The organism is Natrinema sp. 1APR25-10V2, assembly GCF_031626495.1.
Taxonomy (GTDB): domain Archaea; phylum Halobacteriota; class Halobacteria; order Halobacteriales; family Natrialbaceae; genus Natrinema.
Map to the genome: position 1 here is coordinate 399,793 of NZ_JAMQOJ010000006.1, position 57,671 is coordinate 457,463.

Consider the following 57,671-nt stretch of genomic DNA (forward strand, 5'->3'; position numbering starts at 1 on the left):
ACGCCCTCGTACCTGTCGGCGAGTTCGCGAGCGCCGCGCAGGCACTCCTCGGTGCAAGAGACGGCGAACCGTGGGGTGACGGCATACCTGATGCGATCGTCGAACGAACCGTGGTACTCCTCGATGAGGCGTTCCGACTCGGCCAGTGCCGTTGACGTGTCTTCCAGAAGGCCTTTCGGCGACCGGCGGTCCATCATCACTTTCCCGAGGACGCCGCGAATGCCGATTTCGCCCGCGGCCTCGAATGCTTCGTCCGCATGGTCGACAGAGAGATGATCTACGCACGTCGTCGTTCCGCTCTCGATCATCTCGAGGTAGCCGAGTTGAGCGGCCACTCTCATCTCCTCGGCTGAAAGCGACGCTTCCATCGGTAGAATATAGTCGAACAACCAGTCGAGGAGTTCCGTATCGTCGGCGATTCCACGACCGAGACTCTGTACGGAGTGAATGTGTCCCCCGACGAGGCCGGGCAAAAGGACGTCGTACTCCTGTCGTTCGTGATCCGGATACTGATCGACGAGATCGTCTCGGTCTCCGACAGCCTCGATTACCGAATCATCCACGACAACGGCACCGTCCTGTATGACGGTGCTCGAGTCAGCGATTACCGTGCCAGCGAGTAACATCCGGTAAGAGGGACAATTTATATCTTCAAAAGTCTTTCCTCCTCTTCCCCCAACGCGTTACGGATTTCGGTGATACTGTCGAACCACGTCGCTCTCAAGCGTGTCGACTGCGTACCCGCTGCGTATCGATTACGTGGCTTTGTCACCACGAGTCCGAGAGATGAGAGGGTATCGCCGGCCGACATCAGAATTAACACGCTTAGTCTGTTAAATCTTGGCGCGAGGGTCTATCAGCAGAGGGTCCGCTGCTTATCGGACTCCAACGGGACCGTCGTCCGTCAGCGCACTTTCCACGAGCGATCGTCCGTGTCGATATCCGAGCAGAATCGCTATCTACGCGACTGTAACTGCTCCGAAGTCGGTAACAGTTCGTCAGTGTCCGTGTCCAGAACTGCCACTCGCCGTGGACTACACGAGCGCGATGGTACGGAATCGAGCCGTAAAAACGAACGCCGCCTGATCAGTTTTCCGTCCGCTGTCTGGTGATATATCCCGCTATCCGGTTTCGAATCCGTGACGAGCCGACGTTCGTCATCTTCGCCACGACCTTGTTGTTCTCACTGAAATCGTTCGTAAACGAGTCTGGGTGTTGGCTCAATAACCGATCCCCGATGCTGATGATGTCTTCTGGCTCGGCCGTCATCAGTTTACATATTCACTCATTTTATGCTTAAGCCCTTTGGTTGAACACCCGCTTGCCGGTGGTCTCGATCGAATCGATTGCGCCTCAGCGGGTTCTAGAACGCCTACGGATCAGTATCTGTCTTCGTAGCTCACCTCTCGAATGAGACCGTTACGCGGAAACCGAGCCACTGGCCCGGTGATCAGTGAGTTGTACATCGTAGTACTCGATGAACTTGATCAGGTCGTACTGTGCGAGCTCTGTAGCGATCTCCGGGTCGACCCCGGCTACGATCTCGTTTTCGATCACCCGAAGTAGACAGTCTTTCGCTCGTTCCGATAACTCGTCAAAGTGACAGATATGGGTCCGTTCGGTGGGTGTTTCTCTGCTGTTTACGGTGACTCTCCGTGTCATGGTAATCGATCCCACTGTGCTTTCTGGCTGCGGGATAATCAATATTCCGTCGACACACGGCTACACCGAGTATCGACGATCGAAACCTGCAAAGAGGCAAATCTCACAATAGTCGCCACAGGCGCGTTTGCTGTGATAGCGTGACTTCGCTTCGCGAAGGTTCGTCGTTGTACGTCACCGTCACACACTTTGCCAAAGAATTATTATCAACGACATCGTGTCATCAGTATGCCCTCAAACGCCAGTGATATCATATCTATCGGTAATACGTTGATCGAACAGCATCCAAACACTTTCACCGATGATTTCGAGGAGAACAAGATCCGCGTCGAACAGTTGACCAGCGTAGAGGCCAAACGAGTTAGAAACCGAATAGCTGGTTATATAACCAGAAAACAAAAAGAACGCGAGTTACAGTAGCCAGATAAACGGATTCTGTCTGCCTAATGCGGAGTATATTTTTCGACTTCTTTCGCGATCATCACTTTGAATTCCACTTATCGGAAATTCTCCGTTCCCATTGGCCACGATTACTCTATCGGGGTTCCCTCAATCACACGGCATCAGTCGATGGTAGTAGTGGCGGACGGCTTTCGCAATCCCTCTTTCCGAGCGACGGTACTGGTCGAATCTGGAGGCGATCACTCCCACTCGAAGTCCGTCTATAGCGTTGATCCGGTAGAGATTCACTGTCGCGCCCGCCGAACAGTAGTTGAGACCGGGCCTCAATGCATATACCATCCTGCGAGCACACCGTCTAGACGGGAATCAATGAGTTCTTGGACCGGACCTACTCGACTTCCGGAATCAGATGTATCGACTCTTGCGGAATCAGTACTTGGACTTCTGAGCCGACCTCGAGCGCCAGTCGTTCGAACGTCGGCGGACGAACGTTCGCTGTGAGAGTGTGCGATCCCGCTTCGATCTCGATATCGACCCGATACTCGCTTCCCTCGTTCAACCACCGAGCAACCGTCCCCGTGACTCTATTCGCCGTTCGGTCACCGTCAGCAACATAGGAGGGTTCGACCTCTACCCGAGAGGGATGGATACAGACCGTCACGGCCGACGCAGAGAGGTTCGACGCGGTCGTCTGGAACTGAGTGTCGCCGAACCGAACTCTCGATCCATCAGCGGTCCGGTCGGTCACTGTTCCCTCGAACAGGTTCTCGTTCCCGGTAAAGCGGGCGACGAATCGACTAGCCGGCCGCGTGAGCACCGTCGACGGCGTGCCCACCTGCTCGAGGTCACCGTCTCGAACGATGGCGATTCGGTCACCGAGTGCCGTCGCCGTCCGCTGGTCGTGCGTGACGTAGAGAATCGGAATCTCGAGCGATTCGAACAGGCTGTGCAGTTCGTCCCGGAGCCGTTTTCGGATCGGCGCGTCGAGGCTCGATAACGGCTCGTCGAGGAGTAACACGTCCGGTTCGGTCGCCAGCGTTCGCGCGAGGGCGACTCGTTGTCGTTCCCCGCCGGAGAGCGTCGGGGGCTTTCTATCGAGAACCCCGTCGAGTTCGAGAAGCGTCGAAAGTTCGTCGACGCGATCGCTGGCTGTAGCCGCGTAAGCGATGTTTTCTCGGGCGGTCATATGTGGGAAGAGCGCTCCCTCTTGGAAGACCATCCCCACCTGTCGATCTTCGAGCGGCAAGCCGACCAGTTCTCTCCCATCGAGTCTAATTAAACCGGAATCCGGAGTGGCGATACCGGCGATCAGCGAGAGCAGTGTCGTCTTCCCGCTGCCTGACGGCCCCAGGACGGCGAGCACTTCATCGTCGACCGTCAGGTCCACCGGGCCGAAGTCGAATTGGCCGTACGATTTGCTCAGTCGGGAGAGTTCAAGTGTCATTCCCATGGGTTCGATGCGATCGTGTTGAGGACTGTGAGCGCCACGACAGCGATCACGACCAGGAGTATCGCGACTGGATAGGCGTTATCCAGACCGAGTTCGATAAACGCCACCCAGATCTGGACCGGCATCGTTCGGGGATAGTACGCCATCATCATCGTCGCGCCGAACTCACCGATCGCTCGTGCAAAGGCGAGGGTCACTCCGGCGAGAATTCCCGGGCCGGCCAAGGGTAGCGTTACGTGTCGAGCGGTCGTCAATCGGCTCTTCCCCATCGATCGAGAAGCGTATTCGAGGGTCTGGTCAACGCTCTCGAATGCCGCTTTGGCCGTAACGACCACGAACGGCGATGCGACGAAGGTCTGGGCAAGCACCACGCCAGCGAGCGACCGTGTCAGTGGGAACCCAGCAGCAATCGCGGCTTCACCGAGCAGTGATCCCGGGCCGAAAACAGTGAGTAGCACGATCCCGCCGACTGTCGGGGGCAGCACCAACGGGAGCACCACGACTGCGAGGACGACCTTCGTCACAGCCCCGTCGGTGCGTGCGAGCCAGTACGCGAGCGGCAAGCCGAACAGTGTAGCGACGACTGTGCTGATCGACGCCGACAGAAGCGACGTGGTCGCCGAATCCACGACGGTCGGATTGTTTATCCGAGCGAGTATATCCCCAGCCGGTACCGAGAGAAACAGTGACACCAACGGGACGACGTAGTACAGGAGTAACACCCCTCCCAGGACGAGCGCAACGCTGAGCCAGTCGAATCCGAACGTGACCGGTCCTGAACGATTCGAATTTGAACGTGTCGCCATTCAAATCAGGACAGTGACGTCCGAGACGGTTGACGATAGTGCTTCGTGAGGTCCGCCGAGCCGGGATTGATTCTCCTTGGACTGGTCGGTTGCCTGTCTGACGCGTTGGGGCACGTCGCCCGTATGGGCAGGGAACTGCTCGCGAAGGAGGAATCCGTGGTCTTCGAGATAACTCCCGGTCGTATGAGCGTCGAACACGGAGACTGCAGCGTCGCTCATGTGCCGAATGGTCGAACCGTAACTGATGGGACCGCCCTGTATTTCTTGACCACTCGGCAGTGTGTACGACGTCGTCGAGTACCAATCCTCGGCGTACTGTGGATCACTCAGATTGATCTGATCCGGCAACTCGATGTATTCGTAATCGCGTTCGACGGCCATATTGCGGTAGGAGATCGCTGCGTCGATGGAGCCAGTTTCGAACTGACTGATCAACGACGTTTCGGGGTAAATCTGATCTCGTTCGAGGATTTGCTCTCTGAGGTTCGACGCGTCGTCGTAGTACCGTGAGGCGAGTTCGAGCATGAAGAGGGCACGATATCCAAGTGGGTCTTGGTCTGGGTCGGTTCGACCGATTTTCACGCTCCCGTCGACCATCGGTTCGTACCAACGCCTGGTTCCTGCCTCGGCCAAGCGCTCCCCGCCAGCTGTGTCCGGATTGTACGCGATGACGACGGAGTTGCTGGTGAACATAGAGTGCCACGGAGGCGAAAGCGGTTCCTCAAAGAGCGCCACGTCGGCGACTGAGACGATATCAGGGTCACGTTGCCCTTCGTCGATCATTCGAGCAACCGTCGCAGAGCCGTGCGCTTCGATTTCAATTGGAACGTCTACAGCGGGCTTGAGCCCGTTAGCTATTGCATTCTGGAGGCTGCCAGCTGCGAGGATGGCGACCGTCGTCGATTGACTACCATCTTGACCGCTCTTACCCGTACAGCCCGCACTGCCAGCGATGGCCGCCGCCCCAGCAGTCAGGAGGAACCGTCGTCGCGTAGTAGGGCATCTATCGGTCATCCATACGAGATAGAGAACCGTTTGAGGGAAAAGCTTATCTCAAATACATCTGTTTGACTCTGTATGATCTCTGCAGAATCGACGATATTGACCGAACGACAGGTAGAGGTACTTAAACTCCGAGAGCAAGGGCAGACCCAACAGGAAGTTGCGGACCAACTGGGAACGACCGACTCGAATATCAGTGCCATCGAACGAGCGGCAGAACAGAATATCGAGAAGGCCCGACGGACATTAGAGCTCGTCCGGACGGTTCGGGCACCGATTCAGTTTTCCGTCTCTCCGGGGATGAGTTTCGATGATCTGGTCGCCAGCGTCTATTCACACGGAGATGACGCTGGCATCAAAATCGCGTACTGTCGTCCGGAGCTCTATACACACCTCTATGGGGTTCTCGAAGAGTGTACGAACCAGAATGAACTGAAGACGACTATTGATGTCGGAATTACCAACGAGGGCGAGGTGAGAGTCTTCACCGAGGACTTCTGAGTGTGGCTCTTGCTCGTGAGTCTCACCGGACTGTCTTTCGGCGATTCGCCCAGCGACCATACGCCGAGTGGCCCGTGTATGATTCGACGCCGCTATACGTCCGAACCTCGCTCGCTGGACTGGAGTCGGACGTACGCGTCGTGTCGGAGATATAGTTTAGCCACAACGAGCACGTGTTTATAGACCAGTTCATCTGCTCGTTTCCACTGGCCTATCTCATCTTCGACGCGCTCCCTATTTGATATAGCTGCATACGATTTATTCATTCCTGAACCTCCTCAATACGCCCTCAGGCTCCCGTAATCTCCGGATAATCACCTCCGCGGAAACACACTTGATTAGCTCAATAATCAAGTGTGGTTTTATGAGAGTCCGTCCCCTCTACGAATCACGAACGATGCAACCCAGCAGGAAACCGCCTCTCGAGGGTGATCGAGCGTGAATTCCGCCTCAACGTCGGCCGGCGACCCACTCGAGGAGTTCCTTCGATCGAAATCGAAGGGCGGCGAAGACAGCGGGAACTATCGACGCAACCTCGAGCGCTGCGTCGAGGACTTTCTCGAGTGGCTCGAGGAAGACTCCCGCTCTGACGGGACGTTCGACGAACTAAACGAACGGACGTTCCGCCGGTACGCTCGAGAGCTCACGAACCGAGACCTCGCACCGGGGACGGTGCTGACGTACTACGCGCACGTCAGCGCCTACGTCGGCTGGTGCGTTCGTGAAGGCCTCCTCGAGGCGAACTACGCCCAGCGAAACGTCGCGAAGGAACCGCTTCCCGACAACGACGGCCGCCGATCGGGTGATCAGCAGGCCTGGACTGACGAACACAGAGTACAGATTACGCGCTACGTCGACGAACGAGCCCACGATGCTGCCGACGAAAAGGGGTTCGACGCTGTCCGGGAGTTTCGTGATCGAGCGCTCGTCTACGTTCTTTGCTACTCCGGCGTCCGCGGTGGTGAGATCTTCGCGGATCCGAAGGACGACCGCCGGAACGGCCTTCGATGGGGAGACATCTCGCTCGAGGACCGGAAGATGACCGTCCTCGCGAAAAAGCAAGACTGGTCCGACCGTTCCCTGACGAAACAGGCGATAAATCCTATGGCGCGATACAGAAAAATCCTCGATCCGGCGGGGGACGACTGGCCGGTCTTTCCGACGTTTCACCTTCCGACACTGTACGAGACGCTTCGAACCGGGTTACGGGAAGAACATGGCTGGTCAGACACAGAGGTCGAGGAGTACGTCGACGATCTCACCGGCCAGGTGGACGTGTTGGACGCACTCCGGGAATACGAACTGACACCGCCCTCGATCAATACCGATGGCGCTCGGCGGATCATGCGACGACTCTGTGAGGATGCCGGAATCGATCTCGAGGACAAACACGGCTATCTCGCACCGCACGGCGGCCGGCGCGGCGCGGGGGAGGTAATGGTTCGCCAACGCGGGTTTACAGCCGCTGCCCGTTTGCTGGACAACAGTGAGGAGGTCGTCCGCCAGTCCTACTCACATATCGAAGCGAAGGAGATGGCCAAAGACGCCGGTGATGCGTTCGCGGAGCACGATACGTAATTCACTTTCAGGGGGCTCCCTGGCGCTCTGGGACAGGGTTAAGCTGGTGCAGCCCGGATGTCTTTATACGCTGACTGCGGCAGCGTCTCTCGACTCATGCTCACTCCAACAGTCATCAGCGAGTACGATAGACAGGCGCCGGAGGACACAGCAACGGCGACGTTCGGCCTCGGCTGTTTCTGGGGTCCCGATGCGATGTTCGGCGCCTTGGACGGCGTCGTACGAACGCGAGTCGGCTACGCCGGTGGAACGAAACCCGACCCGTCGTACGAGGTCCTCGGTGATCACACGGAAGTCGTCCAGTTCGAGTACGACCCCAAGCAACTCTCGTTCGGCGAGTTGCTCGAGCGGGCGTTCGACGAACACGACCCGTCTCAGCAACCGAAGAAACGCCAGTACCAGAACGTAATCTTCACCGAGACTGCTGCGCAGCACGAACAGCTGCACGCGTTCCTCGACGGATGCGAACTCAGTCGAGAGCACATCGAGACGCGTTTCGAACGACTTGAACAGTTCCACCTGGCAGAGGACTACCACCAGAAATTCAATCTTCGCGGTAAACGGTGGATCACCGACACGTTCGCCGAGGCGGGCTACGATACCACTGCAATCAGAGAATCGCCGGCAGCAGCGAAATTGAACGCCCACGTTGCAGGTCACGATGTCAGTGCTCCTTTCGTCGAGTCAACGCACGAGCCACGGTCGGAGTGATGACTTGTCTGAAGAGCACCGTGCTAATGGCTTAGACATCTCCCTCGGCTCCAAGCCGTGCGAATTCAGTTCCCGGAGCCCCTCTCGAAGCAGACATCGGCAGTCGTAATCTGTTTCTAGACTTAACCAACAGGACGGGACTGCCGACAACGTTGGTTAAATCTTGTCGCGATTAGGTCCCGCTCGTATCCATAATCACTGTGGGTCCTTTTGGACGAGTGACCAAGTTACAGTCACACCCTTCGAAGCCGCCGAACGCCCCGGCGAGGTCTACGACTCATCGTTTCGTTCTCGTACTAAATCCTATAATGTAGATCATTCGAGATAACATACTGGTAGATACGCTTCAGAAACGGCTATGGATCGTCATTCACGGCGTGGAGGAGGTCAAAGCCCCGACTGCGCCGAAGTGCTTGAGTTGTGGGTTTGCCGGATCGTAGGCCGTTAGCGGCTGTCGTCGTTCATAGGCATCGCCGATCGCACCGGTATGCCGGACCGGTGTCTTCGGCGGGTCAACCTCGCCCGCGTTGATTGCCGCTCATTCGTCGGCGCGGATTCGAGCGAACGGTGGGATAGGCTTATCCAGCACCGTCTCGAGGGTGGACCCATTCGGGGTAGTCCGTTAAGAACTAAACGTCGTCGGTGACGGACTTGATTGGCGGGAGACGTAGTACTCCCCGTATAGCTGTCCGTATCTTTAGTCGGCAGCGACATGTTCAAGAGAGATCACCGACTTCACCAAACAAATTGATCTGGAGACTGTGGAGCCCCGCCGAAGTCTCAGCCGATATCGTCCGGTCCGAGCTCCTCTAGCAGTCGTTGTGTTTCGAACGAATCAGTATCGGGGAGGGGAACATCCCCGGAGCACAATTGACAGTGGTACATTTCGTCGGAGAGTTCCGATCGAGATCGTTCAAGCACGGTATACGCCTGTTGAACTCCCTGGCAATCTTGGTTCGTATGGTAACAGTCGCTCTGAGGGACGATGTAGACCGATTTCGTTCGACTCCTACACATATCGATCACCGCCGTCGATCTTCATTTTCAATGTGTGTAACGAAGTATGACGTACCAAATAAATTTATTCGATATAAAATATGATTAGGTTCTGTGATCACAACCCGGTTCCAGCCCCTATGACCACTTCCTGAAATGAATGACATCCATACAATGGGTTCGGGAGCCATTATACAATTTGAAGTCCAACAGAAAATATGCTATATATGCCACTATGGCTCCAGAGGGGGATAATAGTGTTGTAGATATACAATACCCCTGCGGTCAGCTCTCGATTTTCACCCACGATTTATAAACGCAGTTAGTATTCATTGTGAGGCCGCGAAGGATATTTTGACCCCGTTTCTGTTGTCATATTCGACTATGTGAACCCTACTCAAAATGCAAGCTGAACGATCGTAAAATGGCTTAGGATACGTCTTACCCGCTCTTGCCTCTGACATCGATTAGCAAGGTGTTCGGCAACTGAAATTGATGCTTCTCATGCAATACTGTGGTATTGAAACTGATCTACTGACCCTAGAGTATTGTAGCCAAATATCAATTCCAGTTACTGCTGCTCTTGGCATATGTTTTATTAATCCGTTCGTACCGACCTCATCGTCCGCAAGACGTGAAACGTTCAGATGGACCGCCTGAGCCTTCTGTTCGCGTGGATCGTAGCAAGCAGAAGCTAGAAAGATGCCGATGCGCCCACTGCCGGATCGCTTGAAGAGGGCGTTCGATGCGATGTGCGTACCACCAAGCATTGTGAGTCAGTGACCTTCACGTTCCAAATATTCGTAGCGCCGATCCGCATCATCTTCGGTAGCTTCGTTACACCGCAGCCACCTGTACAAACCCTGAGAGACCGCGTTCAGTGTAATCAAACAATTTTAAACATACCGACGGAGACTTCGGAGAGGTTCTTCGAAAAGAGGTCCGAAGGAACGTGATTTCTGCATCCTGATGCCAGTCGTAGTCGGAGTCGGGTCCTCCAGTAACGGCGACTAGTAGTAACTCGTATTCGCGACTTGCGAACCTGAGGCAGTTTCACATCGTCCGGCGGGATACTTCCAGTATTCATCTCGTTCTTCCCCATCTCGTATCTGAAAATCTTATGGCCCTATATGCCCTGCATGTGATTTGTGCATTCCGAACACTCCATTTCGGAATCAGCCCTTCGAATAACAATAGTACTATTGTTATTCTCACTGCCGGGGGGACCAATACAATGAATTGGAGCCAGCTTTGGTGCGCCATATAAATGGCTATTTGTTCGGTAGTTGTTCTACTGGACTCGAACTGCCAGAATATGGCCTCCTCCCAGAGATATGTTCATTATAACCAAACTAGTTGGCATTATATCGGGCGCATATTCTGGAAATTATTTGTGCTCGCCCCATTTGTTATGGTGAATGTGTGGATACGGACCTTACTACTGGAAAAAATCTATTTCTGCGGCAGCAGTGGAGTTCGTGTTCTACTTTTAGAGACGGGATGACGGATACAATCAAACGTCTCCGTGTTTGTCTATCCCAAACATATAAGTGATGTACGGTTCAGTAACTGATATGACCAAGAAACCGACTGAGGACGGCCGTCTTATACAGTCCGTTGAGAAGGCGTGTCAAATCGTCAGGGCGTTACGGGAACTCGACGGCGCGGGGGTAACCGAGATCGCGGATCAGGTGAATATGTCCAAAGGATCGGCGCACACGTACCTGAAGACGCTGCAGCGAAATAACATCGTGACCGAGATTGACGGACGCTATCAGCTCGGCCTCTTCTTACTCGAGCTTGGCGAGTACGTCAAACATCAAAACAAAGCATGGCAGTTCGCCCAAGAGCCGCTCGAGGAGATGGCTGCAGAGACGGGCGAGTTGGCCCGTCTGATCGTTCGAGAACAGGGCTATGGGGTCTATCTCGCGAAAGCGACGGGAGAACACGCAATCGAGACGACGATTCGCCCGGGCCAGCGCGAATATCTCCACTACACGTCGCAAGGAAAGGCGATTCTCGCCCACATGTCCGAAGCCGAGGTGCGAAAGGTCATCGATACGCACGGCCTGCCGAAGCGGACGGAAAAGACGATTACGGAGTCGGCCGAGTTATTCGAGGAATTAGAGGAGATCCGCGAGCGGGGAATCGCCTTCAGCCAGAGCGAACGAACTCGCGGCCTGCGGTGCGTTGCCGCGCCGATCCACGCGCCGAACGATACGGTCGTAGCCGCAATCGGCGTCTGTGGCCCCACGAGTCGCATGCGCGGGGATCGATTCCGCGAGGAGTTGCCGACGCTGGTCCGCGACAAAGCGAACGTCATCGAGGTCAACATGCAAATGGATGCAGATTAGAAAGCGGAGTCGCCTGATCTCCAGACCGAACGTCCAGTTGTGACAGGGTGTGCTTACGTTCTCTGCTTGGAAGTTCGTGATTCCGCAAGCAGAGGTATTGCAGACTGGTTGTAAGCTATCAACCCCCAAAATATATTGTGTATGAGAGAAAACAGGCGACTGCATTATGGAAGAAGCTGGCCTACTAGTGCCGTTATTCCGGCGCCAGATGGAGCATTGCCAAGTGACGGCCGATGAAACCATCGCCCTCGTGACTGACGCGAAGAGTCCACGGGAGTTCATCGGTGCCTGTTTCGCCGCGGCCGAGGACCTGGACGCGGACGTGTTCGAGGTGCAAGTGCCCGAGTACGGGCGTAACTCCGTTGGCCCGGAGATTTCCGAAGGTCAGGGCGGGACGCTCCGCCTGCCTGACGGTCCGGTCGAAGCCTGCAAACACGCGGATATGGTGTTCGACTTCACCCTCGAGGGGTTCATCCACGTCCCCGAGCGTGGCGAGATCCGCGACGCCGATACGCGAATCCTTCGTGTCGGCGCGCGCGAACCTCACTATCTCCGCCGGCTGATGCCCTGGGAGCCCGAGGAAGCCCAGCGCGTCAAAGACCGCGTCCAGCGTCACCGTGACCTGCTGGCCGACGCCGACGAGATGCGTATCACCTCCGAGTACGGCACCGACGTGACCATGGAAGTCGAACCCTACACGGCCTTTGACTCGTACGGGTTCGCCGACGAACCCGGCAAGTGGGACGTCTGGGGCCAGAACATGGTCTCGAACTATCCGTCGAACGTCGAAGGGACCATCGTTATCGCGCCGAGCGACTACAATGTCGTCCCCTTCGCCGACTACGTCAGCTCCGCGATCGAATGCGTCGTCGAGGACAACTACATCGTCGAAATCAACGGCGAGGGCGGCGACGCCGAGTTGATGCGCGGCCACCTCGAGAGTTACGACGACCCGGACGTCTGGGCGACGAGCCACTTCGGCTGGGGACTCAACCCGAACGGCACGTTCTACAACATGGCGCTCCACGACCGCGCGCCTGACCAGACCGGTGTCAGCGCCAGCGAGGGTCGTGTCTGGGAAGGCAACATGCTGTGGAGTACCGGGCCGAACACCCATGAAGACCGTTACGCGCCGTGTCACTACGACATCGCCCAGAAAAACTGTAGCGTCTACCTCGATGGTGAACCAGTCGTCGAACAGGGCGAAGTCGTCGTTGACTGAGTGACTGCGCACAAGCGATACGCGGACCGCCAGAGATAGCGACTCGACGTGCCATAGCCTTCATCGGTCGGTCCGTCCGTCATTTTTGTTCTGGTTGTGCTTCTCTGAGCGAGTAGTGAGAGTCCTTCTAGAGGCGACAAAGGCGGCCGCGAACGGGAAGCCCGAACGACCAAAGCGACACTCGAGGTGATCGTCACATCGCCGCCGCTAAAGGCATAGCCGTCCGGGTTGCGCCAAACGGTCCTGAACCGGAAGGAAGACAGAACCTTACTCGATATCCCACAGTACTGTAAGCCCACGGCGCGGCTCGGGAGTCGATCACGCTCTCCTGATCGCTTCACTCCTTCTGGGGTGAAGCACTCAGCCGCGACTGAATATGGTCCGCTAATCGGCTCATTGCTTCGTCGGCCGTATCGACTTCGTCTGTGAGGCTCAAAAAGCCGTGCGCGAGCGACGGATAGTGGTCGTGAGTTGTCGGGACACCGTTTGCTTCGAGTTGGTCTACATACTCGACGCCATCATCCCGAAGCACGTCTAAGCCGGCGGTCAACACGACTGCGGGAGCAACGCCAGAGAGGTCTGACGCTCGACGAACTGCTGCGAGTGGATTCCGTTTGTGGACGGGATCATCGAGGTACTGATCCCAGAACCACTCCATATCGCGACGGGTAAGTAGGGGCTGATCGCTGTGCTGAACGTATGACTCCGTCTCGCGGACAGTGCCCGTGATCGGATAGAGCAGGAACTGTCCTGATAGGCTCGGTCCCGTTTCCCGAGCCCGGAGAGCCGCTGCAGCTGCAAGGTTCCCTCCAGCACTCGTCCCTGCCACGCCAATACTGCTCGAATCGGCACCTAACTTGTCTGCGTACTCTGCTGCCCACTGCAGAGCTGTGGAAACATCGTTGAGGGCCGCAGGGAACGGGTGTTCCGGCGCAAGGCGATAATCGACCGAGATAACCAGGCAGCCAGTTCGACTGGCGAGTTCACGGCAGATGTTGTCCGCAGAATCGAGTGTGCCGAGCGTCCACCCGCCGCCGTGGCAAAAGACGAGAACGGGTGGATGCTCCGCCTCCGGCCGATATACCCGTATCGGAATTGCGGCTTCGTCACCCTCGATCTCGAAATCACGGACCAAATCCAGGTCGATCCCCGCACCACGAGAGAAGACCTCGTCTTCAATCCGCCGGGCGCACGGAATCGACATCGAATGCCAGTCCGGAATACCGTTGTCTTCCAGTTCTTCGATAACCGTTGCCATCTGGGGATTCATTCGCTGACTCATCTACGGATATGTATGATCCCCTATTGCAAATAATTTCACATTCTGATCGCCTCGGCTGGCGGCCGGTCCGTGCCACCTCCGCTTCTCTGTACAAGCCGAATCACTGTGCGTGCCGAAAAACACATAATAATCAATGTGAATGTCTCTGTATGGCACGAATTGAAAAGTACATGGCTGTTGGCCTTTCGCCGACAGTGTGGGGTGCCGAGGAGCGAAGTGACATTCAGAAAAACCTGGACCACATTCACGAGACGCTCTCGGCGGCGACGTGGCTGAGTAGCGTTGACCTCCCGGTCAAACTCGCGGTGATCCCCGAAGGAGCACTGCAAGGGTTCACCGATGAAGTGCACGATATGGAGCATACGGAATACCGGGAGGAGATCGCGATCGACATCCCCGGCGAAGAGACCGATGTGCTCGGTGAGTACGCGAAAGAGTTCGACATCTATATTGTCGCATCAGCGAAGGAAAAGGCGCCGGAGTACGAGGATAAGTTCGTGAATACCGCGTTCGTTATCGATCCGGACGGTGAGGTGATCCTCAAACACCGAAAGAACACCCCTCTCCTCCCGGTTGAACGGTCAGTCGCGCCACACGACGTCTGGGACGACTGGGTTGACGAACACGGTGCGGATCTCGATTCGTTCTTCCCGGTTGTCGATACAGACATCGGACGGATCGGGATCTCTCTCGCTATCGAGGGCGCATATCCTGAATACGTACGCGGCCTTGCGATGAACGGCGCCGAGGTCGTTTGTCGAATTGCCTGTCCCGAACCGCTCGTCGCGAACGAAGCGTGGGAGATTCAGAACAAGGCACGTGCGTTAGACAACAGTACCTACGTCGTTGCTCCGAACCTCGGAACGTACTATCTGACGCCCGATTCGGAGACCCCGGTTGATACGTTCGGCGGTGGATCGATGATCGTCAACCACAAGGGGAAGACGATATCCGATCACGACTACGGTGGTGGGTCGTCCTACTGCGCGGGGGTCATCGATATCGAGGGCCTTCGAGAGTTCCGGTACCGATCGCCACTGATGAACTGGATGAAAGACCTCCGTACCGAACTGTGTCAGGTCATCTATGACAGGGAGCTCTACCCCAAGAACCTCTGGCTCGACAGGACGCCGGTACAACACGACGAGTATGCAGAAGAGGTAACGCAAGAGCGTATCGAAGACATGGTCGAGAAGGATATTTGGGTTCCACCGTACTGGGAGCGAGAAGACGAGTAACGGTAGTAGCCAGCGATACCGATTTACGGCCACGGACTCGGCCCCGCCGAGGCCGACGCGATTTTGGACAATCAGTTTAGAGGCCTGTGACGTCTTCGATGGCGTCGGTCAGCGTCTGAATCGACTCGAGGTTGTGCTCGCCCATATGGCCGATGCGGAAGGTCTGCTCGCCGAGTTGCGAGCCGTAGCCGTTCGAGAAGACGAAGTCGTATTGCTCGTCGACGGCCGCGATGGTCTCGGCGACGTCGATGCCCTGCGTGTTCTCGATGCAGGCCACCGTCTGTGACTCGTAACCTTCCTCGGGGAACATCGCGAAATGCTCGCGGGCCCATTCGCGGGTGTACTCGGCCATCTCGCGGTGGCGCTGGTCGCGAGCGTCGTGGCCTTCCTCGAGCATGTGCTTCATCTGTTGCCGATACGCGAGCATGACCGGGATAGCGGGCGTCGAGTGGGTCTGCCCCTTCCGGTCGTAGTAGTCCAGCGACCGCTGGAAGCCGCCGTACCACGACGCCGAGTCCTTCCCGAGTTCACGTTCGTAGGCCTCGTCGCTGACGACGCAGACCGCCAGCCCGGGGGGCATCGCGAAGGCTTTCTGAACGGAGGTGAAGATCACGTCAATGTCGTGCTCGTCGATATCGACGTAGTCGCCGCCCAGCGCCGAGACCGCGTCGACGACGAAATACGTGTCCGGGTACTCGGCGACGACGTCGCCGATCTCCTCGATCGGGTTGCGGACCCCCGTCGAGGACTCGTTCATCACGCAGGTGACGGCGTCGTAGTCGGTGTCGCTCTCCTCGAGTCGCTCACGCACGTCCTCGGGTTTGACCGCCCGCCCCCACTCGTACTCGAGGGTGTCGACGTTCTTGCCGAGGCGGTCGGCGACGTTGGCCTGGCGCTCGCTGAAACTGCCGCAAGTCGTCACGAGGACGTCCTCGTCAACGAGGTTCAGGAGCGAACTCTCCATGAACTCGGTACCCGATCCTGTGAGGATGATGACCTCGTTGTCGGTCTCGAGGAACTCCTTGGTATCCTCGACGATGGTCGTGTAGAGGTCGGTCATTCGGTCCATCCGGTGTCCGAACATCGGTTCGCACATCGCCTCGATCACGTCCTCGCGTACCTCGGTCGGGCCCGGGATATACAGCGTCTTCTCTGGGTAATCGCCTGTATATTCGCGTCTTTCGCTCATACAACTTACCTGTACAGTCTCTTGTGTGGTGAGACCGTTTGGTATTTTTGGTGCCGGAATGTGAGCGTGTGACACATAGTCATTGTGAGAAAGTTGGATGGCCGAGCGGACAATGCCGTTCGCAGCTATCGGTCGCGCTGGGAGGACGGTCTAAGGCGTGAGCGAATCGCGCCCAAATCACTTGTTCGCCAGAACACCCTCCGTGACAAGTACCTCGCGGGCTTCATCCATCGTGGTCACGACGACTTCGCAGTGGGGTTCGACGGCCGGTTTCGGATCGAAGCCGATCGAGAGACCAGCTACTTCTAACATGGGGAGGTCGTTCGCACCGTCGCCGATCGCGACGCTGTCTGAGAGAGTAGTCCCGATATCGTTGACGAGGTCTTCGAGGGCGTCGTCTTTGGTGCCCTCGATGAGTGGACCGTCGACGTCACCGGTCAGTGCCGTTTCACTGCCATTCAGTGGTAGTTCGTTCGAGACGATGTGATCGACAGTCGTATTCTCGCGCTCAAGGGCGGCTGCGACACCGCGTTCGAAGCCGCCCGTGAGGATGGCGGTCGTCACGCCAGCATCGTTCAATTCATCGATCAAATCAGCGGCACCCTCGCGAAGTGCAACCTTTTCGAAGGCGGCCGTGACCTCGTCTTCTGGAAGTCCCTCAAGTAGTGCCGCTCGCTTCCGTAGGCTCTCGGCGTAGTCGATTTCATTATTCATCGACCGTTCGGTGATCTCGGCCATGTCATCTGCCACGCCACAGCGATCGCCCAGCAGTACGGTCATCTCGGAGTCGGAAAGCGTTCCGTCAAAGTCAAAGGCTACGACTGTCATCGTTTGCTAGTTGTGGGTCCCCGAATAAACAAGTTTAGGTTCTGTGTGACACTCGTCACCAGAATATAGTCGAACTGTGACTGGGATGAGATGAAATCGTGTCCCACCAGCACGCCTCTTGCCCTGTCAGAGAGTCGCTTTTCAAGATGATACACTAGACCATACTCTTGTACATTTATTACTGTAAGTGGTCGAAGAGGCGGTTATTTCCCCGGAAAACACTAATAGTCCCGAGATTGGTAACTGTGATCAGATGTCACTCGAGAAGTTCCCAGAAGAGATTGACCGCCAACGTGGGTTCCTCCCATCGCGTGATCCGTTGACTGAGTTCGATACCGATCGTCATCGGCCAGTTGTCAGTAGATACCTCAACCAGTTGGACCGTCTCGGAAACGAACTCCCCAATCTTGTCGAATCGGGCGGGGTAAGACCGGCGCTTCGCTCGATCGCCACTCCGCCCGACGGATTATTGAGCGAACTCACTGAACGGGAGCGAACGCGCCTGTGTATGTTGAGTGGATTCTTTGCGAGTACATATGTGAACCATGACCTGCCGGACGGGGACTCGGTGTCGACTCTCCCGGCCGGTATTGCAGTTCCCCTCTATGAAACCTCGATGGAGATCGGCAGAAAACCAATCCTCTCGTACGATCTCCTCTGCCTCCACAACTTCCAAAGGAAGGACCCAGACGAAGACATATCGCTCGATAACTTGGACCTGATCCAGAGCTTTACACATTATGATGACGAGCGGTGGTTCGTCATCATCCATGTTGCAATTGAAGCAGCCGCTGGCCCTGCAGTAAATGCGTGTCCGGTCGCACAACAGGCAGTTATCGACGATGAACCGGAATTATTACAGGAGACGCTGGACACGATGGCGAGCTCGATCAGCGATATGACCGACATCATGGAGCAGATGACCGAAGGCAACGATACGTCGGTATTTGCCAATGAGTATCGGCCCTACTACGACGGCTTCGATGAAATTTACTTCGAAGGTGTAGATGAGTTAGAGGGGACGCCGCAAACGCTACGTGGTGGATCTGGTGCACAGAGCTCCATACTTCCCTCGATCGATGCGACGCTCGGAATAGAGCATGACGCGACGGAGATGACTGAGAAACTCGGAGATATGCGGAGTTATATGCCGCCGTTGCATAGGTCCGCTATCGAGACGTTCGACAGTGGTCCCGACATCGTCGAGTATGTGACTGAACAAGATCAGGACGACCTCTGGGAGACCTATAACAGGTGTGTGAGCAACCTCGAGGAATTCAGAGATGTTCACTTTGGGCAGGTGATCCAGTATATCCGTGAGGAGACCGGAGACACCGAAGGAACTGGAGGGACGGACTATATGTCCTATCTCCGGAAGATGGAAGAAGAGACAAGGGAGACTCGTGTGAGTGAGAACCTATAGAACAGATACTCCGGTTCGATCTCGCTTCCGTACGGCATCGGACGTTGACGGCCATCAGTGACTCTCTGTCAGCGCTATCCGTTCTCGGAAAGACGCAAGCGACAAGTACGCGGTTGAGCGGCCGAGGCCGTGCGCTACTCACTCGCCATTTGGCTCATCGTAGAGGCTCGCTCGGATGAAGTCGAGCGCGTCCCACGCCTGGTCGATTCGCGGTTCCGCCAGTAACGTGATGAAAGAGTGTATCATCTTGTCGTAATTTTTATGTGAAACCTCGACGCCGGCTTCTTCGAGACGATCGGCATATTCTACGCCCTCGTCATGAAGCGGATCAAAGGTACAAGTAATGACGGTCGCCGGTGGAAGGTCTGCTACCGATCGCGCTTGGAGCGGCGATGCATACGGAGTCATTCCGTGAAGTTCGTTGTCGAGGTAGAGATCCCAGGACCACTCGAGGTCAGGTTCGGTAAGGAAAAAGTCGGTATTCGGTTCGCTTTCCGTGTCAAAATTGAATTTGAAAGTCGTCGTCGGATAGATCAGGACCTGGTGATGAATCGATGGGCCGCCTTTGTCACGAGCCAAGTGGGCGACTGATGCGGCCAGGTTCCCACCAGCGCTATCGCCGGCGACGATCAGCCTATCGGGATCCGCACCGAGCCGTTCAGCGGACTTGGCGGCCCACTCCGTTGCGACGTAGCAGTCTTCGACGGCTGCCGGGAACGGATGCTCTGGCGCACGTCGGTAGTCCACGGAAACGACGACGGCATCGAGCACATCACAGAGGGCGCGACAGGTCGGATCGTACGACTCGATATCGCCCAAGATAAACCCGCCGCCGTGCATCCAGACGACGAGCGGCCGCGCGCCGGTCCCCGTCGGTTCGTAGATTCGGACCGGAATATCGCCGTCCAATCCGGAAATAGTTGTATCACGCACGTCACCGACGTCAGCGATCGTTTCTTCGATTTCTAGGTACTGTTTGTATCCCTGTCGCGCTTGCTCGACCGTGAGCGAATTGATGGGAGGTACCTCAGCGGTCACGGCTTGCATGGTGGCATCTGGCTTAGCCATACCATGACATGGCATCCCACGGAATCAAAATAATAATTATAAGATTCTTATAATTCCGGATCGATTTTATCGGTGCGGGTTCAGTCGTGGGTGCAGCGATACACAGCAGGTCCCACAGGAACTACCGGCGACTGTCATGACTACTGCGGAACTGAGAGGCGACCGCGACACAGGCATCTGTTCCGTACACAATGCGTCCGTTACGACGAAAGCAGACGCTGTGAGGCGTCCCGTCTCTGCGTCGTGCTCGTTCCTTCGGAGCGGAAGCCGACGGCCATCCACGCCGAGCAGCCTTTTGCGATCACAAGGTATATGTCTCTTCTCTACGATAAGTGGAACATGAATCCAGAAGATGGTAATGGCCTATCATTAGCTAGCCGAACCGAACGAGTAAGCCGATCTCCGATCCGAGAAATGTTTGATCTCGCTCATGAGTACCGCGATCGAGATCTCGTCCATATGGAGATCGGGGAACCGGACTTCGATACACCGGACCACATCATAGACGCCGCATTGGAAGCGACCCAAAACGGGGCGACCCACTACACGTCAAGCACTGGGATTTCTGAACTCCGAAACGCCATCGCTGATGATCTCGATTACGAGTACGATCCGGACTCCGAGATCATTGTTACGGCTGGGGCCGTCGAGGCGCTGGCGCTCGCGTGTATAACTGTCGTAGATCCCAGTGACGAAGTCATCGTCCCGACTCCCGCCTGGCCGAACTACCAGATACAAGGGATCATGACCGATGCTGACGTGGTCAACGTCCCTCTCTGTGAAGAGGAAGGGTTCGCGCTGGACACCGAACTCTTGATCGACCAGATGTCCGATGAGACCGCCGCGATTCTTCTCACTTCCCCGTCGAACCCGACCGGGCAGATACTCGACCCGTCCGCGACAGCAGAGATCGTTGAAGCCGCTGCCGAACACGATGCGTACGTTATCGCAGACGAGGTATACAAGGACATTGTTTACGATCAACAGTTTCAGTCGATCGCTAGTAATACAGCGCACCCGGAACATGTAATCACTGTCGGGTCTTGTTCTAAGACATACTCGATGACTGGATGGCGTGTCGGCTGGTTCGCGGCCGATGAAAGAGTCGCCGATGCAGCGCTCGAATTTCACGAGAGCATCGTGACCTGTGCTCCTGCTCCATCTCAGCAAGCGGCTGTCGAAGCACTCACAGGAGATCAGGAGCCAATTCAGTCAATGCTCTCGGCCTTCGATGACCGACGGGAATACGTCGTCAACCGCGTCGAGGATCTGCCAGGTATCTCTTGTCCGGAGCCTGACGGGGCGTTCTATGCGTTCCTCGATTGCTCGGAACTCGGTGTCGAGAGCACGACGATCGCCAGAGAATTACTCGAGGAGCACGGTGTGGTGGTTGTTCCAGGTGTCGGCTTCGGGGACACGCTCGACGAGTATATTCGTATTAGTTTCGCGAACAGCCTTGACCGTCTTGAACTCGGATTCGATAGAATCGAGGAGTACGTGGAACTGAACGGCTCTGTCTGAGACGGGGTCGTTAGGGACTGTCCCTCGCTCCGTCAGTACGTGCGATATCACTGGTGTCAAAACCGGATAGTTTTCCCCTCGTTGGTCGAATCGGGCGACATCTCTCCGAGGACGTTACTGACTCCTCCAACACACGCCTCGGCAACAGGAGGTGCCCTTCCAGAGTCAACGGCACCAGCCGTGAGTGGCGGTCCGCTAGGCGGAAGAACTCTTTCAGGGCCGATGCTCGCAGGGACAACGAGAAGGCGAGAGGGATTAACAGGCTGCTCGTACGGATACCAGACTCAATCTTGACCGTTTAGGGTGATATCGCTAATCTCGTTGATTCGCTCGTCCCCTTCTAGTTCCTTTTTGACTTCGTCGGGGATAGGGCCGTCGACGTTGTAGACGGTCAGGGCCTTCCCGCCGATGGTTTCGCGGGCGTTAAACATGCCAGCGATGTTGATGTCGTACTCACCCATGACAGAGCCGATGAAACCGATAACACCGGGCTCGTCGGTGTTTCGCGTGACGATCATTTGACCGTGTGGAATGGCGTCGACTCGGTAGCCGTCTACGCGAACAATACGTGGATCATCGTCCGCGAACAACGTCCCGTCGACCGAAATTTCGTTATCATCGTTACTGACGGTCACGGAGACCAGGCTCTGGAAGTCCTCGGCCTGGCGGGTCTTGGACTCGGTAACGTCGACGCCGCGGTCCTCGGCGATTTGGGGCGCGTTGACGGCGTTGACCTGCCACTGGACTGGCTCGAAAATGCCCTTGAGCGCGCTCGCGGTGACGAACTCGACGTCCTCGCCGGCGATGTCGCCCTCGTAGACGACCTCGACGTCCTCGACGCGGCCGTCGAGTAGTTGGGCGGCGACCTTGCCCGCGGTCTCGGCGATCTCGATGTACGGCTCGACGCGGGGGAAGGCACTCTCGTCGATCGACGGGGCGTTGAGGGCGTTGGTGACCGGCTGGCTTGCTAAGGCGGCATTGATCTGTTCGGCCGTCGAGGTGGCGACGTTCTCCTGAGCGGCCTCCGTCGAGGCCCCGAGGTGGGGCGTGACGATAGTATCGTCGTGTTCGAGCAGCGGCGAGTCAGCGGGCAGCGGTTCCTCGGCGAAGACGTCGATCGCCGCGCCGGCCAGCGTCCCGTCTTCGACTTTCGCCGCGAGAGCGTCCTCGTCGACGACGCCGCCGCGAGCGCAGTTGATTAGGTAGCCGTCGCCGAGTAAGTCGAGTTCATCCTCGCTGATGAGCCCCTCCGTCTCCGGCGTGAGCGGCGTGTGGACGGTTAGGAAGTCCGCCTGCTCCAGGCTCGCCTTGAGGTCGACGAGTTCGGCCCCGATGCGGTCGGCGCGCTCCTCGCTGATGTAGGGATCGTAAGCGACGACGTCCATGCCAAGCGAGTCGAGCTTCTTGGCGACCTCCTGGCCGACACGACCCAGCCCGACGACGCCCAGTGTCTTGTTGTTGAGTTCCGCACCGAGATAGTCACTTTTGGCCCATTCGCCGTTTTTCAGCCGAATGTGTGCCTGGGGAATCGACCGGGCAGCTGCGAACGTCATCGCGACGGTGTGCTCGGCGGCGGCACGGACGTTCCCTTCGGGAGCGTTGGCAACGATGACGCCGTGATCGGTCGCGGCGTCGATGTCGATGTTATCGACGCCGATACCGGCACGACCAACGATGACCAGATCTTCGGCGGCCTCTAGAACCTCGTCGGTGACTTCCGTTCCTGAGCGAACGATCATTCCATGTACATCTGATACCGCTTCGAGGAGGGCGTCACCCTCGAGTTCGTAGCCCGTCTCGACATCATGGCCAGCTTCTCTGAGCACGTCTAAACCCGCGTCTGCGATCGGATCCGTAACTAGGACCTGCATGCATGGGAAACTCTCACCTGAAGAATCAAAACCTTTCCGCTATCCGGAACGAGAATGAAGTGCCTGCGCATTCATCCGAGGTTGGGGCGAGCGCAAGTTCACCACGTTCACGAGACACTCACTGCACACGGTGACGGCTTTGCCATCCGGAACCGGCATTGGAGGTGCCCTACTATCACCTCGGTTCGTGATCGTATCGTCACAATATATTTCTTCTTGATGCGGGAGATCGTGTGCAGTACGGATCTCGACCGGTAGATATCAACCGCAGTTGTGTGATGCTACGTGAGGTTTGCTCTACGACCGAGGACGGAATCGGTTCGAGATGCCATGAGAATCACCGGTTAGCGCCTCGCCATCTACGGCGGCTGTAGTCGCGGCATCAATTGGGGAGAAAGGAACACTTATTGTATTCTCTAGACATCGTATGATTGCGATGGCAGAAAACCCGGAAGAGAGGGAATTCACCCTCTACGACCTTCGTGTAGAGTGTATCGAAATCAACGGCGAAGCGGAAGCAAACTACGACGTTGGCGATTATTTTGAAGTTCACGGAGAAGACCTCGTGTTTCCGGACGGCCAGCCGTTTTCAATGTATGCTCTCTCGTCTCTTCTCCCTCTCCTCCCTGCCAAACAACGAGAAACCGATCCGAATGATTGGATGTCCGACACGGTGCGTGTCTCTGGACCAGACCCAGATATCGCAGGCGTGTTCGAAATCACTCGGACCGACTCGCGGAAAGTCACTTATACTGATGTCTCCTCTGAGTCAGTCGACAGCGAGTGACAATCACCAGTGAAAGATCGTCTAAGCAAGAGAAAACACCAGGTGGCTTTTGATGAGGACCTTCCGCCCGGACTATAAGACGTCCCTTGTCTGAAGCGGTTCCACCAGGGTAGGAACTCCACGCTCGGCGTCGTTGCAAACGGTCGCGAATACGTAACGGTGATCCACCGTGTCGCACGAGAGGACGAGCTGTTGCTATCAGCGGCCTTTACTGAAGCCCTCTACACTGTCAGAGGGTGCAAAACCGGGTACCGCATGCCGGTCTACCCCATCGAGAAGGTGTGAAAATATCGCTCATTTCGCTCAGGAACGGGTACTGCAAACGTGGCACCGAAGGCCGTGGACTGGAAATGCGCCCTGCTTACAACCGTTTTTCGAACCAGCCGCCGATCCCCTGTGGAAGATAGATCAACAGCAGGATCAACAATACGCCGAAGATGATGAGCCTGATATCGGCGAACGATCGTAGAAGTTCCGGAAGGAGTACCACGATAGAGCCCCCAAATATGCTACCGAACGGGACGGTCAACCCGCCAGCGACTGCGGCGAGAATTATATCAATCGTCCTGTGCAGATCAAACATCGGTGGCGAGAGATACCCGGTGAACGGTGCAAAGAGACCCCCGGCGAGACCACAAACGAGCCCAGCCGTTGTGAATGATAACAACTGGTATCGCTGCGTATCAATCCCGATCGACTCGGCCAGTACGTTATCCTCTTTCATAGTTAGCAACGCCCAGCCGACCTCAGATTGAAGTATTCGCCGGAAGGTCAGGATCGTGCCAGCGTAGACGACTAATAGCAGATAGTAAAAAAGAACGCTACTCGGGATCATATCAGTCGCCACAGAGGGGAACAACGCCGGGACCGAGAGCCCCGTACTACCACCTGTAAACCCGGGATATAATCTGAGTGCATTAACAAACAATTCATTGAATGCTAACGTAATAATGCCTAGATATATCCCGCTTGCACGTGTGGCAGGGCGTCCCAGCAGATACGCTACACCACCGGTGAATATCGTCGCAACAAGAATCGACATGATGGGGGGAAGCCCGACTCCGGTTAATTTGACGTACGAATAAGCGCCGATACCGAAGAACGCGCCTTGCGAGAGGATCAGTTGACCAGCATAACCGATCGGGAGGATCGCGGAGAACGCGAGTATTCCATAAACGAATACGAGTGTGAGGTTAAACAGGAGACCTGACGGGACCAAAAACGGCGGGAACAGCGCGAGCACAAGAATCGCGACACTGATCGGCCGTCGGTAGTCCGTAATCCGGTCGAACAGTCGGTTGTCAGCCACCTCGAGCCGGTTCATGTGCTACCACCCCGTAGTCCCTCAGGACGGAAAATCAGGACAACGAATAGGACTGCAAAGATCGCGAAGAACCGCCACCGGCTTCCGACTACCGTCGCAGTAAGGGTATCGACCAGTCCGATCAGAAGGCTTGCGAAGATCGTTCCGACGAAGCTACCGACACCACCGAGAACGACGATTGTAAACGCAAACGTCGTCAGGGTAACACCCGTCGTCGGCGAGAGGGTGAACAACATCCCATACAGGATTCCCGAAATGCCGGAAAGGACTGCACCGATGCCGAACGTGAGCATATAGATCCACTGGTAATTCACACCCACCATCTCCGCACCGCGCCTATCACTCGAGACTGCACGTATTGCCAGCCCAGTGTACGTGTGACGAGTGAACAAATAGAGACCGAGTAGCATTACCACTGCGATCACTCCAGCGACCGGTCGGAGCAGATCCATCGATGTTCCCGCAATAACGACACTTCCGAGGTCCGGTGAAGGAATCTGCCGAAAGCCACCGAATTGTCGCCGTAAGACGTTTTCAGCGATGATCGAAATCCCAAACGTCGCGAAGAAAGTCATCAGGAGGAATTCGTCACGCCCATAGAACTTTCCGATTACCAATTTTTCGACCGTGATACCCGCGATAAACGCAAATACGATTCCGGCGATGATGCTCGGGACTAATCCGATACCGATTCCGATCAATCCGACGACCACGAACCCAGATACGCTAGCGAACTCTCCCTGCGCAAAGTTCGGGACGTCAAGGGTACCGAAGATCAACGACAGACCGACGGCAACTAGCGCAAGAATGCTTCCGAAGATCAATCCATTACTGACGATAAATACAACTTGATCGACCGAGGTTGCCATTTCAAGCACCCCCCAGGTATTTTTCAATCACTTCGTCATTCGAAGCCATGTCTGACGCTTTCCCACGGTGAACGATCGTTCCGTCCTCGATGAGACATCCCGAATCAGCCAGTTCTAACGCTTCCTTCGCTCGTTGCTCGACGAGAACGACTGAAATTCCTTTCTCGTTGATCTCTCGGATCTTGGCGAACAGTTCCGGGATGAGCTTCGGAGCGAGTCCGAGTGACGGCTCGTCGAGCAGGAGGATGCGAATGTCGGTCATCAGCGCACGACCGATAGCGAGCATCTGAGCCTCGCCTCCGCTGAGAGTTCCCGCCTGCTGATCCTGCCGTTCCTTCAGCCGAGGAAATAGCTCGAAGACACGATCGATCCGTTCGCTCCGGTTTTCCCCTCGATTGGGGTACGAACCCAGAATGAGGTTCTCCTTCACGGACATATCTTGGAACAAGTTTCGCTCCTCGGATGCGAGTGACAATCCTCTACCGACGCGGTCGTGGACTGAAGTGTCGGTAACGGTCTCATCCTCGATTTGAATGCTGCCATCTGACGGCGTAATCAATCCCATGAGGACGCGCATAAGCGTCGTCTTGCCGGCACCGTTTGGGCCGACAATAGACAGGATTTCACCTTCTTCTAGCTCGAAGGAAAGGTCCCGAAGGACCTGGGACTCGCCGTACCCAGCCTCGATATTCTCCGCCTTCAGGATCTTATTTTCCGATGTAGGCTTCTTGGAGTCCATCGTCCTCTAACACCTCCGTTGGACTTCCGGTCAGCAAGTGTCTCCCGTTGTTCATTGCGATAATTGTGTCCGAGATTGATCGCATCCGCTTCAGGTCGTGTTCAATGAGCAGTACCGCGATATCGAACTCACTATTGAGCTGTTTGATCGTCTCGCACATGTCAATCTTTTCTGTGGGGGTGAGTCCCGCCATGATCTCATCAAGCAGTAACAACGTCGGAGCAGACATCAACGCGCGAGCCACGTCGACCTGCTTCTGCTCAATGAGTTGCAAATTTTCGGTACGAACGTTCTGTTTCTTCCCGAGGTCGAAGAACTCCAGCGTGCGTTGGTACAGTTCTTCTTCATCGAGAGTGGAGTCGCTGCCACCAAACCGATGTGCCACACGGAGGTTCTTTTCCACCGTCAGCGACCGAATCGGTTTCGGTGTCTGAAACGTCCTTGCGATTCCTTTTCTACAGATTTTGTGAGCGCGCTCTCGGGTCACGTCCTCGCCTTGAAACCGAACGGTACCCGAGTCGGGGTCAAGGGCGCCGGTAATAACGTTGAACAGGGTCGTCTTGCCGGCCCCATTCGGACCGATGAGGCCCGTAATGTCGTCCGCCGCCACAGACCCCTCGAACCCATCGAGCGCGATGATTCCCCCGAATGTTTTCGTTATATCTTCCAGTTCCAGTATCTCGCTCATTTATACCAACTAGGGCTTGATAACATCGCTCGTATACTGGGGAACGTTTCTGATCTCCCCATCGCTTTGCTCCCACTTGCTTACAATCATCTGGAAAGCTTCGTTGTTACCATCCCCGTCGAAGCTGACATCCCATCCAGATGCAGATTCGTACTCTATATCGGCGAGTCCGTCACGAACACTTTGAGCGTCGACGGAATCCTGTTCGTCAATAACCTGTGTTAGCATCCGAACCGCATCATAGTTGGGAAGGCTGAGCGCGTCCATCCGAACATCGTATTCGTCTTGCATTTGTTCAGACGCCTGCTGTGCGCGTTCGTTTTTGAGGTCGACTCCCCAATTATACATATCGACGATGTCCTCGCCGAGCGCTTCCCGAAATGCTTCCGTTCCGTACGAATCGTGCCCGATTACGATATCCACTTCTTCGAACATGTCCTGTTCACGCATCTGTTGGACGAGTGTTGGCCCATTGCCACCCGGGAACGGGCAAAAGATCGCATCGATCTCGCCGGTATTAATCGACTGGAGTTCCGGTACAAAGTCATTGGTACTCATCGGGACCACGGCGTCTGATACCAGTTCAATATCGTAGTTATTGGCTTGCTGCTCAAGGAAATCAACTGCCGATCGCCCCATTGAATAATCAGCGGCAATGACACTAATACCGGACACGCCCTGTTGGTTGAGGAACTCAACCATCCCCGTCATTTTTTGCTTCAGATTCCCCGTCATCCGGAACGTATACTCGTCCCCTGATTCGACGACCTCCGCAGCGACAGAAATGGCCGTCATGAACGGGACTTCTTCGCTCTCGGCGTGATTGCTGAGCGCTGTTGAGACGTCGCTCGAGAACGTTCCGGTGAGAGCTGGAACGCCGTTATCGAGGAGGTCACGCGTGACCGTGATCGCAGCTTCTGGGTCACCCTCTCCGTCTTGTTTCTCGAGCGTGACTTCTCCGGATGCCTCATCAGCGAAGTCTTCGACTGCAATCTCCGCGGCTTGGAGTGCCCTTTCTCCGTTAGTCGCAAGTGGGCCCGACTGCGGGGATGGCATCCCGATTGCACGTTCGTACTTGCTCTCGTTAAAGGCCCCACCGATACAGCCAGCCAGGGCACTGACGCTAGCGAAAGCGGTCGCTTCGACAAACCGACGTCTGGTATGACGCCTCATACCACTCCAGTATTAGTCCACCATGATAAATATTACTGTCTAGTGAGAGTCAGGCTTAAAAATGAGTGTAGGTATCCGATTGCCGACGGACTCTACTACGCGTACTTTGGATCTAAAAGACGTCGCCTCCCTCGCTCTAATCAACGATCTCTGAGCCATCTAGTCAATTTGATCACCAATACCGCATTCAGGATCTGCTACTGGTTCTACACTTGTGGTGTGTGGATGACCTATGCAAAAATTGCCGAAAGACATCTTTCAACTCTCGATCGAGATAGCTACTTAGTTGGTAAGTCCAGGACAATCGAGTTCCGCAAGACTCTACCCGTATGCCTCTCCGAAGCCGATCCTCTACAGTGGCCAGTAGATATATATTGGGCGATAAAAGATAGGAAAAGCATGGCAGAAGCATCCGATTTAGAGGAACTCCGTCAGGGAACAGAACTCATCAAACGCGGTTTCGCCCAAATGCAGAAAGGAGGGGTCATTATGGATGTCGTCAATGGTGAACAGGCCCGAATTGCCGAAGATGCCGGGGCCGTCGCCGTCATGGCGCTTGAGGCAGTCCCAGCGGATATCCGTAAACGGGGAGGGGTTTCTCGTATGGCGGACCCAGATACTATCCGTGAGATTATCGACGAGGTCTCGATTCCGGTCATGGGGAAATCACGAATCGGCCATACCAAAGAAGCCGAAATCCTCGAAGCCGTTGACGTCGATATGATCGATGAAAGCGAAGTGCTCACCCCTGCCGACAACCGCTACCATATCGACAAACGTGAATTCACGGCACCTTTCGTTTGTGGAGCTCGCGACCTCGGCGAGGCGCTCCGCCGAATTAACGAAGGCGCCGCGATGATTCGCACGAAAGGCGAAGCGGGGACGGGAGACGTAAATCAGGCTGTCCATCATCAACGGAATATCAAGGGGGCGATCCGATCGCTGGAAGGGATGACGTTTGAAGAACGGGAATCGTGGGCTCGAGAAAACGATGCTCCCGCCGAATTAGTACATGAAACGGCAGAAATGGGGCGTCTACCCGTTGTGAACTTTGCTGCTGGGGGCATCGCGACACCAGCGGATGCCGCATTGATGATGCACCATGGTTGTGATGGCATCTTTGTCGGGAGTGGGATCTTCGGAGCCGAAAATCCCGAGGCAATGGCCAACTCTATCGTTGACGCAGTCAATCATTGGGATGACCCCGAAACCCTGGCTGCACTTGCCAGTGGGATCGGGGAGGGAATGAAAGGTAAAGCCAACGAGGATCTATCGGGAGACGAGCAACTTCAAGAACACGGTGTGTGATCTCCTAGTTGTTAGAAAAGCAATACTCTTCCGCACATTATTGTGGCGGAGATAGGATGAGCGGACGTATTGATTCGGGCCGGGATTAGATAGACGATAGTACTGTCATAATTAGAGAGCGGCTCGATGGGGTGTTTCGGCGAGGAAAATAGTCAGGCTGGTCTCTTCATCAGGCCGTCTACGGAATTGTTTCAGACTCGATCCTTTCCTATAGAATTATTCCATGCTATCCAGACTGTGAGTGACAGCCACATATAAATATCCATAAGAATAAATCAAAATACACTCGCCCGGAACGGTCAAATATGGAATAGATTTATGTGGATTATTGCCATATCACGTCTTATGGGTTCTAACGACTCAGCCCAGGCGCAGACTTTCGGACAGTTCGGTGGACGCTATGTCCCAGAGGAATTAGAAGAGGTACTCGCGGATCTAGCCGATGAGTACGACCGCTTGAAAGAGGATCAAGAGTTCCAGGAGGAACTCGACGAACTGATGCGTAATTTCGCAGGTCGTCCTACCCCGCTTTACCATGCACCGACGCTTTCCGAGAAGTACGGGACGACCATCTATCTCAAACGGGAAGATCTAGTTCACGGTGGGGCTCACAAACTGAATAACGCGCTCGGCCAAGCACTACTGGCCAAACACGCCGGGAAAGAGCGACTGATCGCTGAAACGGGTGCTGGCCAACATGGAACAGCGACGTCAATCGTTGGTGCGCTCACTGGTCTCGAGACAGAGATTTACCAGGGCAAAAAGGACGTCGAGCGGCAGCAGATGAATGTCTTCCGGATGGAGCAAATGGGAGCGACCGTCAATGAGGTCACACGCGGCGGTGCTGGCCTCGCAGATGCGGTCGATGCGGCTATGGAAGATCTGATCGAAAACTCTGATGACACCCACTATATGGTCGGTTCGGTCGTCGGTCCGGATCCATGGCCGCGAATGGTCCGTGACTTCCAGTCGGTAATCGGTGAAGAAGCACGCGAACAAATCCTCGAGCAGGAGGGCCAATTACCGGACGCTGCTGTCGCTTGCGTCGGCGGCGGTTCGAATGCGATGGGCCTGTTCCATCCATTCTTCGACGACAGCGAAGTCGATTTCTATGGTGCGGAGGCCGCTGGAAAAGGACTCGAGACTGACCAGCACGCAGCACCACTTTCAGAGGGGGAAGAGGAAGTGTATCAGGGAATGCGAACTCAGGTAATCGACGACGATGTCGAAGTCCACTCCATCGCTGCGGGCCTCGACTATCCCGGAGTGGGTCCGGAACACGCGAACTATCAAGCGATGGATCGGTGCACGTATCGGGGCGTCCTTGACGATGAAGCGCTCGAAGCCTTCCAAGACCTCTGTGAGTACGAAGGGATTGTTCCCGCTCTCGAGTCGAGTCACGCTGTCGCTCTCGCGAAGAAAGTGGCCGCCGAGATGAGCGAGGATGACGTTCTTCTCGTGAACGTAAGCGGACGAGGTGACAAAGACGTCGAAAAGATCGCCTCGGAGTACTTGCAGTAAGCTACGGACCGTTTCGGTTGGAGTAGTGGCTTCTGTCCCGAGAAGACCCCACTCTTTCTACGCCAAGTGCGCGTGTTTCGTCGGTCTCACCGCAGTTCTATCCATAATTAGTATATAAAGCCGATAGAATATAGTGCCGGTTTGTTTCGACTTAACGGTGTGAGTCGAGCAGAAGTTTCTGCTCGACCCGTTTGACCTCGTGTTGGACGTCGCGGACGGCGTCGATGTTCGCCGAGATCGAGCTGATGCCCTCGTTGACGAGGAAGCGGGCCATTTCGGGTTTCGAGCCGGCCTGGCCGCAGATGCTCGTGTCGACGTCGTGTTCGCGGCAGGTCTCGATGACATCGCCGATCAGCCGCAACACGGCGGGGTGGAGTTCGTCGAAGCGGTCGGCGACGTTCTCGTTGTTCCGGTCGACGGCGAGCGTGTACTGGGTCAGGTCGTTGGTGCCGAACGAGGCGAAGTCGATGCCGGCTTCGGCCATCCCCTCGACCGACAGCGCCGAGGCCGGCGTCTCGATCATCGCGCCCCAGCGGCGCTTCTCGGGGTCGATGCCCGCTTCCTTCATGAGTTCTTTCGCCTGCAGGACGTCCTCGGCGTCGTTGACCAGCGGGAGCATGATCTCGACGTTGTCGTAGCCCATCTCGTAGAGCCGACGGAACGCCTCGAGTTCGTGAGCGAAGACGTCGGGTCGGTCCAGCGAGCGCCGGATGCCCCGGTAGCCGAGCATCGGGTTGTGCTCTTCGGGCTCGTCGTTGCCGCCCTCGAGCTGGCGGAACTCGTCGGTGGGGGCGTCGAGGGTGCGCACGCGGACGGGACGCGGATAGAACTCGTCGGCGACGCCGCGGATACCGTCGACGAGTTCGGAGATGTAGGCGTCCTCGCCGTTTTCCTCGATGTACTTGGCGGGCGTCTGGTTCAGCGAAAGGATCATGTGCTCCGTGCGAAGGAGACCGACGCCGTCGGCACCCGTCGCGGCCGCGCGCTCGGCGGCCTCGGGGATGGAGACGTTGACCTTGACCTCGGTCGCGGTCATCGGCTTGACCGGTGACTGCGGCCGAACTTCCTCGACGGGTTCGGTCTCTTCGTCGGGCTCGACCGCCGTCCCCTCGAGCACCGACCCCTTCTCGCCGTCGAGCGTGACGACCTGTCCGTCCTCCAGGACGGTCGTCGCGTTGGTCGTGCCGACGATGGCGGGGACGCCGAGTTCTCGCGAGACGATGGCGGCGTGGCTGGTCATGCCGCCCTCGTCAGTGATGATTCCCGAAGCGCGTTTCATCGCGGGAACCATGTCGGGCATCGTCATCTCGGTGACGATGATGTCGCCCTCGCCGACCTTCGCCAGATCGTCGAGTTTGGTGACGATCCGCGCCGGGCCGCTGACCGTGCCCGGACTCGAGCCAAGGCCGTCGACGAGCACGTCGCCGGAGGAACTCGCGTCGGACGCGCCGCCCCCGCCTTCGGCCGTCTGGACGCCGCTGCCGTCGGTCAGCCCCTTCGAGGCGGTATCGCCGCTGGCCGCCTCGGCGGCGTCGCCGTCGCTCTCGTCGATCGTGGTGATCGGACGGGACTGGAGCATATAGACCTCGCCGTCGACGATGGCCCACTCGACGTCCTGGGGTTCGCCGTAGTGGTCCTCGACGCGCTCGCCGAGGTCCATGAGCTCGTCGATCTCGTCGTCGGAGACGACCCGTTGGGTCCGCTTGTCCTCTGGCACGTCGCGCTCGACGGTCTGGCCGGTCGCCTCGTCTTTCTCGTACATCACCTTCTTCTCGGCGATGGTGACGTCCATCGACCGGTCCTTTCGGTCGATGACGTAGTTGTCCGGCGAGACGGCGCCGGAGACGACGGCCTCGCCGAGTCCCCAGGCGGCCTCGATGATCATCGTCGGATCGCCCGTCGAGGGGTGACTCGTGAACATCACGCCCGACTTCTCGGCGTCGACCATCTGCTGGACGACGACCGCGATGTTGACCGCGGAGTGGTCGAAGCCCTGCTCCTGGCGGTAGTAGATCGCCCGCTGAGTGAACAGCGAGGCCCAGCACTCGCGGACGCGGTCGAGCAGGTCTTCCTCGGTGACGTTGAGGAACGTCTCCTGTTGCCCGGCGAAGGAGGCGTCAGGCAGGTCCTCGGCCGTCGCTGACGAGCGCACCGCGACGAACGCCTCGCCGTCGCCGACCTCGCGGTAGCTCGCGACGATCTCTTCGCGGAGGTCGTCGGGGAACGGCGTCTCGAGGATGAGTTCCTGTGCGCGGTCGGCCGCGTCGGCCAGCGCGGCCGAGTCGTCGACGTCGACGTCGACCGCCGCGAACAGTTCCTCGTCTATTCCGGCTTCTTCGATAAACGAGCGATAGGTCCCGGCGGTTACGACGAATCCCGGGGGAACGGGCAGCCCCGCGCCCGTCAACTCGCCCAGGGAGGCACCTTTGCCGCCGACCTTCTCGAGGTCGTCGGCACCGATCTCGTCCAGCCAGAGTACAGCCATCTGTACCTAACAAATCGAATAACGAAACAAAGAGTCTTACGGCTTGTAATAGCTGAGTTAGGTATCGTTGCGGGGTTATAGCCACGATGGTGGGAGATGTCTGGTTTCAGTTGACTACCCATGGATAGATATGCGGCGTTTTCTGGGGGGTTGTATTTGATAAATATTTATCGTATATGCACCAAGATTCGTTCGCTAGCTTCAAATGACCGGTTTAAACCACTATGCAACGGGTGATAGTAATTGAATTCCTCAGAGCTTGTTTGATACTACCAAACCAACATCTTATCATCATGTAAAAATAGAAGGTGTATATATCCCATTATATTATATTGGCACCACAGCCGATAATTCAGCGAAAATCTATGCGTATCTTGCATCTTCGCCTGCGTTCGCACGATAGAACAGAGATAAGAGATGCATTCGGGCGAATAGCTCTGCGTTTGGTGTTAACAAACGCACTACGGACAGCGAGAGTTAGGCGGCAGCAAGTTTTTATTCGCCGAGAAATTCACTTCAAAAACTGATACGGTGATCCAATTCGGGGTGGCTGACCCGCTAAAAGCGGAATCCATTGGCAGGCCGTATCTGACATTGCGGGTTTGCCGACTGCTGAGTCGAGAGATCTGTCCTGCCTGTCTTAGGAAACTGCCCATCGCTCATCTGAATCACTAACGGATAGACTAACAATAGTACTGTTGTTAGTCTAAAGTGGCGATGACAGCTATTCTCGAAATTAGCTAATCGATTCAAGTCCAGGGAAGTGGACAGTCCGCATCAGTTCTGTAATGGGAAACATACGCAGTCAGATAGCAGCGCCAGTATCGTTTATACCTCCTGTCACGGGTGTCTGTTCACAATTGACAAACTTCCCTAGTCTGTCCGAAAAATAATCCATTTTTGTTGTTAAAACACTGCGGAGGTAGCTCTATCGCATTGATGGCTCGGCGATCCAAGTCAAACCGGTTGTGGTATCTCTGTTCGCGCAATTCCCTCTGTGCCGCTCTAACCGAAGTTTGCACATTAGACTATGATAGAAAATCATCCCGACCCTGGTAGAATAGAACCTGTATCCGTCCCGAATATATAAGTTATAGACGGGGGAGCAATTGGTATGGGCGAGAAACAAGACAAGGGCCAACGTACGATTCAATCCGTTGAGAAGGCGTGTCAAATCGTCAGGGCGTTACGGGAACTCGACGGCGCGGGGGTAACCGAGATCGCGGATCAGGTGAATATGTCCAAAGGATCGGCGCACACGTACCTGAAGACGCTGCAGCGAAACAACATCGTGACCGAGATTGACGGACGCTATCAGCTCGGCCTCTTCTTACTCGAGCTCGGCGAGTACGTCAAACATCAGAATGAAGTGTGGCAGTTCGCCCAAGAGCCGCTCGAGGAGATGGCTGCAGAGACGGGCGAGTTGGCCCGTCTGATCGTTCGAGAACAGGGCTATGGGGTCTATCTCGCGAAAGCAGCAGGAGAGCACGCGATCGAGACGACGATTCGCCCGGGCCAGCGCGAATATCTCCACTATACGTCGCAAGGAAAGGCGATTCTCGCCCACATGTCCGAAGCCGAGGTACGAAAGGTCATCGATACGCACGGCCTGCCGAAGCGAACGGAGAAGACGATTACGGAGTCAGCCGAGTTATTCGAGGAATTAGAGGAGATCCGCGAGCGGGGAATCGCCTTCAGCCAGAGCGAACGAACCCGGGGCTTGCGATGTGTCGCCGCGCCGATTCATGCACCGAGCGGTACGGTCGTAGCCGCAATCGGCGTCTGTGGCCCCACGAGTCGCATGCGCGGGGATCGATTCCGCGAGGAGTTGCCGACGCTGGTCCGCGACAAAGCGAACGTCATCGAGGTCAACATGCAAATGGATGCAGATTAGAAAGTAGAGTCGCCTGATCTACAGACCGAAGGCCTACTCTGTATCATCTTTCGTGAGAGTAAAGAATTTTGAAGGCTTGAAATTATTTAACCCCAAATATCTTATGAACGGAAAATCCAGCAGTGCTGCGGATGACACTTGAGTTAGGCCTCGGTCTGACTCCTGGCTCTGCTACTGGGCTTATCAGATCAGTCTTGAACGCTCCGGTAACGTGACCCAGTGAGACCGATATTGGGGATCAAGAGCCCTGTCGCCGGAGTATAGCCTGTAAAGGTTCTTCAGTACGCTGCAGTTATTCTTTACTATCAACCTCCAGAACAGCGATCTCAACAGTCTTATTTGCGTACTCGCTACCGAGATAAATTCGGCCACGATTGTCGGTTGGCTGTTTGAGGATATCGTCGGGGTCGACCTTGACGTCCATATGGTACTCCTTTCCCATACTGATATAAAAAATATGGGTACTGATCTAGGTGTTGCCCATAGAACTCCTCTCCCTCAACAAAGTCTGCCACCTCGATTCCGTGATCCCTCACGCCTAGCGGGCGATCTCGCTTGCCAGGCGATTGGGTTACGTCGATTGTCAGAAAAGGTTTTAGTGATTGTCGATCATTGCTCTTCACATGGAGTACATTTGCCCCGAGTGTCGAGAGACCGTTGAGCCACAACAGTATCCATCCAGATGTCCTCACTGTGGTTTCACTCCGAACGGAGGCGCTGATTGAGTACTAATAGACGGTAGTCAGTTATTCCACCCCACTAATATTAGAACAAGATAGTAAACCCGTGTAGTGAGTGTATTAGGTCCTCTTGCCCCTTCCACCGTTCAAATAAACCTGGGTTAGATGAAATTCGGTGAGGGGATCTCGACAGTCCCCCTGAGTGGTAGGTACCGAGTGCAGCACAGGTCGACATACGTTGCACTGTGACATTCGAGTGGTTTTTAGTACCGGGCACTGAATTACGGATATCGATGACGGATGCATCAGGAGCGGTTCGTCGTTCGCCGATCATTCGCGTTTCGGCGGATATCGGAGCAAACCGTGGTAATCGCGTTTGCGCTGCCGCCCGCGACGCTGTAGGCTCCGTTCCGGTCGTCCGAACGGGCCCAACTGGGATCGGTGAGCACGAACCGTTGCTCCTAGCGACCGACGGCGGACGGACAGCGTTCTTCAATTCGCCATCCCTGTCGGCGGCTCGCGAAGTTGCGACCGAACTAAATTCGAGCGGACTACCAATTGCCTGCGCCGATGCGGTCGTTGAACACGATCCAGACGTCCTGTCGCTCCCGATTCCAGACAGTGGACCGCTGTCGGTCGGTCATCGCCGCCTCCTCGGGCCGTGTGGATGGATTGACCCACTCAACCCGGGCGATTACGACCTCCGTTCAAAAGAACAGAACGTTGACGCAGTTGCGGACGCAGGGATACTCGGCCGCGGTAGGGGAGACGCGCACGTGGACGAACCGGTCGTCAAGGCGTGGGAACTGGCCCGCGAGACGGACGGCAAGCCCGTCGTCGTTGTCAACGCGAACGAGTCCGACGACCGACAGCAGGCCGATCGAACGCTGCTAGCCGCCGCACCGATTGCGGTCCTCGACGGCGTTGCGGCGGTTGCGGCGGTTGTCGGTGCCGAAGACGCGGTACTCTATCTGAACGAGCGTGAAACGGCGCTCCAGCGCCATGTACAGCAGGCCGTAAACGCGGCTGCGGACGAACTCCCAGTTATTCCCGATATCGTCGCTGGTCCCGACGAGTACCGCGCTGGCGCACCGACGACCGCGCTCGAGGCGATGGAGGGAGCGGATCGGCTCGAGCCGCGCCGGCAGCCGCCGACGCCGGCCGAGTACGGCCTCTACGGTCGACCGACAGTCGTGCATACGCCGCGGACGTTCGCGCAGGTACAGCGAGCGCTTCGCGAACCGACGTCGTTCGACGTGGACGCCTCGGATCCGGGGACGCGGCTCGTGACCGTCACCGGCGACGTCGACGAGCCGGCGACCATCGAATTAGAGTCAAAAACGACACTCGCGGCGACTCAGGACGCCGTTTCGATGAACGGTCCGTTCAAGATGGCCTGCATCGGCGGGGTTTTCGGCGGGATAACCGCCGATCTGGACGTTGCTCCCACCGCCCAGTCGCTTTCAGCCGCGGGTCTCGGGACCGACGGTGTCGTCGAACTATTGAGCGACGACCGCTGTGTGGTCGCGATCGCTGGTGAGCGGGCACGATTCGCCGCCGAAGAAAACAGCGGTCGCTGCGTACCGGGCCGCGAGGGAACGAAACAACTCACGGAATTGCTCCGCGAAATCTACCGCGGGTCGTTCCGGAGCGCCGACATCCGCGAATTAGGACGAGTGATGGAGCGTTCGAGTAACTGCCAGATCGGGGCCCATGCACCGCGGCCCGTTCTAACAGCCATCGACGAGTTCGGATCCGAGTTTCGGGGTCACGCCGACGGGCGGTGCCCGAGTGGGACGTGTACTGAGAAACTATGAGTACGGACAAGCCACTGCCACGAGTACCGGAGGTCGACGACCAGCGAGAACAGACACCGGTGACGGCAACGTTCAAGACCGGCACTGCGAACGATCCACCCGCTGGTTCCGGCGGCGAGGAACCAACGACCCTCTCGATCAACGGACAGTCGGTGACCGTTCCGCCTGGGTCGACCGTCATCGACGCGATACAAGCCGTCGACGACGAGACGGTGTCCGTCAGCCCGGGCGCAGACGGCCTCGAGGACGACGCCGACGTTCCCGCTCTGTGTTACTACGATCGGGAAGGCGACGCGAGCGACGAGATCGGGCCGCGAAGCGAGTGTCGGACCTGTATGGTCGAGACTGACGAACACGGCCTTGTTCCCTCCTGCTCGTTTCCCGCCGAGGACGGGCTGACGGTCAGGACCGATACTCCCGACGCCGAGGAGAGCCGAAGTGTCAACCTCGATCTCGTCCTGTCGAACCACAACCTCCGCTGTACGACCTGTAACGGAAACGGCCGATGCGAACTGCAAGACGCCGCGATCAGCGAGGACGTCGACCATCCGCGCTACGGCGTGTTCGCGGACCGAGACGAGTACGAACCGCTCGACGACACCTCGTCGTTCATCCAGATCGACCGCAACAAGTGCATCCTCTGTAACCGGTGTGTCGAGGGCTGCAACGACGTGCAAGTCGAAGGCGTACTCCGCATCGAGGGCCACGGTGAGGACACGCGGATCGGGTTCCAGTCAGACGCCGAGACGATGGCCGAGTCCGAGTGTGTTTCCTGCGGTCACTGCGCCACCGTCTGTCCGACTGGTGCGCTCACCGAGAAGGGCATCGGCGGTGCCGCGACGCTGCCGCTTCCCGGGTTCACCCAGCGCAATTCCATCGGGGACGTCATCGACACCGACGATGTCGAGACGCTCGACGACACAACCGCTCCCAATCGATCGCCCATACCAGGCGAGACCGGAACTGGTGGTTTGGCTGGAGCGTCCGGTGACGACGAAACTGGGCTTGCCCGCTTCATGCAAGGCGCTAAAACGCGCGCAACGGAACTAGCCGGCGAGTACGGCCGCAAAGCGATGATGGCCGGCGAACACACCGCCGAGAGCGTCGCAATGAATACGCTGCCAGAGGGACGGCTCTTCGACATCGCCGATTTCGTCAGCGACGTTCGCCTTGACCGCATCGAGACCGCGGAGACGACATGTGGGTTCTGTGCAGTCGGCTGTCGCTTCGAGATGTGGGGCAAAGACGGCAACGCGATCGGTGTTGAGCCGGTCGACGACCCGTCTGCAGCACCCGCTAATAACTTCTCGACCTGCGTGAAAGGGAAGTTCGGCCACGAATTCGCGAACAGCGACCGGCGACTCACCGATCCGCTCGTCCGGACTGAGTCCGGCGAGTTCAAGCCGGTCTCATGGGACGACGCGCTTACGCACGTCGCTGAAAACCTCCGCGACATTCAGGACGAGCACGGCGTCGATGCCGTCAGCTGTCTCGCATCGTCGAAGGGTACCAACGAAGAAGCCTATCTCGTCCAGAAGTTCGCCCGGCAGGTTCTGGGAACGAAGAATATCGACAACTGCGCCCGTCTGTGTCACTCCTCGACGGTGGCGGCCCTCCAGCAGACGCTGGGCTACGGCGCGATGACCAACCGCATCAACGAAGACGTCGGCGAGGCCGATGCCTATCTCATCACTGGATCAAACACGACCGAGTCCCATCCGGTGTTGGCGACACGCATCAAGCAGAACGTCCGTGACGGAGCCGATCTAGTAGTGTTTGATCCGCGGAAAGTCGGCATCGCCGAACACGCCGATCAGTACACCCGGACCAAGCCGGGCTACGACGTGGCCTGGATTAACGGGCTGATCCGGTATATCATCGAACACGGCCTCCACGACGAGAGTTTCATCGAACGAAATACGACGGGCTTCGACGACCTCCGCGAGAAGGTCCAACCGTACACACCCGAACGCGTTGAGGAGGTCGCCGGCGTTCCCGCCGAGGAACTCGAGGCGGCCGCTGAGACGCTCGCCGAGGCCGATACCGTCGTCTTCGGATGGGCGATGGGCATGACGCAGTCGAGCCACGGCACGCAGAACATCCTGGCACTCGCGAACCTCGCGCTCACGCTCGGGCAGCTCGGGAAACCGGGGGCCGGTCTCTCTCCGTTCCGTGGCCAGAACAATGTGCAGGGCGGCGGTGGTGATATGGGGACGCTCCCCGGGAGCCTGCCCGGCTACCAGGACCCATCCGACGACGAGATCGGGAAGAAGTTTGCGGACGTCTGGGGAGACCGTCCACCGGTCGAACCCGGTCTCAAGGTCCCAGAGATGTTCGCTGAAGCGCACGATGGTAACCTGCGTGGCATGTATATCGTCGGCGAAAACCCTGCTCTCTCCGAGCCGAACGTCGAACACGCCGGTGAGGCCCTGGAGGCACTGGACTTCCTCGTCGTCCAGGACATCTTCATGACCGAGACGGCGGAACACGCTGACGTGATCCTCCCCGCGGCGACGTCACCGGAGAAACACGGGACATTCACGAACACGGAGCGCCGTATCCAGCGCGTCCGCCCGACAACCGAGCCACCTGGAAACGCACGTCAGGACTGGGAAATCACCCAGGAGCTGGCGAATCGCCTGGGGTATAGCTGGGACTACGACCATCCCCAGGAGATCATGGATGAGATCAGCCATCTCGTGCCGCTCTATGGTGGCGTCAGCTACGATCGCCTCGAAGAGACCCCCGAGCACGGGCTCCAGTGGCCGGTGCCAGACGAAGACCACCCCGGAACGCCGTATCTGTACGACTACGAGGAGGGCAACTTCAATTTTGACGACGGGCTCGCCCGCTTCGTCCCGGCAGACAGCGGGCAACCCGGGGAAATTTCCGACGAAGACTACCCGCTGACGCTCACCTCCGGTCGCGTCCTCTATCACTGGCACACCGGACAGCTCACCCGCCGTGTCGAGGGACTCATGAGCCACGTGGGCGAGAGCTTCGTCGAACTCCACCCTGAACTGGCCGCACAGGTCGGCATCGACGACGAGGACTACGTTCGCGTCGAGTCCCGGCGCGGCGAGATCGTCGTCAAAGCACAGGTGACCGACCGCGTCGACGCGGGGACGTTGTTCATCCCGATGCACTTCGCCGCCGGAGCGGTCAACAAACTCACACAGGAAACGTTCGATCCGACATCTGGAATTCCAGAGTACAAGGTCTCAAGCGTCCGTGTCGAACCGCTCGGCCCGGAAACTGATGCGGACGTGCTGCAAACGGCTGATGTCGGGGCAGGCACTGCCGAGACTACTGGCACCGACGATTGAGGCGTCTCGCTATCGAAGTCAGCGATCGAGTATCCCTCTGGCGACCGGACGTGATAGCTACCTCGATAGCGGTTGAAAATGGTGAATTCTATGAGAGACGCTGGCGAATACTCTCATGGAACGACCAGACGAAGTAGAGTTCCGGTGACCTACGAGCGAGCGACAGCGGCAACCTCACTCGGTATCGCCTCGACCGAGAGACGCCTCTTGCGTCCAGTCCGCAGGCGGAGTATCGAGTGGCGTCTCGCTGTCGACGACATCGGTTAGTCCGAGTCGCTCGAGCGTCGCGGGGAGCGGTCGTCCGTTCGGTCCCCAGCCCCTGGCCGCATAGTACCGGTCGATCGCCCGCTCGAAGTCGTCCTGATCGATCGCACTGGCTTCGTTTTGAGCGCTTGGAAGCGGGTCGCGAAAGACCGCCGGGAGACTATCGTCGTCTCTATCGAACCCTTCCCGAGCGTTGAACAGTCGGACGAGCGTCCAGACCCGTTCGCCGAGTCGGTAGAGGTCACTCGCATCGTATTCGCGGCCGAGCGCGGCCAGCCATTCGGCGCCCAGATCGTCGAAAACGTCTCCGAGGAAGTCATCCGTTGGAAGGCTCCAGAGCACTGAACGGACGTTCTGTGCGGTGATGACGGCCTGGACTTGCGTCTCGAGCGTCCACTCCCCGTCGAAGACTTCTCGCTCGAACGGACGGGCTCGACGGTGGCATCCCCCTCGGTCGCTTGTCGCGTACGCCAGTGCCATGCTTCCCGCCCGCCGAGGATCGTACGACGGAACGGCCATCGACTTCACGGTGGGAATGAACGCCTCGCCACCATACCGGTCGGCGGCGATGGAGACGCCGTCGGCCAGCGCGTCCGCGACCGGCCCTGCTCGCGTCGCGATCCGCTCGATCAGTGCCGCGGCTCCACTGGCGTCGCCGAACGAGACCTCGAGGTCAACGTACCCCGCGTCAGCGGCGCGGATCGCCCACGCGACGGCATTCCCAGCGTCAATGACGTCAATCCCGAGACGATCGCAGACGGCACCGAGCGTCGCGACGTCGTCGAAGTCGTCGATTCCGAGCCCGGCCCCCAGCGTCATCGCGGTTGCACCGCGCGGAACGGTGTCCCCCTCGTCGGTTTCGATGCGGAACCCACCCGGGTAATCGGCGTCGGGATACTCCCGGTCGACGGCAGACGATTTGACGGCTTCGACGCCGATCGCCTCGCTCTCGTCGAAGGTCGTTTTCTGCCAGCCTCGAGTCGCGAGCAGCCCCGTCTCGTCAGCGAAATCGAGGCTCTCGATCGTTGCACCCGCGTGTAACCAACGGCCGGTCTCGTGATTCTGGTAGTCATCGGCGTACTCCCGATGCAGCCTCATGAGTTCGCCTGTCGGTTGAACCGGATCGCCGCGGACGACGATCACTTTCAGGTTCTTTGCGCCCATGACGGCACCCGCGCCGCCGCGACCTGCGTGGTGATCACCGCCGTCGGATGCGATTGACGCGTATCGGACCATCGATTCGCCGGCCGGACCGATACATGCGGTCGCGGCGTCGGGAAACGCGTCCGCGACGGCCTCGGTATCAACACCGGAAAGTTCGTTGGCGGAGCTGAGTTCGACCCCGTCGCCGCCGATCTGAAGCGCGACTGGTGAGTCTGCACGACCTGTCACGAGAAGGCCGAGACAGTTGGGAAGGGCGCCTGCGAGGCGAGCGGGAAACCGCCCGCCAGCATACGAATCGAGGAATCCGCCGGTGAGCGGTGATTTCGTAACCGCCGCATACCTCGTTTCGCCAGGGAGATAGCCAGAGCACGGACCGAGCAAGACACCGAGGACGTTGTTCGGCCCCAACGGATCTACGTCCGCCTCGAGTTCCGCGTACAGATACCGGGCACCGAGCCCTTTCCCGCCAAGGAACCGTCGTCGCCATCGCTCCGGGACGCGTTCGCGACGGATCGTCCGCGTCGTGAGGTCGATTCGCACGACGTGGTCGCGTGTCTGTATCATACCCACCAATGCGAGCGCTTTTGATAAACCCCTTCTGAATCCTTGTAGATCTGGCCCGCCAACTTGGTTGTGGTCTATCGGTGAACACTCTAATAACCGGCCTGCGGCCGGTGGTTATCTAGAAAATGGTACTGATTTCGCCGGTGCCGATCGGTTGTATGATGAGCTCACGGTAGTCCCCGTCCCGCCTGACGTTCCGGCAGGCCTCAGTGGGTCGAACAGAAAGGGAATTAGATTCGCGAGTTTCAGAGCATCGAGATGGGACAGAATCGACTCAAAGTCCACTAAGTCCTATTTCTGAATAGGATGGGCGCGTTTAATAATATCTGATTTTAGATATTTGTTGGGACAGATTTATGTGATACACGTTCTATCGTTGAACTGTCGCGTTCCTACTGACGCGACAGACATTGCCAGACATGTCAGCCCTATCGTGGGAGTTCGCTGTAACCCTCCTACGGCTCTGGGCTGTTAGTACTCCTTGCGAGAGACATCACGTATTGAATGAAGAGATTATCACATCACTGCAGTCAATTTATCTATGGGAAACACAAGCGCTATATAAATCATCTTTTAGTTGCCTCCAGGATTATATGATAGACCGTTCCGGTTAGGTTTCAGCATTAGCATCCACTGCCCTTGCTGACGGTCTTGTGGACCTATGTGCACTGAGAGATTTGTTCAGGCCGCTACAACCATAAATACTCCAGATGACTATAATTTCTCGTTGATGAGGCCGTGATACTGTTCCATCTTGCTAAGGGGTTGCGGTGCCGTAAGGTAGCTCACGAGTACGAATAGAGCGGAGTTGATCACTGTCGCAGTCAGAATGCCCGGAACAAGCGGTGTGATGTAGGGATTCGGGATTAACTGCAGTTGGAACAGAGCGAGGAACAGCGTACCGACGGCCGGCGAAATGATCGCTGCCTCCGTAGACGCACGCGGCCAGACGACTGCACCAATCAGCAATGGGAGTAACTGGACCGAAACTGCAACGACGAAGAGCGCAAGTGGGGTAATAAGGCTGGAGTACACAAGTGCGCCGACAACGCCTGCGAGCATCGTTATGATGACTACAGCTCTGTTGAGGACCAGTTCCCGTTCCTCCGAGATGTCTGGACTGATGAACGCTCTCACGAAGTCGCGTGATACAGTAGCCGCCATCACGTGTGCATAGGAGTCGGTCGTGGAAACGATCGCGGCCAACACGCCTACGAGGAATAAGACGGCGAGACCGAACGGCATCACGTCGAACGCGAGGAGCGAAGACACCGTATCGGGATTTGTCCCTTCGGGGAGTACGGTCTTGCCGTAAATTCCGACGAAGCTGGTCCCGAACACGTAAATCAACGTGAGGACACCGACGATCATCGCAGCAATCTTAGCGAAGTTTCGTTCAGCGTCGACCGAATACATACGGATCCACCCCGCTGGTGAAGCCAGTGTGTTCCCTACTGTGAACAGGACTCCGACAATGAGGATGATCTCTGGCGTGAAAAGGCCCGTTATGCCGGGAGCCGTAATGTACCCGCTACGCGTCTCGCCAAGGCTATTGAAGACTGCATCAACGCTCCCAGCATGGCTCACGATGAAAATACCGAACGCGCCGAGGAGAATCGAAATCAAGGCCCCGTTGAACGTGTCCAGATAAGCGATACCACGCATCCCCGTACTGGCGAGATGTAACGTGATGACGAAGGCGAGAACGAGAACGCCTAACTCGAAGGAGACGATCCCGCCGGTCAGAATCTTCAGTATGAGACCGCCAGCAAGTAGTTGGGCGACGATGTACGTCGTGTTGAATGCGACGCTCGAAATGACCGTATAGAGGCGGACCGTATCGCTTTGGTAGTAGTCTCCAAGCAGATCGCCCGGCGTTTGCAGGTCATGTTCTTTTCCGACGACCCACATACGACGGCCTAAGTACCAAACGGCCGGCGCGGTTACTGCGTAGCCGATAAGAATCATCACAATGAACGAAAAGCCGACCGCATATACCGTTCCAGGGAAGCCAGCCATGCCAACACCGCTTAAGACCGTCGCAACGAGGGTAAGCGAGGCGACGATCCAACCGAGTCCACGAGAGGCAACGATATGGTCGGACAAGTTCTCCGAGTACCCTCGCCGCGCGAGATAGGTGATGGCAAGAAACGCAACGACGTAGCTAGCGAGTATACCGAGCGTGAGCGGCAACTTCGTCGAGATCGTCTCTGCGAGCTCCGGCGGAAGAGCCTGCAGCGGGACGAGCAGCCCACTAATCATTTTGGGCCTCCGTATTGTCTCCGAGTTCGGCTACGCTTTCGGACGTAGTGCTTTTAGCGAGCACCACGTAGAGGCCGAGGATCACGAGCCCCGAGATGAGTAATACCACCCACATCAGTACTGGTAACCCAGCGATCAGCTGATCTCGCGTTCCTACGTATTTTACCCCGAGGTACGAGACGATGGTGGTCGCCGTGAAGTATCCGATCATCAACTTCTCCGATGATCGAGCCGATACACCGTATTCGCTCGGAATTTCGTCCGAGTCTGGGCGCTCTGCTGATCGCCACTTTTCGCTCCAAGGCATGGTTTACCAGATCACGGTAATTACATATAAATATACTGGCCGATTTGAAGTCTTAGTTACACACAGCGGCAAAATATTCTCATAGATACCGGTTCAGAGACGAAAGAAATACCGGGGTGCAGAAAGTCACACAGTGAGAAAACGGCTCTAAAGGGCAGAGATGAGTAGTCGATACTGCTGTCTCTGACGGTCACGACGCGTTCATGGGTTTAGTCGCTCATACAAGTCGTCCATCGCTTCAGTCCGCAAATCCTGATAGATAGGGCATATTGCGTTTTGATTCTCAACGAGTTCCCGGACGACTACTTGACGGATTTCGTGTTCACACGCGCCTGATACCGACTCTCGATGCGGACAGTATTGACAGCACTCTGACGGAGAGAGCTCGCGGGGAGGCATATGATACTGTATAGCAGGGAGTCTATTGAATGTGTGGGTGCCAGACGTTTGCCGCAACGAGAACAGCGAATAGATATTACCTGTCGATGTCCTCTGTAACATACTCGACCGCGGACCTGCTTACTTCGGTAATACCGCGGACGGACCGACCGAGGTCAGCGCGAACGATCGTACCCGTCATCGGGCGGGAGTTTTCTCGAGAGGCCAAGAGGACATAGGGACCAGTATAGTCGGCGGCCGATGGTGTGATTTCGAGTGGATGGTTCGTGGGGTCGAACTCTTCGGCCGAAACGACACCGCGGTCACCGCCGAGTGTTTCGGTACCCGAGAGGTCCGTCGGCACGAACCCTGGAGCAACAGCATTGACTCGCACCGACGGTGCGAGTTCGAAGGCGAGTTGTCGCACGAGCCCAGCAACTGCATGTTTGGAGGGGACATAGAGAATACCCCCGCCGTCAGATCCGAAACTCGCCTGTGAGGCAGTAAATACCATTCGTCCATCGGTCTCGAGGAGTTCCGGCAACGCCGCCTTTGCCCCCATCATATAGCCGAGAACATTCACGTTGAATAGTTCGACGAAGCTCTCCTCGAGTTGATCCCCAGACAGTTCCGAGAGGGCGGTGTTCTGGTCGAACACCCCAGCGTTCCCCACAAAGACGTCCAGCTTGCCGAACGCGTCGACCGTCTCAGACACTGCCCGTTCATTGTCGGCTAACTCCGTCACGTCACCGACAATGGTCGTAACACTATCGTCGAATTCTGATTCGAGGGTCTCGAGCCTATCCTCGTCGATATCTAGCACACCGACCGACGCACCCTCATCAACAAACCGTTCAGTTACGGCACGCCCGAGACCCGAACCGCCGCCGGTCACAAGCACGACTTGATCGCTGAGCCAGCCCATAGATTCATCTACTCATTCGACCGGCATTAATAGTTACCGATGACGGTGCATTGGGCTTTGCCGACCGAACTACTCGTCAGCGGGCGGTTCATAGAGTTCGATGTAATTGCCATCAGGATCTCGAGCATAGGCGATCTGGGCTCCGTTACTGACAGTTCGAGGCGAATTCACGAACTCGACTTCAGGTGTGAGATCCTCGTAGCGTCCGTTCACGTCGTCGACCGTAATGCAAAGATGAGTGATTCCGACATCGTGTCCCGAAGCGGTCTCGTGGACGTTCTCGTTCTCGGGAGTATCATAGGCGATCAGTTCAATCTCGAAGTCGCCGGCGTCGAGGAAGACGATTTCGCCCTCGACCCCGTCGATTCCGACGATATCGCTTTGAACGTCGCTCACAGGGAACCGCCTGTCGATCTCGAACCCGAGTTGCTCTCGGTAGAACTCGAGAGCGTCGTCCATGTTCCGGACGTTCAGACCGTAATGAGTCGCGTGTCCGATCATTATCCGGGGTCGACTACAGAAAACGAGTTTAAGATAATTCCGCTTCTACACTGAGCCGCCATCTGCGCTATCGGTGGCTTGCAGTCGCGCGTCGGGTGCGCGGTGGAACAATAATTAAGTGGCTGTAACTCGCTGGAATAGTATGTACACATGTCTCATGACGTAGACCAGTCAACGGACGACACCACGCTGGGACGGACTCAGCGCATACTCGATCAGATGGAAGAAACGCTGACGGAGGGTAAAGTCCCTCTCGAGATCCTTAACGACGAGGACGTCTATCAGCGAGAACTCAGTCAAATCTTCGGACAAACATGGGTATACGTCGGTCACGAATCAGAGATCCCCGAGCCGGGAGACTACCGTCAGCGGACGATCGGAGAAGACCCGTTCATTTTCACACGTGACGAGAACGGGTCGATCCGCGTGCTGTTCAACAGCTGTCGCCATCGCGGTGCAAATGTCTGTCGAGCGGAGAAAGGGAATACGACCCACTTCCGGTGTCCGTATCACGGCTGGACTTACCAGAACACGGGCGATCTCGTCGGCGTCCCACAGAAAGGGGATGGATTTGATCATCTCGATGCCGACGAATACGGTCTCCGCGAGGCCCCCCACGTCGACGATTACAAGGGCCTGGTATTCGCCTGTGTCGCGCCTGATGCGCCACCGCTCGAGGAGTATCTCGGCGGCGCGACGTGGTACCTCGACATGTACTTCGATCTAATCGATATGGAGGTTATCGGTGATCCGCAACGATGGGTCGTCGACGCCGACTGGAAGACACCAACGGAGAATTTCTACGGCGACAACTACCACGTGCCGATGGGCCATAAGTCGGCGATCGACGTCGGAATCGGCAGCGAGACGGCTACCGGCGAGAAAGAGAGCGAACTGTATGGTATCGCTGACTGTGATGGGCATGCGTTCAGCATCTACCAGATCGACTCGGACGACCCGATGTTCTGGGGGCACCCCGAAGAGATCGTCGACACGTTCAACCATGACGCTCTCAAAGACGACCAGTACGAGGTCGCCCGTAAGTCGGGTGTAACGCTCGGAACGATCTTCCCGAACCTTTCGTTTATATTCCTCGGGGGGCGAGACGATCCCAACAAAGACCCCGTCGGGACGTTCTGTCTACGGCAGTGGCAGCCACGCGGCCCCGGTGAGATGGAAGCCTGGAACTGGATTTTAGCGCCCAAGGACGCTCCGGACGAATACAAAGAGCGAGTGTATGAGGTCGGTATGGCGACGTTCAGTGCTGCAGGGAACTTCGAAGCTGACGATATCGGGATCTGGGACGGCATCGACGAAGCGGCTGGCAGCGTATTCGCCGAACAGACCGAAGCCACGACGCTGTTCACGATGGGGAGCGGTGAGAACGCAGCGGCGACCGTCGACAGCGACTGGGCCGGCCCGGGGACTGCCTACGCCGACGGTGGCCTGACCGACGAGAATCAGCTAGACTTCTACCGGACGTGGTACGAGACGATGACGACGGAGGGGGCTCAGTAATATGCAGGACGAACGTACTCAACAACGGGGTGTTCTCCGGCGAGAGTGCGAGGAGTTCCTCTATCATGCGGCGGAACTCCTCGACGACCGTCGACTAAGCGAGTGGCACGACCTCCTCACCGAAGACATCACTTACCGGGTGCCGATCCGCACGACGCGTGAACGGTCCCAGTCGACGGAATTCAGCGACTCGTCCTACCATATGAAAGAAGACTGGGACACGCTCCGAGTTCGGACCGAGCGAATGTCGAACGATTTCGCCTGGTCGGAAGACCCTCCCTCCCGGACCCGCCGACAAGTGTCGAACGTTCGTATAACTGACGTTACAGACGACGAGATCAAACTCAAGAACAACCTCGTGATCATCCGGTCGCGTAAAACCGAGACCGATCCCGACATCCTCTCGATGGAGCGTCATGATACGCTCCGTCGAGACGAAGACGGATACACTTCGGATTGGGCCGAGGAACCGGGATTGAAACTCGCGCGTCGGACCGTTCTGCTCGACCATACGGTCCTCCCGACCGATTCGCTCTCGATCATCCTATGATGCCAGAGACTGAACTCGGAGACTCACTCGAACTCGCAGACGGCGAACGGACAGTCCGGATTCAAAAGCTATGGACGCCTACCGGAGAGCGCCTACTCGTCAACGGTAGCAGCGACGAGATCCGACTAGACGCGCTGGCGCTGGAGAGTTTGACGTGGCAAGACGATTCGTTCTTCAGTAAGCTTACGAACGAACCCCACGCAGTTGGCGAAGACGTGGCGGCCGTATCAGACAAACTAGATCTCAGTAATGAGTACACGGTCATCCGAGTCGAAAAGACCGAGACGACCGCTGGCTCTCGAGTCACAGTCGAATCCCCCAAACTGGGGTACTCATGCCAGCTTAGCCCGGCGGAGTTAGACGTAATCACGCAGAAGCAGATCGAATTTTTCTCCAAACTGCTCGAGACCCCGTACGGTCCTGAGGACGACCACCATCACGGCGGCCACTGACCGAAGCTTCTGTCTTGGCGCTGCGCAAACGGGTAACGGACGTGGTCCGCTACTGCTCGTCGGCGCGACGGATGAAATCGGCGGTGATGTCCGCAACCTTGTCTTCCGCGCCAGTAAAGAAGTGATTGGCTTCGATAGGACGGACATCGACTAGTGAACTCCGGTCGGCGGTGTCGGCGATTTCCCGAGCTTCGTCGGGGGTGACGTTCCTGTCGGTCGCATGTGGAAGCAAGAGCAGCGGTACCTCGATAGTTGGCGTCCAGTCGACAGTGGCGCACTTGCTCTCCGGCGAGCGATAGGAGAGGAACGATTCGGCCGTCATTGGAATATATTCGATCCCATCTTCGACGGGTCGTGGCAGGGCGATAAGTTCGTTTCCTCGATCTTCCTCGACGAGTTCGCGGGCGTCTTCGACGAATTCCTCGTACGCGGCATCGGGGTCGTCCGAAACCGCTTCGAAGTATCCCCGCGTAGACCGCTCGCGGATGTCCGCGAACGGCGCAGCTAACACGACCGCGTCGACATCAGGGTCGTTGCGTTTGCCCTGATAGTATGCGGCCTCGGTCGCACCGAGGCTCCGACCCCAGATGACGATCCTCTCAGCGCCTCGGTCCGTCGCCCAATCGATAGCACCGGCGATGTCGCGGTCTATCTCGGCAAAGTCAGAGGTTTCGTACCCTTTTCCGCTATTACGCTTGTTGATCGAAATACACCGCATCCCCATTCGGGCCAGCGGGTACGCAATGGGCGAGATGCCGGCCCCGAGGGCGAACCCGCGCAGTCCGTGCAGGAAGATGACACAGGTCTCGTCGCCATCGAATGTCGTCGTCTCCCCGGTAATCTCGAACCCGTCCATCGACTGTCCGTCCTCGCTGTCGTAGTTTATCGCTCGAAGCGTTACGTCTTCTGGCGTCGGCTCCATGACCGGCATATATGTGTGCATTCGGACGAGATATATGATAGTTTTCCTCTCCGAACCCGTTTACCAGACGGTCCGAGAGACATACTCGGCAGTCGGATCGATGACGATATCGAGGACGACATGTTCATCGGCGGCGAGAGCCGCTTCGATGGCTGGCTGAACGTCGTCGGGTGTTTCGACACGGACACCTCGAGCCCCGAACGCCTCAGCCATCGTCGCGAAGTCAACCTGTGGGATGTCGGTGGCAACCTCCGCGTGGCCGTCTCTTCGCTGATAGTTCCAGATCATCCCGTATTTGGCATCGTTCATGACGATCGTAACGGCGTCGGTGTCGGTGGCGACCGCGGTGACCACCTCCATACTGCACATAAGCATTCCGCCGTCTCCAATGAGGTTGACGACCTGGCGGTCCTGATCAACTAGTTTCGCAGCGTTCCCTGCCGGCACAGGGAACCCCATCGAGTCGTACAGCCGGGAGTGCTGGAATGTATTCGGAACGCGGTATTCGAAGGCGTCGTTCGGCCAGGCGCCGCCAGCCGCACCGGCATCGCCGGTGAGGATAACGTCGTCGTCGGTCGCTGCTCGGAGCGCATCCATAATAACGAGCGGGTGGATCGGCGTCTGGTCAGCCACGTCGGACAGGTAGTCGCCGATCTCCTCGTTGACCCGCTGAGCCTCGGCCTGAACCGATTCGCGATAGTCGGCGTCAGTCTCGCCGGCGTCAGTGGCGAGAGCGTCGGCCACGGCGGGCAGGCTCGTCGTCAGATCGCCGCCGACGACGGCCCGGGCGTCGGTTCGTGGGAACTCCGACTGACCACTGTGCATGTACACGAGGTCAACATCGTCGCTCGTGCGATCACCGAGGACCGCTGCTTCGTGAGAGCTAGGGCGGACGCCGAGGGACAGGACGGCGTCGGCCTTGGCGAGCGTCTCAACGGCTGCGGGATGGTCGGCCATTCCGACGGTCCCGGTGAACAATTCGTGATCGTTGGGGAATGCGTCCGGATAGTGTCGTGGACAGACCACCGGGCAGTTGAGCGCCTCCGCGATCGCGATCGCGTCGTCGGCTGCGAACGCTCTGAGGACACCTTTTCCGACGTAAAGAGCGCGCCGATCTGCCTGACTGATCGTGTCAAGTGCGTCCGTGGCTGCGTTGGGTGACGGGGGCGTGTCGGAGACGTGGCTCCACTGGAATGCATCCTCGGGAATATCGACCGGCTCCATCAGGATTTCCTCATCGATTCCGACAAAAACTGGACCGGGACGCCCGCTCGTCGCTACATCAAAGGCCCGGTTGAGCGCTTTGGGGACGCGCTCTGGTTCGTGAACCTGCGTGCTCCACTTGGTCGCGGGCTCGAATGCCTTCTCAGCGAAGTGCTGGTCATCGACGCCGTGAAGCGACTCGGTGGGAGCATCCTCGGGGAGTACAGCACTTACGAGAATCATCGGCGATGCGGCCGTGTACGCCTGCGCAACGCCGGTGAGCGCGTTCGTCGCTCCGGGGCCGGCAACAGTGAGTGCGATCCCAGGTTCGCCGGTGAGTCGACCGCGAGTATCGGCCATCACCGCCGCATTATATTCGTGCCTAGCCGTTATCACATCGGCTCCTCGACTATCGAGACCGTCGGCGATGTCGACTGTTTGGTTGCCAAGCAATACGTACGCTTCGGTGACCCCGTTCTCAGTCAAAACGCGAGCTACTGCTTCTCCACCAGGTTCGTCCATACAGGCCACTCGGACCGGACCAAATTAAAATTTCCCATAAATGAAATGACTATCGCCAGTGTCAACCCATGAATGCAGCCGTCACTGCCAGCTGCCCGCGTCTATGGCACGTCGGTTACAGTCTGGAGCGGATTCAGTCAACGACGACTTCGCCCTGTTCGACGACTGGTTCACCATCGAGGTAGACGCTACAGTTTTTCTGGGCGATGTCGTAGTGACACGGCGCATAGCGGTCTTCGTGGGTGTTCGGCCCGGTACTCCAGAGCATGTTGCCTTCCCAGACGCGGCCTTCGCTCGCGCTCACGCCCGTTTCGTCGGGCTTGCGGTCGTGGAGCGCCATGTTGTAGAACGTGCCGTTCGGGTTGAGGCCCCAACCGAAGTGGCTCGTCGCCCAGACGTCCGGGTCGTCGTAACTCTCGAGGTGGCCGCGCATCAACTCGGCGTCGCCGCCCTCGCCGTTGATTTCGACGATGTAGTTGTCCTCGACGACGCATTCGATCGCGGAGCTGACGTAGTCGGCGAAGGGAACGACGTTGTAGTCGCTCGGCGCGATAACGATGGTCCCTTCGACGTTCGACGGATAGTTCGAGACCATGTTCTGGCCCCAGACGTCCCACTTGCCGGGTTCGTCGGCGAACCCGTACGAGTCAAAGGCCGTGTCGGGCTCGACTTCCATGGTCACGTCGGTGCCGTACTCGGAGGTGATGCGCATCTCGTCGGCGTCGGCCAGCAGGTCACGGTGACGCTGGACGCGGTTTTTGACACGCTGGGCTTCCTCGGGCTCCCAGGGCATCAGCCGCCGGAGATAGTGGGGTTCGCGTGCGCCGACACGGAGGATGCGGGTGTCGGCGTCGCGGATCTCGCCGCGCTCGGGGACGTGGATGAACCCCTCGAGGGTGAAGTCGAACACCATATCCGCGTGTTTGCAGGCTTCGACCGGGCCATCGGGGAGGCGGAGCGTCCCGCCCTGTCCTTCGGAAATCTCCGGACCGACGGAGTTGCGCCCGTACTCGGGGACTTGCACCTCGAACACGTCCGCGTCCAGATCCTCGGCTGCGGCGAAACAGGCACCGATGAACTCCCGCGGACTCTTCGCGTCAGTCACGAGGGCGATGGTTTCATCGGCCGTCACTTGGCAATGCTCCATCTGGCGCCGGAATAACGGCACTAGTAGGCCAGCTTCTTCCATAATGCAGTCGCCTGTTTTCTCTCATACACAATATATGTTTCGAGTGGGTATCGAAGACAGTGCTCGTCGACTGCGGCATTATCCAATTCGAGCGTCAGTATTTTACCACTGCTCGCTTGACTGCCCAATATGGTTCGATCAGTCAGTATTGTCGGTTGTGGAACGATTGCAAACGAAATCGCGAGGGCGATCGCCGACGGGACGGTCGCCGTCGACCTCTCTGCTGTATACGATCACCACACAGACCGCGTTGCTGCCGTTCGCGATCAGTTTGATTCCGAAAACCGGCCGCGGTATGCAGATTCGCCCAGCGAGTTATTCGAGGCGGACGTTGTCATCGAGGCAGCGGGACAACAGGCAGTCGAGGAAATCGCTGTGGATGCGCTCGGCGAGGGCTGTGACTGTATGCTTATGAGCGTCGGTGCGCTCGCCGATGAGGATTTGCGCTCGGAGGTCATTAGCGCGGCCGAGAGCAGTGATGGGAAGCTCTTGCTTCCATCAGGTGCTATCGCCGGACTTGACGCGATCAAAGCCGCAGCGCTCGCTGGAGAGGTGGAAACAGTAGGGTTGCAGACCACGAAACCACCAGCAGGCCTCGAAGGAGCACCGTATATCGAGGCGAACGGCATTGATCTCGATTCGGTTGAGGAACGGTCCGTCATCTTTGAGGGGCCGGCTAGCCAGGCCGCGACGGCTTTTCCGTCGAACATCAACGTCGCAATGGCACTTAGTCTCGCAGGCATCGGTCCCGAGGAAACGGCTGTCGAAATTATAGCCGATCCAGACGTGGAAAGTAACGTTCACCGGATCGTCGCCGAAGGAGGAGTAGGACAGATAGAGACGACCGTTAAGAACGTTCCCTCGCCGACGAACCCGAAGACCAGCTATCTCGCGGCCATGTCGGCCATCAAGAAGCTTCAAGGTTTTAATACGGATGTGGACGTCGGCACATAAGTAATTGCGCACCCGCTTACCGCCTCGGGCAAAATAGAAGGACAGCCGTATAGAATCCCGTTTTAAGCATACGATAGAACAAGTGACGTGCAAATGATTGATATTCCAATTCAGATACTTCTCGCACTCGGAACGGCGTTTGCATTCGCGACATCGTCAGTACTCACTCGGTTCGGCGTTGAGCGCTCAGCGCCGATCGCAGCATTATTCGTGACCGTCACAGTCAATGCTATCGTTCTCTGGACGGTCAGCATCATGCTGTACGACGTGACGATCAATTTGTGGGCTTGGCGCTACTTCCTCCTTGCCGGCGTATTCGCGCCTGTCATCGGTCGGCTTTGTAACTACATTGGACTCAAACGGGTGGGCGTGAACCTGACACTTCCAATTAGCAACTCGAATCCGCTTGTATCGATCATGCTCGCTATGCTGTTGCTCAACGAGACGCTCTCACCACGGGGGCAAGTGGGGGCTCTCGCCGTAATCACGGGAGGGATTCTGTTGGCGTCGGCGAACCGAAACGACAACGGCGCGGTCGCCATCCGGTACAGTGATCTCCTGTTTCCGGTCGCCGGTGCGGTTATCTACGGGAGCGTTCAACTCCTGCGGAAGGCCGGGATGGGTCTCGTCCCGTCACCCGCGGTCGGCGCGGCCGTGAACCTCACGGCATCGTGGTTCGTCATCGCCGCCTTCCTCACAGTCGTTCCTAGCCAGCGTGACCGGCTGTCGATTCCCCGTGAGGATCTTCAGTACTTCGTGTTAGCAGGTATCGCCTCAAGCTTTGGCCTCATTTGTCTGTACGCGGCACTCCTTTCGGGGACGGTGGTCATTGTAACACCGCTTCTCAACACAACGCCGTTATTCGCGCTCGCTCTGACGTACATATTTTTGCGCGACCGCGAGCCGTTCACGCTGCAAGTAATCGCTGGAACAACCCTCATCGTCACCGGTGTCGGACTACTTGTGATGAGCTCATAAATCCGTTTTCGATACGGCTCTTCGCAACCAGAAAACTCAATACAGTTCAGTATCATTTATAGAATATGGTCGTAGATAACATGGGTTTAGACCACGTTGCGATCAAAGTACGCGATATCGAACGAACGGTCGAATTCTACACAGACGTGCTGAACATGGCCGTCTCAGACCGTATCGGCGATGCGGTGGCATTCCTACGGACGCCAGCGGTCGCCGAGCAGTCGGATCATCACGAGATGAACATCACTCAGTACTCTGACGAGGAACTTGAACTACTTGAGGAGCGAGGCGAACTCGAACTGGATCTCCACCAATTCGAGGAGGACCTCCCTGAGGACGGCCCGCCGATGCTGCCGACAACGGGGCCGATCTACCACATCGCGTTCGAAGTACCGGACTACGAGGCAATCACCGATGCGGCCGAGGCATTAGAAGAGCGAAATCATCCCATCTATCGAGGACCGGGGCGTCACGGACCTGGGAATAATATTTTCCTCTACTTCCCCGATCCAGACGGCTATCCAATTGAGCTGACCGCGAAGATGGAGGAAACGCCGGAGGTCGGCGGACGTCCACCGAAGCGGTGGCCGCAGACCCCCGAAACGTGGAACGTCTGGCGGAAGGCAGACAACCTCGAATAACACGGTCGGCATACGAACGTTCCAGATACGGCGCTGACCAAGAAATCCATTTCTTCGACGGAGAAGACATGCCTCAGAGCAATCTGCCCGCTCGTTTCTGACTAGTTAGCCTGAGGTTTAGATCCATTCATACATTTCCGCTGATGTTAATCTCATCTCGTACACCTACCAAAAGTCCTCTCAGAACCAGTTACCGCACACGCGACCCGGCAGAACACAAAGCCCAAGCGCAGGTTCGCTCCCGCCATTCGTGATCATGGGTCGATACGGTTTCATAGTGCAGTCCGAAAGTCGGTTGCTTTCTTTCTGACGTGCAACCGATTGTCTTGATGACCTTGCGCCTGTTGCCGTGTATATGATCCAGCGATCATGTGGTTACTCGTTCATACCCCAGATATTGCGTTTGATATTCCCGAACAGAAAGATACCGACATCTAATCAGTCCAGAAAGCGAGCTAAAGTGGTAGTAGTACTAATGAAAACCGCGAACCATCTTTGAGACAGTCAGTAGCGCTACTTACCCGTCACAGAAACAGCGTATTATTACGCTATATTTAATATAATTAGGATTTTATTTTGTCCAGATTGAGAGGATAATGTTTGTTGATAGCAAACATCACTACATAGGCCTCACAACGATGAGCAGGAGACTTCCCGTGAGA

The 57,671-nt window shown here is 57.0% G+C and carries 46 protein-coding genes (1 of these 46 running past the window's edge); 21 read left to right on the forward strand and 25 right to left on the reverse strand.

Translation table 11 applies throughout. From position 1 onward, the window contains the following. On the reverse strand, positions 1 to 626 hold the beginning of the coding sequence (locus NDO75_RS20320; protein WP_310908431.1) for a 5'-deoxyadenosine deaminase. It extends 703 nt beyond the left edge of the window; only the first 626 of its 1,329 coding nucleotides appear in the window; the start codon lies at positions 624 to 626; its stop codon lies off the left edge, out of view. A 460-nt stretch (positions 627 to 1,086) separates the two neighbouring features. Further along, the gene (locus NDO75_RS20325) at positions 1,087 to 1,269 is read right to left on the reverse strand and encodes a 30S ribosomal protein S17e (protein WP_310908432.1); all 183 of its coding nucleotides are present in this window, start codon (positions 1,267 to 1,269) and stop codon (positions 1,087 to 1,089) included. Positions 1,270 to 1,890: 621 nt separating this feature from the next. On the opposite strand from NDO75_RS20325, the gene NDO75_RS20330 reads away from it, so the two are divergent. After that, positions 1,891 to 2,082 (forward strand): 30S ribosomal protein S17e, encoded by a 192-nt coding sequence (locus NDO75_RS20330; RefSeq protein ID WP_310908433.1) that lies wholly within the window; start codon positions 1,891 to 1,893, stop codon positions 2,080 to 2,082. 370 nt (positions 2,083 to 2,452) lie between these two features. Here the strand turns inward: NDO75_RS20330 and NDO75_RS20335 are convergent, their stop codons facing one another. The 3 genes from NDO75_RS20335 to NDO75_RS20345 are packed head-to-tail and all read right to left on the reverse strand — an operon-like array spanning position 2,453 to position 5,334. Then, complete coding sequence (locus tag NDO75_RS20335) at positions 2,453 to 3,508, reverse strand: ABC transporter ATP-binding protein (RefSeq protein WP_310908434.1); 1,056 nt, start codon at positions 3,506 to 3,508, stop codon at positions 2,453 to 2,455. Beyond that, on the reverse strand, positions 3,505 to 4,320 hold the full coding sequence (locus NDO75_RS20340) for an ABC transporter permease subunit (protein ID WP_345784913.1): 816 nt from the start codon (positions 4,318 to 4,320) through the stop codon (positions 3,505 to 3,507). Before NDO75_RS20340 ends, NDO75_RS20335 begins: the two co-directional genes overlap by 4 nt. Then, a complete protein-coding gene (locus tag NDO75_RS20345) occupies positions 4,321 to 5,334 on the reverse strand; it encodes an extracellular solute-binding protein (protein ID WP_310908436.1) in 1,014 nt (337 codons plus the stop codon). It lies immediately after the preceding gene. 63 nt (positions 5,335 to 5,397) lie between these two features. Here NDO75_RS20345 and NDO75_RS20350 point away from each other — a divergent pair, with 63 nt between their 5' ends. The 5 genes from NDO75_RS20350 (at position 5,398) to NDO75_RS20370 (ending at position 12,684) form a co-directional block, all read left to right on the forward strand. Further along, positions 5,398 to 5,823 carry a Tfx family DNA-binding protein gene (locus NDO75_RS20350; RefSeq protein ID WP_310908437.1) on the forward strand — a complete coding sequence of 142 codons (426 nt, stop codon included), beginning with the start codon at positions 5,398 to 5,400 and terminating at the stop codon, positions 5,821 to 5,823. Positions 5,824 to 6,261: 438 nt separating this feature from the next. Then, positions 6,262 to 7,401, forward strand: a complete 1,140-nt coding sequence (locus NDO75_RS20355; RefSeq protein WP_310908438.1) for a phage integrase SAM-like domain-containing protein — start codon at positions 6,262 to 6,264, stop codon at positions 7,399 to 7,401. A 96-nt stretch (positions 7,402 to 7,497) separates the two neighbouring features. Continuing rightward, complete coding sequence (locus NDO75_RS20360) at positions 7,498 to 8,112, forward strand: peptide-methionine (S)-S-oxide reductase (protein ID WP_310908439.1); 615 nt, start codon at positions 7,498 to 7,500, stop codon at positions 8,110 to 8,112. Positions 8,113 to 10,682: 2,570 nt separating this feature from the next. After that, positions 10,683 to 11,462, forward strand: a complete 780-nt coding sequence (locus tag NDO75_RS20365) for an IclR family transcriptional regulator (RefSeq protein ID WP_310908440.1) — start codon at positions 10,683 to 10,685, stop codon at positions 11,460 to 11,462. A 223-nt stretch (positions 11,463 to 11,685) separates the two neighbouring features. Continuing rightward, positions 11,686 to 12,684 (forward strand): hypothetical protein, encoded by a 999-nt coding sequence (locus NDO75_RS20370; RefSeq protein WP_310908441.1) that lies wholly within the window; start codon positions 11,686 to 11,688, stop codon positions 12,682 to 12,684. A gap of 337 nt (positions 12,685 to 13,021) precedes the next feature. Here NDO75_RS20370 and NDO75_RS20375 read toward each other — a convergent pair whose 3' ends face one another. Then, entirely contained in the window at positions 13,022 to 13,966 is a 945-nt protein-coding gene (locus NDO75_RS20375) for an alpha/beta hydrolase (protein ID WP_310908442.1), read from the reverse strand. A gap of 8 nt (positions 13,967 to 13,974) precedes the next feature. Between NDO75_RS20375 and NDO75_RS20380 the strand changes: the two genes are divergently transcribed. Further along, entirely contained in the window at positions 13,975 to 15,204 is a 1,230-nt protein-coding gene (locus NDO75_RS20380) for a nitrilase-related carbon-nitrogen hydrolase (RefSeq protein ID WP_310908443.1), read from the forward strand. A gap of 76 nt (positions 15,205 to 15,280) precedes the next feature. Here the strand turns inward: NDO75_RS20380 and NDO75_RS20385 are convergent, their stop codons facing one another. Then, the gene (locus tag NDO75_RS20385) at positions 15,281 to 16,393 is read right to left on the reverse strand and encodes an alanine--glyoxylate aminotransferase family protein (protein ID WP_310908444.1); all 1,113 of its coding nucleotides are present in this window, start codon (positions 16,391 to 16,393) and stop codon (positions 15,281 to 15,283) included. 177 nt (positions 16,394 to 16,570) lie between these two features. Further along, complete coding sequence (serB, locus tag NDO75_RS20390; RefSeq protein ID WP_310908445.1) at positions 16,571 to 17,221, reverse strand: phosphoserine phosphatase SerB; 651 nt, start codon at positions 17,219 to 17,221, stop codon at positions 16,571 to 16,573. A 253-nt stretch (positions 17,222 to 17,474) separates the two neighbouring features. On the opposite strand from serB, the gene NDO75_RS20395 reads away from it, so the two are divergent. Further along, positions 17,475 to 18,644, forward strand: a complete 1,170-nt coding sequence (locus NDO75_RS20395) for an indoleamine 2,3-dioxygenase (protein ID WP_310908446.1) — start codon at positions 17,475 to 17,477, stop codon at positions 18,642 to 18,644. Between the two features lie 138 nt (positions 18,645 to 18,782). Here NDO75_RS20395 and NDO75_RS20400 read toward each other — a convergent pair whose 3' ends face one another. Then, on the reverse strand, positions 18,783 to 19,712 hold the full coding sequence (locus tag NDO75_RS20400; RefSeq protein WP_310908447.1) for an alpha/beta hydrolase: 930 nt from the start codon (positions 19,710 to 19,712) through the stop codon (positions 18,783 to 18,785). 459 nt (positions 19,713 to 20,171) lie between these two features. Here NDO75_RS20400 and NDO75_RS20405 point away from each other — a divergent pair, with 459 nt between their 5' ends. Next, the gene (locus NDO75_RS20405; protein WP_310908448.1) at positions 20,172 to 21,233 is read left to right on the forward strand and encodes an aminotransferase class I/II-fold pyridoxal phosphate-dependent enzyme; all 1,062 of its coding nucleotides are present in this window, start codon (positions 20,172 to 20,174) and stop codon (positions 21,231 to 21,233) included. A 284-nt stretch (positions 21,234 to 21,517) separates the two neighbouring features. On the opposite strand, the gene serA is transcribed toward NDO75_RS20405, so the two are convergent. Further along, entirely contained in the window at positions 21,518 to 23,104 is a 1,587-nt protein-coding gene (serA, locus tag NDO75_RS20410; RefSeq protein WP_310908449.1) for a phosphoglycerate dehydrogenase, read from the reverse strand. Between the two features lie 436 nt (positions 23,105 to 23,540). Between serA and NDO75_RS20415 the strand changes: the two genes are divergently transcribed. After that, positions 23,541 to 23,891 carry a TIGR04076 family protein gene (locus tag NDO75_RS20415; RefSeq protein ID WP_310908450.1) on the forward strand — a complete coding sequence of 117 codons (351 nt, stop codon included), beginning with the start codon at positions 23,541 to 23,543 and terminating at the stop codon, positions 23,889 to 23,891. 361 nt (positions 23,892 to 24,252) lie between these two features. Here the strand turns inward: NDO75_RS20415 and NDO75_RS20420 are convergent, their stop codons facing one another. The 5 genes from NDO75_RS20420 to NDO75_RS20440 are packed head-to-tail and all read right to left on the reverse strand — an operon-like array spanning position 24,253 to position 28,684. Next, positions 24,253 to 25,215 carry a branched-chain amino acid ABC transporter permease gene (locus NDO75_RS20420; protein WP_310908451.1) on the reverse strand — a complete coding sequence of 321 codons (963 nt, stop codon included), beginning with the start codon at positions 25,213 to 25,215 and terminating at the stop codon, positions 24,253 to 24,255. Then, positions 25,212 to 26,084 carry a branched-chain amino acid ABC transporter permease gene (locus NDO75_RS20425; protein ID WP_310908452.1) on the reverse strand — a complete coding sequence of 291 codons (873 nt, stop codon included), beginning with the start codon at positions 26,082 to 26,084 and terminating at the stop codon, positions 25,212 to 25,214. The genes NDO75_RS20420 and NDO75_RS20425 overlap by 4 nt, the downstream gene beginning before the upstream one ends. Position 26,085: 1 nt before the next feature. Beyond that, a complete protein-coding gene (locus NDO75_RS20430) occupies positions 26,086 to 26,823 on the reverse strand; it encodes an ABC transporter ATP-binding protein (protein WP_310908453.1) in 738 nt (245 codons plus the stop codon). Continuing rightward, positions 26,792 to 27,511 (reverse strand): ABC transporter ATP-binding protein, encoded by a 720-nt coding sequence (locus NDO75_RS20435; RefSeq protein WP_310908454.1) that lies wholly within the window; start codon positions 27,509 to 27,511, stop codon positions 26,792 to 26,794. Before NDO75_RS20435 ends, NDO75_RS20430 begins: the two co-directional genes overlap by 32 nt. A 9-nt stretch (positions 27,512 to 27,520) precedes the next feature. After that, positions 27,521 to 28,684 (reverse strand): ABC transporter substrate-binding protein, encoded by a 1,164-nt coding sequence (locus tag NDO75_RS20440; protein ID WP_310908455.1) that lies wholly within the window; start codon positions 28,682 to 28,684, stop codon positions 27,521 to 27,523. 399 nt (positions 28,685 to 29,083) lie between these two features. Here NDO75_RS20440 and pdxS point away from each other — a divergent pair, with 399 nt between their 5' ends. Next, a complete protein-coding gene (pdxS, locus tag NDO75_RS20445) occupies positions 29,084 to 29,992 on the forward strand; it encodes a pyridoxal 5'-phosphate synthase lyase subunit PdxS (RefSeq protein ID WP_310908456.1) in 909 nt (302 codons plus the stop codon). Between the two features lie 345 nt (positions 29,993 to 30,337). Then, positions 30,338 to 31,513 (forward strand): tryptophan synthase subunit beta, encoded by a 1,176-nt coding sequence (trpB, locus tag NDO75_RS20450; RefSeq protein ID WP_310908457.1) that lies wholly within the window; start codon positions 30,338 to 30,340, stop codon positions 31,511 to 31,513. Between the two features lie 151 nt (positions 31,514 to 31,664). Here trpB and ppsA read toward each other — a convergent pair whose 3' ends face one another. Continuing rightward, positions 31,665 to 33,998 (reverse strand): phosphoenolpyruvate synthase, encoded by a 2,334-nt coding sequence (ppsA, locus tag NDO75_RS20455; protein WP_310908458.1) that lies wholly within the window; start codon positions 33,996 to 33,998, stop codon positions 31,665 to 31,667. A 1,114-nt stretch (positions 33,999 to 35,112) separates the two neighbouring features. Between ppsA and NDO75_RS20460 the strand changes: the two genes are divergently transcribed. After that, positions 35,113 to 35,892 carry an IclR family transcriptional regulator gene (locus NDO75_RS20460; protein WP_310908459.1) on the forward strand — a complete coding sequence of 260 codons (780 nt, stop codon included), beginning with the start codon at positions 35,113 to 35,115 and terminating at the stop codon, positions 35,890 to 35,892. Positions 35,893 to 36,184: 292 nt separating this feature from the next. Here the strand turns inward: NDO75_RS20460 and NDO75_RS20465 are convergent, their stop codons facing one another. Next, a complete protein-coding gene (locus NDO75_RS20465) occupies positions 36,185 to 36,334 on the reverse strand; it encodes a hypothetical protein (protein WP_310908460.1) in 150 nt (49 codons plus the stop codon). A gap of 531 nt (positions 36,335 to 36,865) precedes the next feature. Between NDO75_RS20465 and NDO75_RS20470 the strand changes: the two genes are divergently transcribed. Next, positions 36,866 to 38,389 (forward strand): NADH-ubiquinone oxidoreductase-F iron-sulfur binding region domain-containing protein, encoded by a 1,524-nt coding sequence (locus NDO75_RS20470; protein ID WP_345784914.1) that lies wholly within the window; start codon positions 36,866 to 36,868, stop codon positions 38,387 to 38,389. Beyond that, positions 38,386 to 41,715: a formate dehydrogenase subunit alpha gene (gene fdhF / locus NDO75_RS20475; RefSeq protein ID WP_310908461.1), complete on the forward strand. Its 3,330-nt coding sequence runs from the start codon at positions 38,386 to 38,388 to the stop codon at positions 41,713 to 41,715. The genes NDO75_RS20470 and fdhF overlap by 4 nt, the downstream gene beginning before the upstream one ends. A gap of 174 nt (positions 41,716 to 41,889) precedes the next feature. On the opposite strand, the gene NDO75_RS20480 is transcribed toward fdhF, so the two are convergent. The 5 genes from NDO75_RS20480 to NDO75_RS20500 form a co-directional block, all read right to left on the reverse strand. After that, a complete protein-coding gene (locus NDO75_RS20480) occupies positions 41,890 to 43,707 on the reverse strand; it encodes an aldehyde ferredoxin oxidoreductase C-terminal domain-containing protein (protein ID WP_310908462.1) in 1,818 nt (605 codons plus the stop codon). Positions 43,708 to 44,421: 714 nt separating this feature from the next. Then, the gene (locus NDO75_RS20485; RefSeq protein WP_310908463.1) at positions 44,422 to 45,969 is read right to left on the reverse strand and encodes a sodium:solute symporter family protein; all 1,548 of its coding nucleotides are present in this window, start codon (positions 45,967 to 45,969) and stop codon (positions 44,422 to 44,424) included. Then, positions 45,962 to 46,276, reverse strand: coding sequence for a hypothetical protein (locus NDO75_RS20490; protein WP_310908464.1), 315 nt, complete (start codon positions 46,274 to 46,276; stop codon positions 45,962 to 45,964). The genes NDO75_RS20485 and NDO75_RS20490 overlap by 8 nt, the downstream gene beginning before the upstream one ends. Positions 46,277 to 46,751: 475 nt before the next feature. Next, on the reverse strand, positions 46,752 to 47,579 hold the full coding sequence (gene hcaB / locus NDO75_RS20495; RefSeq protein WP_310908465.1) for a 3-(cis-5,6-dihydroxycyclohexa-1,3-dien-1-yl)propanoate dehydrogenase: 828 nt from the start codon (positions 47,577 to 47,579) through the stop codon (positions 46,752 to 46,754). 69 nt (positions 47,580 to 47,648) lie between these two features. Further along, positions 47,649 to 48,080 carry a VOC family protein gene (locus NDO75_RS20500; protein ID WP_310908466.1) on the reverse strand — a complete coding sequence of 144 codons (432 nt, stop codon included), beginning with the start codon at positions 48,078 to 48,080 and terminating at the stop codon, positions 47,649 to 47,651. Between the two features lie 150 nt (positions 48,081 to 48,230). On the opposite strand from NDO75_RS20500, the gene NDO75_RS20505 reads away from it, so the two are divergent. Genes NDO75_RS20505 through NDO75_RS20515 form a run of 3 tightly spaced genes read left to right on the forward strand, consistent with a single transcriptional unit; the run spans position 48,231 to position 50,600 of the window. Next, complete coding sequence (locus tag NDO75_RS20505; RefSeq protein WP_310908467.1) at positions 48,231 to 49,598, forward strand: Rieske 2Fe-2S domain-containing protein; 1,368 nt, start codon at positions 48,231 to 48,233, stop codon at positions 49,596 to 49,598. 1 nt (position 49,599) lies between these two features. Further along, positions 49,600 to 50,148: an aromatic-ring-hydroxylating dioxygenase subunit beta gene (locus NDO75_RS20510; protein WP_310908468.1), complete on the forward strand. Its 549-nt coding sequence runs from the start codon at positions 49,600 to 49,602 to the stop codon at positions 50,146 to 50,148. Further along, positions 50,148 to 50,600: a hypothetical protein gene (locus NDO75_RS20515; protein WP_310908469.1), complete on the forward strand. Its 453-nt coding sequence runs from the start codon at positions 50,148 to 50,150 to the stop codon at positions 50,598 to 50,600. The genes NDO75_RS20510 and NDO75_RS20515 overlap by 1 nt, the downstream gene beginning before the upstream one ends. A gap of 49 nt (positions 50,601 to 50,649) precedes the next feature. Here NDO75_RS20515 and NDO75_RS20520 read toward each other — a convergent pair whose 3' ends face one another. From NDO75_RS20520 to NDO75_RS20530, 3 genes are all read right to left on the reverse strand, one after another. Then, a complete protein-coding gene (locus NDO75_RS20520) occupies positions 50,650 to 51,531 on the reverse strand; it encodes an alpha/beta fold hydrolase (protein WP_310908470.1) in 882 nt (293 codons plus the stop codon). Positions 51,532 to 51,582: 51 nt separating this feature from the next. Next, entirely contained in the window at positions 51,583 to 53,247 is a 1,665-nt protein-coding gene (locus tag NDO75_RS20525; RefSeq protein WP_310908471.1) for a thiamine pyrophosphate-binding protein, read from the reverse strand. A gap of 133 nt (positions 53,248 to 53,380) precedes the next feature. After that, entirely contained in the window at positions 53,381 to 54,379 is a 999-nt protein-coding gene (locus tag NDO75_RS20530) for a hypothetical protein (RefSeq protein WP_310908472.1), read from the reverse strand. A 186-nt stretch (positions 54,380 to 54,565) separates the two neighbouring features. On the opposite strand from NDO75_RS20530, the gene NDO75_RS20535 reads away from it, so the two are divergent. The 3 genes from NDO75_RS20535 to NDO75_RS20545 all read left to right on the forward strand — a co-directional run bounded on the left by NDO75_RS20535 (position 54,566) and on the right by NDO75_RS20545 (position 57,009). Further along, on the forward strand, positions 54,566 to 55,390 hold the full coding sequence (locus tag NDO75_RS20535) for an aspartate dehydrogenase (RefSeq protein ID WP_310908473.1): 825 nt from the start codon (positions 54,566 to 54,568) through the stop codon (positions 55,388 to 55,390). A gap of 93 nt (positions 55,391 to 55,483) precedes the next feature. Further along, positions 55,484 to 56,368 (forward strand): DMT family transporter, encoded by an 885-nt coding sequence (locus NDO75_RS20540; RefSeq protein WP_310908474.1) that lies wholly within the window; start codon positions 55,484 to 55,486, stop codon positions 56,366 to 56,368. 65 nt (positions 56,369 to 56,433) lie between these two features. Further along, a complete protein-coding gene (locus NDO75_RS20545; protein ID WP_310908475.1) occupies positions 56,434 to 57,009 on the forward strand; it encodes a VOC family protein in 576 nt (191 codons plus the stop codon). Positions 57,010 to 57,671: the final 662 nt, after the last annotated feature.

Coding starts and splice junctions, on each gene's coding strand:
- NDO75_RS20385 (WP_310908444.1), bottom strand. CDS start 16,393: ATGAGCGAAAGACGCGAATATACAGGCGATTACCCAGAGAAGACGCTG.
- NDO75_RS20505 (WP_310908467.1), top strand. CDS start 48,231: ATGTCTCATGACGTAGACCAGTCAACGGACGACACCACGCTGGGACGG.
- NDO75_RS20345 (WP_310908436.1), bottom strand. CDS start 5,334: ATGACCGATAGATGCCCTACTACGCGACGACGGTTCCTCCTGACTGCT.
- NDO75_RS20510 (WP_310908468.1), top strand. CDS start 49,600: ATGCAGGACGAACGTACTCAACAACGGGGTGTTCTCCGGCGAGAGTGC.
- NDO75_RS20545 (WP_310908475.1), top strand. CDS start 56,434: ATGGTCGTAGATAACATGGGTTTAGACCACGTTGCGATCAAAGTACGC.
- NDO75_RS20415 (WP_310908450.1), top strand. CDS start 23,541: ATGGCAGAAAACCCGGAAGAGAGGGAATTCACCCTCTACGACCTTCGT.
- NDO75_RS20520 (WP_310908470.1), bottom strand. CDS start 51,531: ATGCCGGTCATGGAGCCGACGCCAGAAGACGTAACGCTTCGAGCGATA.
- NDO75_RS20365 (WP_310908440.1), top strand. CDS start 10,683: ATGACCAAGAAACCGACTGAGGACGGCCGTCTTATACAGTCCGTTGAG.
- NDO75_RS20425 (WP_310908452.1), bottom strand. CDS start 26,084: ATGGCAACCTCGGTCGATCAAGTTGTATTTATCGTCAGTAATGGATTG.
- NDO75_RS20440 (WP_310908455.1), bottom strand. CDS start 28,684: ATGAGGCGTCATACCAGACGTCGGTTTGTCGAAGCGACCGCTTTCGCT.
- NDO75_RS20420 (WP_310908451.1), bottom strand. CDS start 25,215: ATGAACCGGCTCGAGGTGGCTGACAACCGACTGTTCGACCGGATTACG.
- NDO75_RS20540 (WP_310908474.1), top strand. CDS start 55,484: ATGATTGATATTCCAATTCAGATACTTCTCGCACTCGGAACGGCGTTT.
- NDO75_RS20500 (WP_310908466.1), bottom strand. CDS start 48,080: ATGATCGGACACGCGACTCATTACGGTCTGAACGTCCGGAACATGGAC.
- ppsA (WP_310908458.1), bottom strand. CDS start 33,998: ATGGCTGTACTCTGGCTGGACGAGATCGGTGCCGACGACCTCGAGAAG.
- NDO75_RS20335 (WP_310908434.1), bottom strand. CDS start 3,508: ATGACACTTGAACTCTCCCGACTGAGCAAATCGTACGGCCAATTCGAC.
- NDO75_RS20470 (WP_345784914.1), top strand. CDS start 36,866: ATGACGGATGCATCAGGAGCGGTTCGTCGTTCGCCGATCATTCGCGTT.
- NDO75_RS20465 (WP_310908460.1), bottom strand. CDS start 36,334: ATGGGAAAGGAGTACCATATGGACGTCAAGGTCGACCCCGACGATATC.
- NDO75_RS20525 (WP_310908471.1), bottom strand. CDS start 53,247: ATGGACGAACCTGGTGGAGAAGCAGTAGCTCGCGTTTTGACTGAGAAC.
- hcaB (WP_310908465.1), bottom strand. CDS start 47,579: ATGGGCTGGCTCAGCGATCAAGTCGTGCTTGTGACCGGCGGCGGTTCG.
- serA (WP_310908449.1), bottom strand. CDS start 23,104: ATGCAGGTCCTAGTTACGGATCCGATCGCAGACGCGGGTTTAGACGTG.
- NDO75_RS20330 (WP_310908433.1), top strand. CDS start 1,891: ATGCCCTCAAACGCCAGTGATATCATATCTATCGGTAATACGTTGATC.
- NDO75_RS20350 (WP_310908437.1), top strand. CDS start 5,398: ATGATCTCTGCAGAATCGACGATATTGACCGAACGACAGGTAGAGGTA.
- NDO75_RS20430 (WP_310908453.1), bottom strand. CDS start 26,823: ATGGACTCCAAGAAGCCTACATCGGAAAATAAGATCCTGAAGGCGGAG.
- NDO75_RS20485 (WP_310908463.1), bottom strand. CDS start 45,969: ATGATTAGTGGGCTGCTCGTCCCGCTGCAGGCTCTTCCGCCGGAGCTC.
- fdhF (WP_310908461.1), top strand. CDS start 38,386: ATGAGTACGGACAAGCCACTGCCACGAGTACCGGAGGTCGACGACCAG.
- serB (WP_310908445.1), bottom strand. CDS start 17,221: ATGACAGTCGTAGCCTTTGACTTTGACGGAACGCTTTCCGACTCCGAG.
- NDO75_RS20395 (WP_310908446.1), top strand. CDS start 17,475: ATGTCACTCGAGAAGTTCCCAGAAGAGATTGACCGCCAACGTGGGTTC.
- NDO75_RS20380 (WP_310908443.1), top strand. CDS start 13,975: ATGTATGATCCCCTATTGCAAATAATTTCACATTCTGATCGCCTCGGC.
- NDO75_RS20515 (WP_310908469.1), top strand. CDS start 50,148: ATGCCAGAGACTGAACTCGGAGACTCACTCGAACTCGCAGACGGCGAA.
- pdxS (WP_310908456.1), top strand. CDS start 29,084: ATGGCAGAAGCATCCGATTTAGAGGAACTCCGTCAGGGAACAGAACTC.
- NDO75_RS20435 (WP_310908454.1), bottom strand. CDS start 27,511: ATGAGCGAGATACTGGAACTGGAAGATATAACGAAAACATTCGGGGGA.
- NDO75_RS20460 (WP_310908459.1), top strand. CDS start 35,113: ATGGGCGAGAAACAAGACAAGGGCCAACGTACGATTCAATCCGTTGAG.
- NDO75_RS20490 (WP_310908464.1), bottom strand. CDS start 46,276: ATGCCTTGGAGCGAAAAGTGGCGATCAGCAGAGCGCCCAGACTCGGAC.
- trpB (WP_310908457.1), top strand. CDS start 30,338: ATGGGTTCTAACGACTCAGCCCAGGCGCAGACTTTCGGACAGTTCGGT.
- NDO75_RS20400 (WP_310908447.1), bottom strand. CDS start 19,712: ATGGCTAAGCCAGATGCCACCATGCAAGCCGTGACCGCTGAGGTACCT.
- NDO75_RS20535 (WP_310908473.1), top strand. CDS start 54,566: ATGGTTCGATCAGTCAGTATTGTCGGTTGTGGAACGATTGCAAACGAA.
- NDO75_RS20360 (WP_310908439.1), top strand. CDS start 7,498: ATGCTCACTCCAACAGTCATCAGCGAGTACGATAGACAGGCGCCGGAG.
- NDO75_RS20340 (WP_345784913.1), bottom strand. CDS start 4,320: ATGGCGACACGTTCAAATTCGAATCGTTCAGGACCGGTCACGTTCGGA.
- NDO75_RS20480 (WP_310908462.1), bottom strand. CDS start 43,707: ATGATACAGACACGCGACCACGTCGTGCGAATCGACCTCACGACGCGG.
- NDO75_RS20325 (WP_310908432.1), bottom strand. CDS start 1,269: ATGACGGCCGAGCCAGAAGACATCATCAGCATCGGGGATCGGTTATTG.
- NDO75_RS20375 (WP_310908442.1), bottom strand. CDS start 13,966: ATGAGTCAGCGAATGAATCCCCAGATGGCAACGGTTATCGAAGAACTG.
- NDO75_RS20405 (WP_310908448.1), top strand. CDS start 20,172: ATGGAGATCGGGGAACCGGACTTCGATACACCGGACCACATCATAGAC.